51 protein-coding genes and 1 other RNA gene (1 of these 52 running past the window's edge) are annotated in these 57,671 nt (G+C 71.2%); 41 read left to right on the top strand and 11 right to left on the bottom strand.

The features are described from left to right. Positions 1-54 carry the end of a tyrosine recombinase XerC gene (locus tag AC1MBW_RS01060; RefSeq protein ID WP_480025175.1) on the top strand. The gene continues 861 nt to the left of window position 1, outside the view, so the window shows 54 of its 915 coding nt (coding positions 862-915); its start codon lies beyond the left edge, outside the window; its stop codon occupies positions 52-54. Between the two features lie 122 nt (positions 55-176). On the opposite strand, the gene AC1MBW_RS01055 is transcribed toward AC1MBW_RS01060, so the two are convergent. Then, positions 177-722, bottom strand: coding sequence for a murein hydrolase activator EnvC family protein (locus AC1MBW_RS01055; protein ID WP_054145608.1), 546 nt, complete (start codon positions 720-722; stop codon positions 177-179). A 133-nt stretch (positions 723-855) separates the two neighbouring features. On the opposite strand from AC1MBW_RS01055, the gene AC1MBW_RS01050 reads away from it, so the two are divergent. The 11 genes from AC1MBW_RS01050 (at position 856) to AC1MBW_RS01000 (ending at position 11,310) form a co-directional block, all read left to right on the top strand. Beyond that, on the top strand, positions 856-2,304 hold the full coding sequence (locus AC1MBW_RS01050; protein WP_480025174.1) for a sugar porter family MFS transporter: 1,449 nt from the start codon (positions 856-858) through the stop codon (positions 2,302-2,304). A gap of 69 nt (positions 2,305-2,373) precedes the next feature. Next, entirely contained in the window at positions 2,374-4,089 is a 1,716-nt protein-coding gene (locus tag AC1MBW_RS01045) for a BCCT family transporter (protein ID WP_480025173.1), read from the top strand. Positions 4,090-4,408: 319 nt separating this feature from the next. Continuing rightward, positions 4,409-5,341, top strand: a complete 933-nt coding sequence (gene rpsB, locus AC1MBW_RS01040; protein WP_480025172.1) for a 30S ribosomal protein S2 — start codon at positions 4,409-4,411, stop codon at positions 5,339-5,341. Positions 5,342-5,383: 42 nt separating this feature from the next. Then, positions 5,384-6,211: a translation elongation factor Ts gene (tsf, locus tag AC1MBW_RS01035; protein ID WP_480025171.1), complete on the top strand. Its 828-nt coding sequence runs from the start codon at positions 5,384-5,386 to the stop codon at positions 6,209-6,211. Positions 6,212-6,362: 151 nt separating this feature from the next. After that, the gene (gene pyrH / locus AC1MBW_RS01030; protein ID WP_043596333.1) at positions 6,363-7,082 is read left to right on the top strand and encodes a UMP kinase; all 720 of its coding nucleotides are present in this window, start codon (positions 6,363-6,365) and stop codon (positions 7,080-7,082) included. A gap of 77 nt (positions 7,083-7,159) precedes the next feature. Continuing rightward, a complete protein-coding gene (gene frr / locus AC1MBW_RS01025; RefSeq protein WP_054145670.1) occupies positions 7,160-7,678 on the top strand; it encodes a ribosome recycling factor in 519 nt (172 codons plus the stop codon). Continuing rightward, positions 7,678-8,676, top strand: a complete 999-nt coding sequence (locus AC1MBW_RS01020; protein ID WP_480025170.1) for a phosphatidate cytidylyltransferase — start codon at positions 7,678-7,680, stop codon at positions 8,674-8,676. The genes frr and AC1MBW_RS01020 overlap by 1 nt, the downstream gene beginning before the upstream one ends. Before the next feature lie 62 nt (positions 8,677-8,738). Continuing rightward, positions 8,739-9,293 carry a DivIVA domain-containing protein gene (locus AC1MBW_RS01015; RefSeq protein ID WP_480026061.1) on the top strand — a complete coding sequence of 185 codons (555 nt, stop codon included), beginning with the start codon at positions 8,739-8,741 and terminating at the stop codon, positions 9,291-9,293. Between the two features lie 194 nt (positions 9,294-9,487). After that, entirely contained in the window at positions 9,488-10,222 is a 735-nt protein-coding gene (locus tag AC1MBW_RS01010; RefSeq protein ID WP_480025169.1) for an aggregation-promoting factor C-terminal-like domain-containing protein, read from the top strand. 48 nt (positions 10,223-10,270) lie between these two features. Beyond that, the gene (locus tag AC1MBW_RS01005) at positions 10,271-10,570 is read left to right on the top strand and encodes a hypothetical protein (RefSeq protein WP_480025168.1); all 300 of its coding nucleotides are present in this window, start codon (positions 10,271-10,273) and stop codon (positions 10,568-10,570) included. Beyond that, a complete protein-coding gene (locus AC1MBW_RS01000) occupies positions 10,567-11,310 on the top strand; it encodes an alpha/beta hydrolase (protein WP_480025167.1) in 744 nt (247 codons plus the stop codon). Before AC1MBW_RS01005 ends, AC1MBW_RS01000 begins: the two co-directional genes overlap by 4 nt. Positions 11,311-11,382: 72 nt before the next feature. Here the strand turns inward: AC1MBW_RS01000 and AC1MBW_RS00995 are convergent, their stop codons facing one another. Continuing rightward, the gene (locus AC1MBW_RS00995) at positions 11,383-12,441 is read right to left on the bottom strand and encodes an AI-2E family transporter (RefSeq protein ID WP_055971909.1); all 1,059 of its coding nucleotides are present in this window, start codon (positions 12,439-12,441) and stop codon (positions 11,383-11,385) included. A 73-nt stretch (positions 12,442-12,514) separates the two neighbouring features. Continuing rightward, positions 12,515-14,398, bottom strand: coding sequence for a hypothetical protein (locus AC1MBW_RS00990; RefSeq protein ID WP_480025166.1), 1,884 nt, complete (start codon positions 14,396-14,398; stop codon positions 12,515-12,517). Between the two features lie 241 nt (positions 14,399-14,639). Between AC1MBW_RS00990 and AC1MBW_RS00985 the strand changes: the two genes are divergently transcribed. Together AC1MBW_RS00985 and AC1MBW_RS00980 are read left to right on the top strand one after the other, a co-directional pair. Next, positions 14,640-16,442, top strand: coding sequence for a DUF8094 domain-containing protein (locus AC1MBW_RS00985; protein ID WP_480025165.1), 1,803 nt, complete (start codon positions 14,640-14,642; stop codon positions 16,440-16,442). Then, on the top strand, positions 16,439-17,446 hold the full coding sequence (locus AC1MBW_RS00980) for a tetratricopeptide repeat protein (RefSeq protein ID WP_480025164.1): 1,008 nt from the start codon (positions 16,439-16,441) through the stop codon (positions 17,444-17,446). The genes AC1MBW_RS00985 and AC1MBW_RS00980 overlap by 4 nt, the downstream gene beginning before the upstream one ends. 78 nt (positions 17,447-17,524) lie before the next feature. Here the strand turns inward: AC1MBW_RS00980 and glgB are convergent, their stop codons facing one another. After that, a complete protein-coding gene (gene glgB / locus AC1MBW_RS00975; protein WP_082383251.1) occupies positions 17,525-19,765 on the bottom strand; it encodes a 1,4-alpha-glucan branching protein GlgB in 2,241 nt (746 codons plus the stop codon). Positions 19,766-19,776: 11 nt separating this feature from the next. Continuing rightward, on the bottom strand, positions 19,777-21,777 hold the full coding sequence (locus tag AC1MBW_RS00970) for an alpha-1,4-glucan--maltose-1-phosphate maltosyltransferase (RefSeq protein ID WP_082383250.1): 2,001 nt from the start codon (positions 21,775-21,777) through the stop codon (positions 19,777-19,779). Between the two features lie 412 nt (positions 21,778-22,189). On the opposite strand from AC1MBW_RS00970, the gene AC1MBW_RS00965 reads away from it, so the two are divergent. The 5 genes from AC1MBW_RS00965 to AC1MBW_RS00945 all read left to right on the top strand — a co-directional run bounded on the left by AC1MBW_RS00965 (position 22,190) and on the right by AC1MBW_RS00945 (position 25,949). Further along, positions 22,190-22,768, top strand: coding sequence for an alternate-type signal peptide domain-containing protein (locus tag AC1MBW_RS00965; protein WP_054145598.1), 579 nt, complete (start codon positions 22,190-22,192; stop codon positions 22,766-22,768). 154 nt (positions 22,769-22,922) lie between these two features. After that, positions 22,923-23,522: a TasA family protein gene (locus AC1MBW_RS00960; RefSeq protein ID WP_480025163.1), complete on the top strand. Its 600-nt coding sequence runs from the start codon at positions 22,923-22,925 to the stop codon at positions 23,520-23,522. After that, complete coding sequence (locus AC1MBW_RS00955; RefSeq protein ID WP_054145596.1) at positions 23,519-24,460, top strand: hypothetical protein; 942 nt, start codon at positions 23,519-23,521, stop codon at positions 24,458-24,460. The genes AC1MBW_RS00960 and AC1MBW_RS00955 overlap by 4 nt, the downstream gene beginning before the upstream one ends. After that, on the top strand, positions 24,457-25,368 hold the full coding sequence (locus AC1MBW_RS00950; protein WP_480025162.1) for a hypothetical protein: 912 nt from the start codon (positions 24,457-24,459) through the stop codon (positions 25,366-25,368). The genes AC1MBW_RS00955 and AC1MBW_RS00950 overlap by 4 nt, the downstream gene beginning before the upstream one ends. Further along, positions 25,365-25,949, top strand: coding sequence for a signal peptidase I (locus AC1MBW_RS00945; RefSeq protein ID WP_480025161.1), 585 nt, complete (start codon positions 25,365-25,367; stop codon positions 25,947-25,949). Before AC1MBW_RS00950 ends, AC1MBW_RS00945 begins: the two co-directional genes overlap by 4 nt. 32 nt (positions 25,950-25,981) lie before the next feature. Here the strand turns inward: AC1MBW_RS00945 and AC1MBW_RS00940 are convergent, their stop codons facing one another. Then, positions 25,982-27,655, bottom strand: coding sequence for an ABC transporter family substrate-binding protein (locus AC1MBW_RS00940; protein WP_480025160.1), 1,674 nt, complete (start codon positions 27,653-27,655; stop codon positions 25,982-25,984). Between the two features lie 219 nt (positions 27,656-27,874). On the opposite strand from AC1MBW_RS00940, the gene AC1MBW_RS00935 reads away from it, so the two are divergent. Genes AC1MBW_RS00935 through AC1MBW_RS00925 form a run of 3 tightly spaced genes read left to right on the top strand, consistent with a single transcriptional unit; the run spans position 27,875 to position 32,127 of the window. After that, positions 27,875-28,861: an ABC transporter permease gene (locus AC1MBW_RS00935; RefSeq protein WP_054145664.1), complete on the top strand. Its 987-nt coding sequence runs from the start codon at positions 27,875-27,877 to the stop codon at positions 28,859-28,861. Positions 28,862-28,870: 9 nt separating this feature from the next. Then, positions 28,871-30,013 carry an ABC transporter permease gene (locus AC1MBW_RS00930; RefSeq protein ID WP_480025159.1) on the top strand — a complete coding sequence of 381 codons (1,143 nt, stop codon included), beginning with the start codon at positions 28,871-28,873 and terminating at the stop codon, positions 30,011-30,013. Beyond that, positions 30,010-32,127, top strand: coding sequence for an ABC transporter ATP-binding protein (locus AC1MBW_RS00925; RefSeq protein WP_480025158.1), 2,118 nt, complete (start codon positions 30,010-30,012; stop codon positions 32,125-32,127). Before AC1MBW_RS00930 ends, AC1MBW_RS00925 begins: the two co-directional genes overlap by 4 nt. 110 nt (positions 32,128-32,237) lie before the next feature. Here AC1MBW_RS00925 and AC1MBW_RS00920 read toward each other — a convergent pair whose 3' ends face one another. From AC1MBW_RS00920 to glgX, 3 genes are all read right to left on the bottom strand, one after another. Next, positions 32,238-32,879, bottom strand: coding sequence for a DUF1294 domain-containing protein (locus AC1MBW_RS00920; RefSeq protein ID WP_480025157.1), 642 nt, complete (start codon positions 32,877-32,879; stop codon positions 32,238-32,240). A 137-nt stretch (positions 32,880-33,016) separates the two neighbouring features. Further along, on the bottom strand, positions 33,017-33,520 hold the full coding sequence (gene ybaK / locus AC1MBW_RS00915; protein WP_480025156.1) for a Cys-tRNA(Pro) deacylase: 504 nt from the start codon (positions 33,518-33,520) through the stop codon (positions 33,017-33,019). After that, entirely contained in the window at positions 33,517-35,562 is a 2,046-nt protein-coding gene (gene glgX / locus AC1MBW_RS00910) for a glycogen debranching protein GlgX (protein WP_480025155.1), read from the bottom strand. The genes ybaK and glgX overlap by 4 nt, the downstream gene beginning before the upstream one ends. A gap of 78 nt (positions 35,563-35,640) precedes the next feature. Between glgX and AC1MBW_RS00905 the strand changes: the two genes are divergently transcribed. The 13 genes from AC1MBW_RS00905 to ssrA all read left to right on the top strand — a co-directional run bounded on the left by AC1MBW_RS00905 (position 35,641) and on the right by ssrA (position 47,543). Beyond that, entirely contained in the window at positions 35,641-36,807 is a 1,167-nt protein-coding gene (locus tag AC1MBW_RS00905; protein WP_480025154.1) for a cysteine desulfurase family protein, read from the top strand. 227 nt (positions 36,808-37,034) lie between these two features. Continuing rightward, entirely contained in the window at positions 37,035-37,790 is a 756-nt protein-coding gene (locus tag AC1MBW_RS00900) for a SipW-dependent-type signal peptide-containing protein (protein WP_480025153.1), read from the top strand. Positions 37,791-37,801: 11 nt separating this feature from the next. Beyond that, entirely contained in the window at positions 37,802-38,410 is a 609-nt protein-coding gene (locus AC1MBW_RS00895; RefSeq protein WP_480025152.1) for a signal peptidase I, read from the top strand. Positions 38,411-38,451: 41 nt separating this feature from the next. Beyond that, entirely contained in the window at positions 38,452-39,345 is an 894-nt protein-coding gene (locus AC1MBW_RS00890; protein WP_480025151.1) for a hypothetical protein, read from the top strand. Then, positions 39,342-41,165 (top strand): choice-of-anchor G family protein, encoded by a 1,824-nt coding sequence (locus AC1MBW_RS00885; RefSeq protein WP_480025150.1) that lies wholly within the window; start codon positions 39,342-39,344, stop codon positions 41,163-41,165. Before AC1MBW_RS00890 ends, AC1MBW_RS00885 begins: the two co-directional genes overlap by 4 nt. An 84-nt stretch (positions 41,166-41,249) precedes the next feature. Beyond that, entirely contained in the window at positions 41,250-41,852 is a 603-nt protein-coding gene (locus AC1MBW_RS00880) for a hypothetical protein (protein WP_396598974.1), read from the top strand. A 128-nt stretch (positions 41,853-41,980) separates the two neighbouring features. After that, the gene (locus AC1MBW_RS00875; RefSeq protein WP_480025149.1) at positions 41,981-42,577 is read left to right on the top strand and encodes an RNA polymerase sigma factor; all 597 of its coding nucleotides are present in this window, start codon (positions 41,981-41,983) and stop codon (positions 42,575-42,577) included. Beyond that, a complete protein-coding gene (locus tag AC1MBW_RS00870; RefSeq protein ID WP_480025148.1) occupies positions 42,574-43,446 on the top strand; it encodes a hypothetical protein in 873 nt (290 codons plus the stop codon). Before AC1MBW_RS00875 ends, AC1MBW_RS00870 begins: the two co-directional genes overlap by 4 nt. Positions 43,447-43,567: 121 nt before the next feature. Beyond that, a complete protein-coding gene (gene prfB, locus AC1MBW_RS00865) occupies positions 43,568-44,677 on the top strand; it encodes a peptide chain release factor 2 (protein WP_043593664.1) in 1,110 nt (369 codons plus the stop codon). Positions 44,678-44,780: 103 nt separating this feature from the next. Continuing rightward, a complete protein-coding gene (gene ftsE, locus AC1MBW_RS00860; RefSeq protein ID WP_043593759.1) occupies positions 44,781-45,524 on the top strand; it encodes a cell division ATP-binding protein FtsE in 744 nt (247 codons plus the stop codon). Next, entirely contained in the window at positions 45,521-46,435 is a 915-nt protein-coding gene (ftsX, locus tag AC1MBW_RS00855; RefSeq protein WP_043593665.1) for a permease-like cell division protein FtsX, read from the top strand. The genes ftsE and ftsX overlap by 4 nt, the downstream gene beginning before the upstream one ends. A gap of 116 nt (positions 46,436-46,551) precedes the next feature. After that, positions 46,552-47,028 carry an SsrA-binding protein SmpB gene (gene smpB / locus AC1MBW_RS00850; RefSeq protein ID WP_054147018.1) on the top strand — a complete coding sequence of 159 codons (477 nt, stop codon included), beginning with the start codon at positions 46,552-46,554 and terminating at the stop codon, positions 47,026-47,028. 137 nt (positions 47,029-47,165) lie between these two features. Next, positions 47,166-47,543, top strand: a transfer-messenger RNA (tmRNA) gene (gene ssrA / locus AC1MBW_RS00845). A gap of 289 nt (positions 47,544-47,832) precedes the next feature. Here the strand turns inward: ssrA and AC1MBW_RS00840 are convergent. Together AC1MBW_RS00840 and AC1MBW_RS00835 are read right to left on the bottom strand one after the other, a co-directional pair. After that, positions 47,833-49,359 carry a hypothetical protein gene (locus tag AC1MBW_RS00840; RefSeq protein WP_480025147.1) on the bottom strand — a complete coding sequence of 509 codons (1,527 nt, stop codon included), beginning with the start codon at positions 49,357-49,359 and terminating at the stop codon, positions 47,833-47,835. Between the two features lie 200 nt (positions 49,360-49,559). Further along, the gene (locus tag AC1MBW_RS00835) at positions 49,560-50,444 is read right to left on the bottom strand and encodes a LacI family DNA-binding transcriptional regulator (protein ID WP_480025146.1); all 885 of its coding nucleotides are present in this window, start codon (positions 50,442-50,444) and stop codon (positions 49,560-49,562) included. Positions 50,445-50,488: 44 nt separating this feature from the next. On the opposite strand from AC1MBW_RS00835, the gene AC1MBW_RS00830 reads away from it, so the two are divergent. The 6 genes from AC1MBW_RS00830 (at position 50,489) to AC1MBW_RS00805 (ending at position 57,489) form a co-directional block, all read left to right on the top strand. Next, positions 50,489-51,745, top strand: coding sequence for an ROK family transcriptional regulator (locus tag AC1MBW_RS00830; protein ID WP_480025145.1), 1,257 nt, complete (start codon positions 50,489-50,491; stop codon positions 51,743-51,745). Positions 51,746-52,068: 323 nt separating this feature from the next. Then, entirely contained in the window at positions 52,069-53,733 is a 1,665-nt protein-coding gene (locus AC1MBW_RS00825; protein ID WP_152970359.1) for an ABC transporter substrate-binding protein, read from the top strand. A 34-nt stretch (positions 53,734-53,767) separates the two neighbouring features. Further along, positions 53,768-54,757: an ABC transporter permease gene (locus AC1MBW_RS00820; protein ID WP_480025144.1), complete on the top strand. Its 990-nt coding sequence runs from the start codon at positions 53,768-53,770 to the stop codon at positions 54,755-54,757. 10 nt (positions 54,758-54,767) lie between these two features. Next, entirely contained in the window at positions 54,768-55,763 is a 996-nt protein-coding gene (locus tag AC1MBW_RS00815) for an ABC transporter permease (protein WP_480025143.1), read from the top strand. Next, positions 55,760-56,677, top strand: a complete 918-nt coding sequence (locus AC1MBW_RS00810) for an ABC transporter ATP-binding protein (RefSeq protein ID WP_480025142.1) — start codon at positions 55,760-55,762, stop codon at positions 56,675-56,677. Before AC1MBW_RS00815 ends, AC1MBW_RS00810 begins: the two co-directional genes overlap by 4 nt. Continuing rightward, a complete protein-coding gene (locus AC1MBW_RS00805; protein WP_480025141.1) occupies positions 56,674-57,489 on the top strand; it encodes an ABC transporter ATP-binding protein in 816 nt (271 codons plus the stop codon). The genes AC1MBW_RS00810 and AC1MBW_RS00805 overlap by 4 nt, the downstream gene beginning before the upstream one ends. Positions 57,490-57,671 lie beyond the last annotated feature (182 nt).

Here is a 57,671-nt window from a genome sequence, read left to right as displayed (position 1 = left end):
GTCTCGACCGACCGGCTGCGGGACAGCTACCGGTCGGCGCACCCGCGCGCCTGACGACGCCCGCGCGCCTGGCGACGTCAGCACACCCGACTGCGCTGAGCACAGGACTCCGCGACGCCTGGTGCACCCGAGGGCCCCACGGACGCCCGCCTGGTTCGGTGCGACCCGGCGACCGTTCAGCGGGGCCGCGTCGGCAGCAACACCGACGGCTCGATCCCACCCAGGAACACCAGGGGCGAGACGTACTCGCCGTCGATGCGCGCCCCCAGGTGCAGGCACGGCCGGTCGGGGCAGTGCCCTGGCTCGAGCACACCGACGGTCTGCCCCCGCGTGACGACGTCGCCCTTCGCGAGGTCGGCCACCACCGGCTCGAAGCTGCTCAGCACTCCGCCCGAGTGGGCGATCGACAGCACCGGCCGATCCACCACGACCCCGGCGAAGTGCACCACCCCGTCGTCCGGGGCGGTCACGACCGAGCCCTCGGTCGTTCCGACGTCGATGCCGCGGTGCCCCGGCGACCACGGGTTCGGCGGCCCGACGAAGGGGCGGACCACCGGGTGGGGTGAGGCGACGGGCCAGGCCCACACCGCGCCTCCTACGTTCTCCGCCGGAGGCGACGCGACCGCCGGGGCGGACGCGAGCGTCCCGGCCGCGACGACCGCCAGGATCGTCGTCGAGGCGGAGGCGAGGCGGCGGATCGTTCGTGGAGGGATCGGACGCATACCGGCACCGTGCCGGTCGCGCAAGCTTTCTCGGCGAGGCGTAAGGTTCACCCGTGCATGAACACCCCGTGCACACCGTTTGTGGGGGAGTCGTGGCCACGAGCCCTGCTCCTCGAGCCGTGAAGGAGTACAGGTGTCGAACACCACTGCAACGACGAAGAGCTTGAACAGGCGGGTGACCGCGCTCGCCGTGGCGGCGGCCATCGGCGGGTTCCTGTTCGGCTTCGACTCGTCCGTCATCAACGGTGCCGTCCAGTCGATCACCGACGAGTTCGGCCTCACCGAGTTCGCCTCGGGCTTCGCGGTTGCCTCGGCCCTGATCGGTTGCGCCATCGGTGCCTACGTCGCCGGCCGTCTCGCCGACAAGATGGGCCGCATCAAGGTCATGCTGATCGGTGCCGGCCTGTTCCTCATCAGCTCGATCGGTGCCGCCGCGGCCTTCGCCGTCTGGGATCTCGTCCTCTGGCGCGTCATCGGCGGACTCGGCATCGGCATCGCGTCTGTCATCGCCCCCGCGTACATCAGCGAGGTGTCGCCCAAGGCCATCCGCGGTCGTCTGGCGTCGTTCCAGCAGCTCGCCATCACGCTCGGCATCTTCGCCGCCCTCCTGTCGGACCAGCTCTTCGCGGTCACGGCGGGCGGCGCTTCCGAGCCGTCGCTCTTCGGCCTCGCCGCCTGGCGCTGGATGTTCCTGGTGGGCATCGTGCCGTCGGTCGTCTACGGGATCCTCGCCTGGCGTCTGCCCGAGTCGCCGCGGTACCTCGCCGGTGACGGGCGTGAGGCCGAGGCCAAGAAGGTCCTGCAGTCGATCGTCCCCGCCGAGACGGTCGAGACGAGCCTGAAAGAGATCACCGACTCGATCCGCACCGAGGCCGAACTCGAGAAGAAGTCGTCGATCCGGGGCACCCGCTTCGGTCTTCAGCCCATCGTCTGGGTCGGCATCATCCTCGCCGTGCTGCAGCAGTTCGTCGGCATCAACGTGATCTTCTACTACTCGACCACCCTCTGGCAGGCCGTCGGCTTCCAGGAAGAGGACTCGTTCCTCATCTCGACCATCACCGCCGTCGTCAACGTCGCGGTGACCTTCATCGCGATCGGGCTCGTCGACAAGGTCGGTCGCCGGCCGATGCTGCTGACCGGCTCGATCGGCATGTTCGTGAGCCTCGCCGTCACCGCCCTGGCGTTCAGCCAGGCGACCACCTCGGCGAGCGGCGACCCCTCGCTGCCCGGCGCCTGGGGCCCGGTGGCGCTCGTCGCCGCGAACCTCTTCGTCGTGTCGTTCGGGGCCACGTGGGGCCCGCTCATGTGGGTGCTGCTCGGCGAGATGTTCCCGAACAGCATCCGCGCCACCGCCCTCGGCGTGGGCAGCATGGCCAACTGGATCGCCAACTTCATCGTGACGGTGTCGTTCCCGACCCTGGCCGCCCTCAGCCTCACGCTGTCGTACGGCATCTTCGCGTTCTTCGCGCTCGTGTCGTTCTTCTTCGTCCTGGCGAAGATCCCCGAGACGAAGGGCCGCTCGCTCGAAGAGATGGGCACCTCGGCCGTCCAGGCCGACGCGGGGCGGTCCGCGAAGGCCTGAGCCTGGCAGAATCGATGCACGTCCCGTCCAGATCCTGGGCGGGACGTTCGCATTCTGAGAGGACTTCCGATGAGCCACGCCGACGACGCGACACCGGTCGCGCACGCCGACGAGACACCCGGCGACGCGACGAGCGCCGCCCGCGACCACACCCAGGAGGCGCTGGTCACGCCCCGCCGGAGGGCCTTCGCCCCGTGGGTCTTCTGGCCCGCGGCGGCCGTGATCCTCGGCTTCGTCGTCTTCGCCATGGCCTTCCCGACCGTGGCCGAGGGCCTGTTCGGGTCGATCCAGAGCGGCATCGTGGGGGCGTTCGGCTGGTACTACGTGCTGCTCGCGGCCGTCTTCGTGGTGTTCGCCCTGTGGATGGGCGTCAGCCGGTACGGCGACATCAAGCTCGGCAAGGACGACGACGAGCCCGAGTTCTCTCGTCTCTCGTGGTTGTCCATGCTGTTCGCCGCCGGCATGGGCATCGGCCTGGTGTTCTACGGGGTCGCCGAACCGCTCAGCCACTACGCCAGTCCGCGCCCGGGCGTGACCGGCGACGACAACCAACTCGCCGGCCAGGCCCTCAGCCAGACCTACCTGCACTGGGGCGTGCACGCGTGGGCGATCTACATCGTGGTCGGGCTGGGCATGGCCTACGCGATCCACCGTCGGGGCCGCCCGGTGTCGATCCGGTACGCCCTCGAACCGCTGCTCGGCAGCCGCGTCCACGGCCTGTGGGGCAACGTCATCGACGTGGTCTCGGTCGTCGGCACGCTGTTCGGCGTCGCGACGTCGCTCGGTCTCGGCGTGCTGCAGATCTCGGCCGGGCTCTCGGCCGCGGGCATCGCCGAACCGACCCTGGTGATCCAGGTGATCCTGATCGCGGCCATCACGGGCGTCACGATCTTCTCCCTGGTCAGCGGTGTCACCAAGGGCATGAAGTGGCTCTCGAACATCAACATCGTGCTGGCGGCCCTGCTGCTCGTCTTCGTGCTGGTCAGCGGCCCGTCGCTCTTCCTGCTGCGCGACTTCGTCCAGTCGCTCGGCAACTACCTGCAGAACGTCGTCGGCCTGACCTTCACGGTGAGCGCCTTCTCAGGGGCCGAGGGCGAGGCCTGGCAGGGCGCGTGGACCACCTTCTACTGGGGGTGGTGGATGTCCTGGGCGCCGTTCGTCGGCATCTTCATCGCGCGCATCTCGAAGGGCCGCACGGTCCGCGAGTTCGTCGTCGGCGTCCTCGTCGTGCCCACGCTGCTGACCTTCCTCTGGTTCAGCGTCATGGGTGGTGCCGCGCTCTACCGTGAGGTCTTCGGGGGTGGCGGCCTCGTGGGCGCCGACGGCTCGGTCGACACCGAAGGGGCTCTCTTCGAGATGCTGCAGGGTCTGCCCGGCGGCTCGATCGCGGTCTTCGGGGCCATCCTGCTGATCGGTCTGTTCTTCATCACGTCCTCCGACTCGGGCTCGCTCGTCCTCGGCATGATCTCGACCGGTGGCGACACCGAGCCGAAGACCTGGGTGCGCATCTTCTGGGCCGTGGTCACGGCCCTCGTCGCCATCGCCCTGCTCGTCACCGGCGGGCTCGACGCCCTCAAGACGGCCGCGATCATCACGGCACTGCCGTTCAGCGTGGTCATGATCGGCATCTGTGTCGCGACCTTCCGGGCCTTCGACGTCGAGCACCGGCGCGTCCTCCGCGCCCAGCGCACGCAGCTGCGCGACGACTTCGGCGACCACTACGGACTCGAGGAGGCGCGGGCCCCCAGGCGCGGTCTGCTCGGCCTCGGTCGCCGCCGCTCGTAGTCGCGGTGCGAGCCCGCAGTGGTCGCCGCCCTCGGGTGGCGACCACCGCCTCCTCGGGCCCGTGGTGGTGCTAACATGAGCGATGCAGCCTGCCCAGCAGGCTGACTTCGCGTGCCCAGTGCGTCCTCGGACGCACCGACGTCGAGGTGACCTCGTCGCCTCGCGCCGCTCCCGGCCTCCACGTCCACTCGGTCCGAACGCGCCTCACGGTGTGATCGGCGGACGTGTGCCCGGGCACCAGGCAGTGGCGACCGACCGGTCGCCCGACAACCGACAACAGGCGCACCCGCGGGTGCGCCCACGAACAAGGAGAACGACCATGGCCGTCGTCACCATCCGCCAGCTGCTCGACAGCGGCGTCCACTTCGGACACCAGACCCGCCGCTGGAACCCGAAGGTGAAGCGCTTCATCCTCGCCGAGCGCTCGGGCATCCACATCATCGACCTGCAGCAGTCGCTCGGGTACATCGACAAGGCGTACGACTTCGTCAAAGAGACGGTCGCCCACGGTGGCACCATCCTCTTCGTCGGCACCAAGAAGCAGGCCCAGGGCTCCATCGCCGAGCAGGCCAACCGCGTCGGCCAGCCCTTCGTCAACCAGCGTTGGCTCGGTGGCCTCCTGACCAACTTCCAGACGGTCTCGAAGCGCCTCGCCCGCATGAAAGAGCTCGAGGACATCGACTTCGACGACACGACGCAGGGCTTCACCAAGAAAGAACTGCTGATCAAGAAGCGCGAGCTCGACAAGCTGCACAAGACGCTCGGCGGAATCCGCAACCTGACCAAGACGCCGTCCGCCCTCTGGGTCGTCGACACCAAGAAAGAGCACCTCGCGATCGACGAGGCCAAGAAGCTGGGCATCCCGGTCATCGGCATCCTCGACACGAACTGCGACCCCGACGAGATCAACTTCCCGATCCCGGGCAACGACGACGCGATCCGTTCCGTCGGCCTGCTGACGCGCATCGTCGCCGACGCCGCCGCCGAGGGCCTGGTGCAGCGTCACCAGAAGCCCGAGGACGCCGACCAGCCCGTCGAGCCCATGGCCGAATGGGAGGCCGAGCTGCTCGCGCAGGGCGAGGCCAAGGCCGCCGACACCGCTGCCGAGGCGCCCGTCGCCGAGGCCCCCGTCGAGGAGAACGACGCCGACGCACAGGTCGCCGCGAAGCCCCTGGGCGAGCCGGTCGTCGAGCCCGTCGCCGAGGCGACCGAGGCCACCGCGGCCGAGCCGGCCGACGCCGACTCGAAGTAGTCCTCCTCCACCCTTCCGACTCCACGAAAGGAAGTCAGACACATGGCCAACTACACCATCGCTGACGTCAAGATCCTCCGTGACCGCCTCGGCGCGGGCATGGTCGACAGCAAGAACGCCCTCGAAGAAGCCGACGGCGACATCGAGAAGGCCGTCGAGATCCTGCGCGTCAAGGGACTGAAGGGCGTCGCCAAGCGCGAGGGCCGCCAGACCACCGCCGGTCTCGTCGCCGCCAAGCCCGGCTCGGGCTACGCCACGCTGATCGAGCTCGCCAGCGAGACCGACTTCGTCGCGAAAAATGAGAAGTTCGTCGCCCTGGCCGACCAGGTCCTCGAGGCCGTGCACGCGGGCGGCGCCTCCAGCGCCGCCGAGGGCAACGCCGCCGCGATCGGCGGCCAGACCGTCGAGGCCTTCGTCAACGACGAGGCCGCGCTCATGGGCGAGAAGGTCGAACTGCGCACCGTCAACCGCATCGAGGGCGAGCAGTTCGCCATCTACCTGCACAAGACCTCGAAGGACCTGCCCCCGCAGGTCGGCGTGGTCGTGGGCTACACCGGTGACGACGCCGAGACCGCTCGTTCGATCGCTCAGCACATCGCCTTCGCCGCCCCGACGTACCTGTCGCGCGACGAGGTGCCCGCCGAGCAGGTCGACAAGGAGCGTGCGATCGTCGAAGAGACCGCGAAGAACGAGGGCAAGCCGGAAGCGGCCCTGCCCAAGATCATCGAGGGTCGCCTGACCGGCTTCTTCAAGGAGATCGCCCTGCTCGACCAGGCCTACGCGAAGGACAACAAGTTGTCGGTCGCGAAGGTCGTCGACGAGGCCGGACTGTCGATCACGGGCTTCGCCCGCATCAAGGTCGGCGCCTAAGCAGCACCGTGACGGGGCCCGAGACGAACGTGTCTCGGGCCCCGTTCCCGTGCCCGGCCGAGGTCACGACACCGGGTGCATCATCGGCGACGGACGGCGACCAGCCCGAACTCGCTAACCTGGCTACGGCCACGACGAGACGGAGACTCGCATGACATCGGAAACCACCGGACGACGACGCGTCCTGCTGAAGCTCTCGGGCGAGGCCTTCGGCGGCGGCCAGCTCGGCGTGAACCCCGACGTGGTCGGGGCCATCGCCCGCGAGATCGCCGACGCGGCGACCGACGTCGAGATCGCCATCGTGGTCGGCGGCGGCAACTTCTTCCGGGGCGCCGAGCTCAGTCAGCGCGGCATGGACCGGGGCCGGGCCGACTACATGGGCATGCTGGGCACCGTCATGAACGCCCTCGCCCTCCAGGACTTCCTCGAGCAGGCCGGTGCCGCGACGCGTGTCCAGTCCGCCATCGCGATGACCCAGGTCGCCGAGCCCTACATCCCTCGTCGTGCCGAGCGGCACCTCGAGAAGGGGCGCGTCGTCATCTTCGGTGCCGGTGCGGGTCTGCCGTACTTCTCGACCGACACCGTCTCGGCCCAGCGGGCCCTCGAGATCGGCGCCTCCGAGGTCCTCGTCGCCAAGAACGGCGTCGACGGCGTCTACTCGGCCGACCCCCGCCACGACCCGTCGGCGGTCAAGCTCGACCGGCTCACGTACCAAGAGGCACTCATGCAGGGGCTCAAGGTCGTGGACTCGACCGCCTTCAGCCTCTGCATGGACAACGGCATGCCCATGCACGTGTTCGGCATGGAAGGCGAGGGCAACATCGCCCGCGCCATCCGCGGCGAACGCATCGGAACAATCGTCAGCAACTAGACGACTAAACTCGACCGCGAACCGAACAAGGAGCACCAGTGGCGATCAACGACGTACTCACCGAGACGCGCGAGAAGATGGACAAGGCGCTCGACGCCGCCAAGAACGACTTCGGCACGGTGCGAACCGGCCGCATCAACCCGGCTCTGTTCCAGAAGATCCCGATCGACTACTACGGCACCCCGACGCCGCTGGCTCAGCTCGCCTCGCTGCAGGTGCCCGAGGCGCGCACGATGATCGTCACGCCGTACGACAAGACGGCCCTCAAAGAGATCGAGAAGGCCATCGCGACCTTCCCCAACCTCGGCGCCAACCCGACGAACGACGGCACCATCGTCCGCGTCACAATCCCCGAACTGACGCAAGAGCGTCGCAAAGAGTTCGTCAAGCTCGTCCGCAGCAAGGGCGAGGACGCCAAGGTCCAGGTGCGCAACGTCCGTCGCAAGTCGAAAGAGGCGCTCGACGCCCAGAAGACCGAGGTCGGCGACGACGAGGTCGCTCGTGCCGAGAAAGAGCTCGAGTCGATCACCAAGGGCTACATCGACTCCATCGACGACGCGCTGAAGAAGAAAGAAGCGGAGCTGCTCGAGGTCTGATGAGACAGCGACCCGACGGCGCCGGCCCCGACGACTCGTCACCGGCTCAGAAGAGCACCCTCGGCAGTCGCCGTGCCGACTTCGACGCTCGTGCGCAGGCGGCGCGGCACGACATCGAGAACCAACTGCGGGCCGGCAAGGCACGCCTCGACTCACGCAACGAGAAGTTGACGGCGCGCACCGGTCGGAACCTGCCGGCCGCCATCGCCGTGGGCGTGCTCCTGGGCGCGGCGGTGCTGCTGAGCCTGATCTTCGTCAAGGCGTTCTTCATGATCGTGGCCGCGGCCCTGATCGGCTCGTTGTGCTTCGAACTCGCCAGCGCCCTCCGCTTCGCAGGGCGCGACGTTCCCCGCCTGCCGAGCGTCCTGGCCGGCGTGGCGGTCGTGCCCGCGGCCTTCTACGGGGGAGCCGGTGGCCAGTGGGCCGCTCTCGTCGGCGGCATCGTCGTCGTGTCGCTGTGGCGTCTCGTCGAGTTGGCCCGTCCCTCGCACCGAGGTGGCGCCTCCTCGCTCGGTCGCGACCTGGGTGCCGGGGCGTTCGTCCAGATCTACTGCTCGTTCCTCGGCAGCTTCATGGTCCTCATGGCCGCCCGACCCGACGGCCAGTGGTGGACGCTGTCGGCCCTCATCGTCGTGATCGCGGTCGACACCGGCGCCTACGCGACCGGCCTCAACTTCGGCAAGCACCCGATGGCTCCCCGCATCAGCCCGAAGAAGACCTGGGAAGGCTTCGCCGGCTCGGTGGCCGCCAGTCTCGTCGCGGCCGTGCTGCTGTCCGTCTTCCTGCTCGACGAGCCGTGGTGGTTCGGCCTCGTCTTCGGCGGCGTCATCATCGTGACGGCCACCATCGGCGACCTCTCCGAGTCGCTCATCAAGCGTGACCTCGGCATCAAGGACATCAGCACCTGGTTGCCCGGTCACGGCGGTTTCCTCGACCGGCTGGACAGCACGCTGCCGTCGGCCGCTGCGGCCTACGGTCTCTACCTGCTGTTCGCCTAGGGCACTCGGCCGAGGGTGAGGGGCCGCGCGTCCAGCGGCTTGCCATCGGGCCATGCGGCATGATGGTGGCCGTGAGCAGCACATTCCCGATCGTTCCCAAGGGCAAGCGGGGTTACGACGTCGACGAGGTCGACGCGTTCCTGGTCGAGGCCCGCAAGGCCTACGCCGGCGACGTCAGCCTCGGCATCGACTCCGCCCGCATCCGACGCACCGCCTTCGGATTGACCAAGAACGGCTACTCGACCGCACACGTCGACGCCGCGCTCGAACGTCTCGAGGACGCTTTCGCCAGTCGCGAGCGTGAACGCGCGGTCTCGTCGGGGGCCGAGTCCACGTGGTTCTCGACCGCGCGGTCCGGGGCCGAGGACATCGTGGCCCGGCTCGAGCGACCGCAGGGTCACCGCTTCGACCGGGTCGGCATCCTCACGACGGGCTACCACCCGCGAGACGTCGATCGCCTCACCCGGCGTCTGCACGGCTACTTCACCGACGGCCGCCCCCTCAGCATCGACGACGTCCGGGGATCGGTCTTCCGGGCCAAACGTGGCGGCTACCGGGAGAGCCAGGTCGACCTGCTCCTCGACACGGTGGTCGACGTCATGCTCGCCGTCCGCTGACGGCCACGGCCTGCACTTCGCACGACGGCGGGGGCCATCCCGACACGCTGACGCGTCGTCCCTGGTCCTCCGGCGTCCCATCGGTTACCCTGGACGGACTCATGGGCAGGCACGCAGCGAATCCGACCCCCGGTCCCTCTCGACGAGAGCACCCGGCCGCGGTCGAACGACCCTCGACCCGTCGACGCGTCCGCGTGCCGGCTTCCCAGAGCGTCGTCCGTCGCCCGGCAGCCGGTCCGCTCGCGTCCACGGGCTCCACCCGCGAGACCGCCTCGGCCGCTCGTCGACCGGGTGTCCCACGACGGGTCGTCCTGCCTCTCGTCGGCTTCTGTGCGTCGTTCGCGTTCGTGTCGGCCTCGCTCGTCAACCCGCTGGCCGGTGCCGAGGCCGCGACGACCGTTCCTGGTGCCGCCTCGGTGCTGACGGCCCCCGGCCAGACCCTCACCGTCGCCGGTGCTGCGGTGACGGTCGCCGACCGAGACGCGTACGGTGTCACCGAATACGTCCCGCCGCCGCCTCCGCCCGTCGTGGTGGCCGAGACCGAGAAGCCCGAGGCCTCCTCCTCGAGTACGACGTCCGGTGGGGCCAAGAAGTCCTCTGTTGCTCCCGTGGCGGGTACGCCCGACCCGGGCAGTGCCAAGGCCGTCGCCGCAGAACTCGTCGCCGCTCGGGGCTGGGGTTCCGACCAGTACGACTGCCTCGTGTCCCTGTGGCAGAAAGAGTCCGGCTGGAACGTCTACGCGTCGAACCGGTCGAGTGGTGCGTACGGCATCCCCCAGGCTCTGCCCGGCAGCAAGATGGGTTCCGTCGGCGCCGACTGGCAGACCAACCCGGCGACGCAGATCACCTGGGGGCTCAACTACATCGGTGGTCGCTACAGCACTCCGTGTGGTGCCTGGGCGCATTCCGTCGCCAACAACTGGTACTGACCCGTCGCACGGCCCTCGATCCCGAGGGCCGTTGCTACGCTGGTCGTCATGCCCCGCAGCAACCGCTCCCGTCGCTCACGCGACCGGCGTGAGGCCGACGAGGCGTACGACATCAGCCGGGCGTCGTTCGGCGGTCTGACGGTCGAGACCAAGCACGGGCGTTCGTTCAACGTGCAATCGATCTCGGCGTCGTCGGCCGTCAAAGAATACGTCTGCCCCGGCTGCGCGCTGGGCATCGCCCCCTCGACACCGCACGTCGTGGCGTGGCGCGCCGACGGGCTCTTCGGTGCCGAGGACGACCTGGCAGCGCGCCGTCATTGGCACACCCACTGCTGGAGGATCTCGTGACCACCCCCGACACCGACGCCCTCGACATCCGCGGGGGAGTCCTGCTGCCCGCGCGCCGCGAAGACGTCGAACTGCACACCGGCGACGGTCTGACGCTGGTGGGCGAGTTGAGCCTCCCGGCGGACCGCGAGCCCGTCGGCACGATCGTCGCACTGCACCCCCTGCCCACCGCCGGTGGGTTCATGGACTCCCACGTCATCCGCAAGGCCGCGGCCCGCCTGCCGGCCCTGGCCGACCTGGCCGTGCTGCGATTCAACTTCCGCGGGGTGTCGTCCCCTCGCGGGCGGTCCGAGGGCGAGTTCGGCGAGGGAGTGGCCGAAGCGGCCGACCTCGCCGCTGCCGTGGCCTTCGTGCGCGATCGCGGTCTGCCCACCCCGTGGTTGGTGGGCTGGTCGTTCGGCACCGAGGTCGCCTTGAAGCACGGCCTCGACGTCGAGGTGGCTGGCGTCGTCCTGCTGTCCCCGCCCCTGCACCGCACGTCCGATGCCGAGCTCGCGGCCTGGCAAGGCTCCGGGCGGCCCGTGGTCGCCGTCGTGCCCGAGCTCGACGACTACCTGCGGCCCGACGAGGCGCGACGACGGTTCGCCCTCGTGCCCGAGGCCGAGGTCGTCGCCGTCGAGGGCGGCAAACATCTGTGGGTCGGCGAGAAGCAGACCAGCCGCGTGCTGACCGAGATCGTCGGCCGGGTCGCCCCCGGTGCCCTGCCGCTGCCGTCCACCTGGCCACCCCGCGCCTCCTGAGGGCACGGGCGCCGGACGGCGGGGGCGCCGGACGGCGGCCCACCTCGCCCACCACGGGGCGTGTGATGCCCCTCAGAGCTGGTTCTGGCGCGGCACGTAGACCTCGCGGATGATCAGCAGGATCGACGCGGCGACCGGGATGGCGATGAGGGCCCCGAGCACGCCCAGCAGCGTGCCCCCGACGAGGGCCGCGATGACCACGATCACGCCCGGGACGCGGACCGCCCGACGCATGATCCGCGGACTCAGCAGATAGGCCTCGACCTGCATGTAGACGAGGTAGTAGACGGCCGCGGTGACCCAGGTGGCCGGTGATTGGGGCAACAGCGCGATCTGCGCCAGCACGATGATCGCCGAACCGCTGATGGTGCCGACGAGGGGGATGATCGAGCCGAGGAACGCGATGAACGCGAAGACGGCCGGCTGTTGGGCGCCGATGATGGTGAGGAACACGAAGCTGAGGATGCCGTTGAGTGCCGCGAGCGTGAACTGACCGATGACGTACCGACCCACCGACTGGCTGATCTGTTCGGAGATGTCGACGAACGTGGCCCGCTTCGAGGCCGGGACGAGCTGGTACAGAGCGCGCTTCACGCTGTTGATCGACGAGGTGAAGTAGATCGTCAGGATGACCACGACGACCGTGCCGAAGAGGCCGTTGCCGATCGCGACGCCGACGGCGAGGACTCCGCCACCGATCGTGACGACGTTGTCGGGGTTGGTCAGGAAGTCGACGATGGAGTCGAGCGCGTTCTGCACGTCGAAGACGTTCTGCGGGACGAGTTCTTGCAGGTTGTCGACGAACTGCTGGGTGGTGACGCTCTGCAGGTACGAGGTCAACGCCTCGATCAGGCTCGTGGTCTGCTGCACGATGACGGGCACGATCGCGAACACGACGCCCACGAAGGCGCCGACCACCGCCACGAGGACGATCACGATGGCGATGCCCCGGGGCACCCGGCGCTTCTCGAGCCACGAGACGATCGGGTCGAGACCCAGCGAGATGAACAGGGCTGCGCCCACGTAGGTCAGGATCGTCGAGAGCTGGCCGACGGCACCCCCGATCACGAGGGCGACGAGCACGCCCAGGCCCGCGAGCAGACCGATGCGGAACGGGTTGTGGATCTTCACGGGCGGGCTCCTGTCGACGGCGCGGGCCGGTCGAGGCCACGGCGGCACCGACTGCCCGACACGGCCTGTCGTCCTACTCTGGCGTACCGCCGCCGACTTGTCCGATCATGCCACGCAGGTTCTCGAAGTAGTCGGCGACGGCGTCGCGTTCGCGCGTGATCTCGGCGAGGCGCTCTTCGGCGTCGCCGACGATGTCGTCGGCCCGCTGCTGGGCGTCGGCCAGGATCGACCGCGAGCGTTCGTCGGCGTTGGTGAGGACCTCGTGGGCCGTCTCGTCGGCGTCCGTCCGCGTCGTCCGGGCGTACTCGTTCGCGCTGCGTTCGAGCTCGTCGGCCTCGCGCCGCACCTCGGTGGCACGGCGGGTGGCCTCGGCGAGCTGTTCGGCCGCCGAGTCGAGCAGCTCTTGGGTCTCGGCGACGGCCTGCTGGTGTCGCTGTGTGAGCTCGACCTCGGCTTCGTCGCGACGGGCCAGCAACTCGACCTCGAGGTCGGCCCGCCCCTGGTCGACGTCGCGACGCAGGTCGGCCGTGGCCCGCTCGCGGTCGGCCTCGAGCCCGGCCCGGACCCGGACGTCGTCGGCGGCCAGGCGGGCGCGCTGGGCCTCGGTCTCGTCCGCCAGGGCGGCGCGGGCCTCGGCGGTCTCGGCGGCGAGTTCGGCGCGGGCCTGCTCGATCTCGGCCGCGAGTTCGGCCCGTCGGTCGGCGTCCTCGCGGGCGAGACGGTCGGCCTGCGCCTCGCTCTCACGGGTGAGGCGCTCGTCGGTCTCGACGGTGACCCGCTCGATGCGTTCGCGTGACGTGGTCTCGGCGAGGTCGAGTTCGTCGCGGCGACGCCGGGTCTCGCGGTCGAGTTCGGTGCGGGCGTCACCCATCTCTTTCTCGAGGTCGGCCCGGGCCTGCGCGATCTCGGCCGCGAGGCGGTCGCGACCGGTGGCGATCTCGCGCTCGAGCTCGACCCGGGTGGACTCGACCTCGTCGGTGAGATCGGCACGGGTGGCGTCGACGTCGCGGGCGAGGAGCGCCCTGGTCTCGGCGACCTCGTGGGCGAGCTCGGCGCGGGCCGCGGCGACGTCGCGCTCGAGTTCGGCTCGCTGGGACGCGACGTCGTCGGCCAGATCGGCGCGGGCGGCCGTGATCTCGCGCTCGAGTTCGGCACGGCGGGCGCCGACCTCGGCGTCGAGGTCGGCACGGGTGGTCTCGTCGAGTCGGGCCAGCTCGGCGCGGACCGTGACGCCCTCGCGGTCGAGGTCGGCGCGCTGGCGCTCGGAGTCACTCTCGAAGACGGCTCGGGCCTCGCGGGTGTCGGCGGCGAGCGTCTCGGCCTCGTCGCGGGCCTCGGCGAGGTCACGGGCGACGGCGGCCCGCTGCTCGGCGACCTCGTGCTCGACCTCGGCCCGCAGCGCGGCTGCTTCCCGTCGCGCCGTCGAGACGTTCTGGGCGGCCTCGGTCGCCGCCGACCCGCGGATCGAGATGGCGTCGCGCTGCGCCTCTTGCAGCAGGTCGCGTGCCTCGGCCTTGGCGCGCGCGACCAGACGGTCGGCGTCGGCGGTGGACTCGGCGACCTGCGCCGCGGCACGGCCCCGGGCGTCGTCGAGCACGGCCGCCGCCCGCTCGGTGGCGTCGTCGAGCAGGCGCTTCGCCTCGGCCGTGGAGGACGAGCGCAGGGCTTCGGCGTCGATGTCGGCCTGGCTGATCAGGAGGGTGGACTGCTGTTCGGCCAGACGCAGGGTCTGCTCGAGCTTGCTGCCGAGGCCCGAGTACGTGGGGGTGCCGGCCTCTTCGAGCTCGGCACGGATCTCGTCCACCCGCTGCTGGAGGAAAGCGACCTCGCTCGCCCGGTCGGCCCGGTCGGCGTTGGCCTTGATGAGCTCGCGCCGCAGGTCGCCGAGCACGCGGTCGACCTCGTCCTTGCGGTAGCCCCGGAGTTCAATGCCGAAATCGGCTTCGTCAGCGGCCACGGTGTCTCCTTCGGTGCAGGGTTCGGGCCAGGGGAGCGCGGCCCGCGACACGATGCTAGTGGGAGGCCCTCGATGGACGCCGACCGACGGGTTAGGCGCCTCTCAGCCTCGTCGGATACGCTGAGCCGTCTTAAATTCTGCTGCCGCGCCCGGCCTCCTGGCCAGGCTCGTGCGAGGCCCGTCGTCGACCACGACGGTTCCTGGCGCCCCGACCGGGATGGTGGCTCGGAGGGAGAGAAACGTGCGTTTCATCGTCGCAGTCGTCGTCGTCGTCCTGGCGGCGGTGATGGTGGCGTTGGGCTTCGCCCAACGCACCGTCTTCGCGCCCCCGCCGAGCGTGTCGTCCCAGGTCGACACCAGCGACTCCGACGCGACCGTCACGGTCGTCCCGGCCTCGGCGTTGCACGGCCACGACGGGCGTCAGACGGTGTCGGTCTCCGGTGGGGACACCGCGTTCGCCGCCTACGGCCGCACGTCCGACGTGCTCGGCTGGGTGGGTGACGCGAGCTACAACGAGGTCGAATACGACCAGAACACCGGCGAACTCGCCAGCCGTACGGTCGCCGGCGACACCGCCGAGGTCCCCGACCCGACCGACTCCGACCTCTGGTTCGACCAGTTCACCGGCAGAGACCTCACCTTCTCTCTCGACGCGCCCGACGACGTCTCGCTCGTCATCGTCTCGGACGGCACGCAGCCGGCCCCGGCCGACGTCCGCATCACCTGGCCGCTCTCGACCGCGACGCCCCTGGCCGGTCCGCTCATCGTCGGCGGCCTCGTGGTCCTGCTGATCGGCATCGGCCTGTACGTCTGGGCGATCCTGCACCACCGCCGCACGCGCGGCCCGCGTCGACGCTCGGGCGACGGGAAGCGACCCCGCCTGTCGCGCCGGGCCGGGCGCAAGGCGGTCAAGGCGCTCGACGCCGCCGGCACCGAGACGCTCGCACCCGGCCGTGGGCGTGCCCGCGGCATCCGTCGGCTCGTCGCCGTGGCTCCGATCGTGTTGGTGTCGTCGCTCGCCCTGTCGGCGTGCACCGCCGACTACTGGCCGCAGCAGGCGCCGGTGGCGGGTTCCGACTCGGCCACCCCGACCCCGACGCCCACCTCGACCGACGGCGCGGAGTCCGGTGACCAGGGCAACGCACTGCAGCCCCCCGTGATCAGCGTCGCTCAGGCGAAGCGCATCGTCGAACGCATCTCGGCCACGGCGACCGAAGCGGACGCCTCGCTGAACGCCGACCTCGCGGCCACCCGCTTCACGGGTCCCGCCCTCGAACAGCGCCAGGCGAACTACACGATCCGGTCCAAGGACGCGGCGGCTGCCGCCCCCCTGGCCATCCCGACCGGCACGGTCACGCTCACGCTGCCGCAGCAGGCCGACTCGTGGCCGCGGTCGGCGTTCGTCGTCGTGCAGGACGCCGACACGAGCGTCGCACCCGTCGCCCTCACGCTCGAACAAGAGACCGCGCGAGACCCCTACAAGGTCGAGTACGCGGTCAGTCTCCAGACGCAGACCCCGTTGACGGTCGCCCCCGCGTCGATCGGTGCGGCCCGGCTCTCGCCCGACGTCAAGCTGCTCGAGCTGCAGCCCGACCAGCTCGCCGAGGCCTACGGCGACATCCTGCGCAACGGTGACGAGAGCCAGTACGCCGCCCAGTTCCAGACCGAGGGTGACACCCTGCGCGAGAAGATCGGCAAGGCCTACAAGGACGCCAAGCGCGCGGCCCTGCCGACCACCGCGTCGATCGACTACACGTCGCAGGCCGACGACGAGACCCCGGTCGCGTTCGCCACCAACGACGCCGGAGCCATCGTCTCGGTCGCGCTCAACGAGATCGAGACCGTCAAGCCGACGGCCACCGGCGCCAAGGTCAACCCCGAGGGCACCGTCAAGACCCTGCTGGGCCTCGACGAGTCGTCGAAGGGCATCGAGGCGACCTACGGCGTCGAGCTCTTGTTCTCCGTCCCGCCCGTCGGCAGCGACGACCCGATCGTCCTGCTCGGTTTCAGCCAGGCCCTCACCTCTGCCAAGGAGCTGCCATGACCAACCTTCCCCCCGTCCCCGCGGGTCTCCGCGGCGCCGTCGACCTCTCGTCGCTCGTCAACCGCCCGCCGGCCCCCGCCCCGGCCGGCCCGTCCGACGGCTCGCCCGCCGACGGCGCGACCGCAGGAGGCGCGGGTGGCGCCTCGGCCCCGGCCGCCGGTCAGGTCGCGGTGCCGGGCCTCGTGCTCGACGCGACCGACGCCACCTTCACGCAGGTCCTCGAGATCAGCAACACCGTCCCGGTTATCGTCGACCTCTGGGCGGAGTGGTGCGGCCCGTGCAAACAGCTCTCGCCGGTCCTCGACAAGCTGGTCGGCGAGTACGCCGGCCGCCTGCTGCTCGTCAAGGTCGACGTCGACGCCAACCCCCAGCTGACGCAGGCGTTCCAGGCCCAGTCGATCCCGGCGGTCGCCGCGGTGATCGGCGGCCGCCCCGTCCAGCTCTTCGTCGGGGCCCTGCCCGAGGCCCAGGTGCGCGACGTCTTCGAGCAGGTGCTCGAGCTCGCCGCGCAGAACGGCGTGACCGGCACGGCGGTGGTCGACGGCGCCCCGGCGGGCGAGGCCGACGAGGTCGAGCCCGAGCCGGAGCCTCTGCCCCCGCACCACCAGGACGCCTACGACGCGATCGACCGGGGGGACTACGCCGCGGCGATCACCGCGTACAAGACCGCCATCGCGCAAGACCCTCGCGACCAGCTCGCCGTGGCCGGTCTCGCCCAGGTGTCGTTGCTCGAGCGGCTGCAGGGCGCGTCGCTGGCCGACGTCCGCGCGGCGGCCGCCGCCGCCCCCACCGATCTCGGCGCCCAGCTCGACGTGGCCGACCTCGACCTCAGCGGCGGGCACATCGACGACGCCTTCGACCGTGTGCTGACCGTCTTCCCGTCGCTCGACCCCGCGGGCCGCGATGCCGCCCGGGCCCGCCTGCTCGAGTACTTCGAGATCGTCGGGGTGGACGACCCCCGGGTGGCGACCGCCCGCCGTCGTCTGGCGATGCTGTTGTACTGAGCCGCGCCTCCTGCGTGAGCGACGGAACCCCCGCGACCCGGAAGGGTGGCGGGGGTTCCGTCGTGGAGGGGCGGTGGCTCAGCGGCGCAGCTTGAGCCAGACGACGCCGAGCGGCGGCAACTGGACGTCGGCCGCGGCGGGGCGTCCGGCCCAGGGGTCGTCGGTCGCGGTGACGCCGCCGAAGTTGCCGACACCCGAACCGCCGTAGATCTCGGCGTCGGTGTTCAGGATCTCGTCCCACCGGCCGGCCTCGGGCAGGCCGAAGCGCATGTGCACCGGTTCACCCGAGAAGTTCGCCAGGACGGCGACCGAGTCGCCCGAGCCGGACTTGCGGAGGAACGCGACGACGCTGTGCTGGGCGGCGCCGCCGTCGATCCACTCGAAGCCGTCGGTGTCGAAGTCGTGCGCCCAGAGCGCCGGCTCGTCGCGGTACACCTCGTTGAGGCGCGACACGAGTCCGTGGAGCCCCTGGTGCACGGGCTGGTCGAGGATCCACCAGTCGAGCCCTCGTTCTTCGCTCCACTCGCCGGGCTGGCCGAACTCGCTGCCCATGAAGAGCAGCTGTTTGCCGGGGTGGCCCCACATGTACGCGAGGTAGGCACGCAGGTTCGCGAGCTTCTGCCATTGGTCGCCCGGCATCTTGTTGAGCAGCGACCCCTTGCCGTGCACGACCTCGTCGTGGCTGATCGGCAGCATGAAGTTCTCGCTGAACGCATAGACGAACGAGAAGGTGATCTCGCCGTGGTGGTGCGAACGGTAGAGCGGGTCCTCGGCGACGTAGCCGAGGGTGTCGTGCATCCAGCCCATGTTCCACTTGAGGCCGAAGCCCAGGCCGCCCTCGCTGGTCGGGCGGGTCACGCCGGGCCAGCTCGTGCTCTCTTCGGCGATCATGACGATGCCGGGGTGGCGCTTGTAGGCCGTGGCGTTGGCCTCTTGCAGGAAGCTGATGGCCTCGAGGTTCTCGCGTCCGCCGAACTCGTTCGGCAACCACTCGCCCTCGTTGCGGCTGTAGTCGAGGTAGAGCATCGAGGCCACGGCGTCGACGCGCAGCCCGTCGATGTGGAACTCCTCGAGCCAGTAGAGCGCGTTCGAGACGAGGAAGTTGCGCACCTGCGAGTCGCCGAAGTTGAAGACCAGCGTGCCCCAGTCGGGCTGTTCGCCGCGGCGGGGGTCGGAGTGCTCGTAGACGGCGCGGCCGTCGAACTTCGCGAGGGCCCACTCGTCCTTCGGGAAGTGCCCGGGCACCCAGTCCATGATGACGCCGATGCCGGCCTGGTGGAGGCGGTCGATCAGGTAGCGCAGGTCGTCGGGGCTGCCGAAGCGGCTGGTGACGGCGTAGTAGCCGGTGACCTGGTAGCCCCACGAGCCGCCGAAGGGGTGCTCGGCGAGCGGCATGAACTCGACGTGGGTGAAGCCGAGCTCGCCGACGTACTCGATCAGCTGGTCGGCCAGTTCGCGGTAGTTCAGCCCCGGTCGCCACGAGCCGACGTGCAGCTCGTAGACGCTCATCGGGCCGGCGTGGACGTCGTTCTCGGCGCGGGAGGCCATCCAGGCGTCGTCGGACCAGGCGTGGGCGGCCTTGGTGACCACCGAGCCGGTGAGCGGCGGCACCTCCGAGGTGCGAGCCATCGGGTCGGCGCGCTCGACCCAGACGTCGTCGGGTGTGAGCACCTCGTACTTGTAGATGCCGTCCTTGACGCCGGGCACGAAGAGCTCCCAGACGCCGTTGCCGTCGAGGCGGCGCATCGCGTGCCGCTCACCGTTCCAGCCGTTGAGGTCGCCCTTCACGCGGACGGCACGGGCGTGGGGCGCCCAGACGGCGAACGAGGTGCCGGTGACGCCCTCGTGCTCGCGCACGTGGCTGCCGAGCATCTTCCAGAGCTGCTCGTGGCGGCCCTCGCCGAAGAGGTACAGGTCGAACTCGGTGACGGTGGGGGCGAAACGGTAGGGGTCGTCGGAGACCCACGCCGCGCCTCCGTCGTAGGTCGCCTCGATCGTGTACGCGCCGATCGGCTCGCTCGTGACGCCCTGCCAGAGGCCGTGGGCCACGTGCTCGAGCGCGAAAGACGACCCGGAGGCGCCGGTCACGGTGACCGTCTCGGCGAGCGGTCGGACGACGCGGACGGCGGTACGGCCGCCGCGGGGGTGCGCGCCGAGGACGGCGTGCGGGTGGCCGTGCGTGCCGGTGGCGGCGGAGAAGACCTCGTCGTCGCCGAGGGAGAACAGGCCGTCGGCGTCGCTCGCCACGGCGGGGTCGACCCGGGTGTCGGTGCCCTGGTCGGGGCCGGCGTCGGGGCCGGTCGGGGGAGTGGTGGTCATCGGGGGCGCTCCTACGGGGCTCGGTTGAGGTCGACGGAGAGCACGTGCACCGGTTCGACGAAGGCGTCCAGTCGGACGTAGTTGTCGTCGCCCCAGGTCCACGACTGACCGGTGATGAGGTCGCGCACGGTGTAGGTGCCACCGGGCTGCAGCCCGAACTTCGTGACGTCGAGGTGGACGGTCGTCTCGCGCGCGGAGTGCGGGTCGACGTTGGCGACGACGATGATGCCGTCGGCACGTCCGCTGCGGGTGTGCGCACGGGACAGGTACTTCGAGAAGACGAGGATCGACTCGTCGTCGCTCGAGTGGATCTCGAGGTTGCGCAGCTGACGCAGGGCCGGGTGGGAGGCGCGGATGCGGTTGAGCTGCGTCAGGTACGGCGCCAGCGACGCCCCGGCCTCTTCGGCGGCGGCCCAGTCGCGGGGCTTGTACTCGTACTTCTCGTTGTCGATGTTCTCTTCGCTGCCCGGTCGCGCCACGTCCTCGAAGAGCTCGTAGCCCGAGTAGACGCCCCAGGTCGGCGAGGCCGTCGCGGCGATCGCGGCACGGATCTTGTACGCCGCGGGCCCACCGAACTGCAGGTAGGGCGTGAGGATGTCGTGCGTGTTGACGAAGAGATTCGGGCGCAGCCAGGCACTCGTCTCCTTCGACAGCTCGTCGAGGTACTCCTCGAGTTCCCATTTCTCGTTGCGCCAGGTGAAGTACGTGTACGACTGGTGGAACCCCACCTGCGCGAGCGCCTGCATCATGGCCGGCTTCGTGAAGGCCTCCGAGAGGAAGACCACCTCGGGGTTCGTCTGCCGGATCTCGTGCAGCAGCCACTCCCAGAAGCGCACCGGCTTCGTGTGCGGGTTGTCGACGCGGAAGATGGTGACACCGAGCTCGATCCAGTGCCGCACGATGCGCAGCACCTCGCGGCTCACGCCCTCGTAGTCGTTGTCGAAGTTGAGGGGGTAGATGTCCTGGTACTTCTTGGGCGGGTTCTCGGCGTAGGCGATCGTGCCGTCGGGCAGGGTCGTGAACCACTCGGGGTGCTCGGTGACCCAGGGGTGGTCGGGCGAGCACTGCAGCGCCAGGTCGAGGGCGAGCTCGAGGCCGGCGTTCTTCGCGGCGTCGACGAACCAACGGAAGTCCGCGACGGTGCCGAGGTCGGGGTGCACCGCGTCGTGGCCGCCGTCGGCCGAGCCGATGGCGTAGGGCGAGCCCGGGTCGGCCGGACCGGCGGTCAGCGAGTTGTTCGGCCCCTTGCGGAACGTCGTCCCGATCGGGTGCACGGGCGGGATGTACACGACGTCGAAGCCCATGCGGGCGATCGACGGAAGGCGGCGGGCCGCGGTGCGGAACGTGCCGCTCTTCCACGTGCCGTCGGCCTGCTTGCGGGCGCCCTCGCTGCGGGGGAAGAACTCGTACCAGCTGCCGAGGCCGGCGCGGCTCCGCTCGACCCGGAGTGCCTCGGGGGCGCTGCGCGTGACGAGGCTCGCGAGCGGCTTCACCAGGAGGACCGCGGCGAGGCGCGGGTCGGTGGCGACACGGAGGCGCGAGGCAGGGGAGAGGGCGGGGTTCGCGAGCGCCTTGGCCGCGTCGCGGATGAGGGTCGTGTCGGGGTACTCGTCGACGGCGTCCGCCAGCAGCCGACTGCCGAGGGCGAAGGTGACCTCGACGTCGAGCCCGGCCGGCACCTTGATCTCGGCCGCGTGCAGCCACGTGGCCCAGTCGTCGGTGTAGGCCTCGACCTGCCAGGCCCAGTCGCCCTCGGTCTCGAGCTGCACCTGGGCCGTCCACCGGTCGGTGCCGGGGATGCCGGCGGCCATGCGGTGCCGGGTCTCGGCGCCCTCGGGGTCGATCGTGACGAGGTCGGCCCCGATCAGGTCGTGGCCCTCGCGGAAGACGGTCGCCCCGAAGGTGACCACCTCGCCGGAGAAGGCCTTCGTCGGGAACACTCGGTCGGGTGTCGTCGGGGTGAGGCCCGTGATGGGGATCCGCCCGACTCTGGGTTCGTATGCTGTCGCCACGCTGTCGACCGTACCCGGTCTGGCCCACCCGGTCCCGACCCGGACGCGACCCGGGCCCCGGGAGGGGCGCCGGGGGCGGATCGGGGGGCAGATCAGGCATTTCGGGGTACAAACCGGTGTCCACCCTGTCACCGACAGACGTCACGGTCCGTTTTGTCCCCCCAACTGGGTGCATGCATCGGCATGGATGGCCTGTCGGCACTTTGGAGGACCGCGTAATGTCGAACCTGTCGTCGCGGCCTGCCCGCCCGAAGAACCCGAACTCCTCGAGAGCCCGGCGCCCGACGACATCGATCGGCCGCCCGACCCGGAGCCGACAGCCCCCGCAGCGCCGTGTGCCACCCCGACGTCGACCCGACCGACGGTGCACGGCGGTGCTCGAGCGCGCCTCGGTGCGCGGAACAGGACCCACATGAACAAGCTCGTCAAGGGTGCCGTCGCCGGTGCCGCCGGCATCGCCCTCCTCCTCGGTGGTGCCGGGACCTTCGCCCTCTGGAACGCCAGCACCGAGGTCAACGCCGCCAGCGTCGCCTCGGGCACCCTCTCGCTCGCCCAGTCGTCGGCGGGCAGCTGGACCGACGTCACGAACGGCCGGAGCACGGCCCTGACGACCGCCCAGGTCGCCGCCTACAAGATCGTCCCCGGCAGCAAGCTGCAGTTCACGCAGCCGATCACGATCGCCGCCTCGGGCAACGACCTGCGGGCCGACCTCACCTACGACGCGGCCTCGGTCACCGGCAGCCTCAAGCCGTACGTGACGAACACGCTGACCCTCTCGACCGCCGCCGGCGCCACGACCCTGCCGTCCGGCGTCACCGCGGGCAGCACGGCCGGCAGCTACGTCGTCGCCCCCGTGTCCGCCGGCAGCACCTCGGCCGTCGTGACCTTCGTCGTCGAGCTGCCCTCGACGGTGTCCGACGCCGCCAGCCAGGGCGGCACGCTCGACCTGAGCAAGCTGACCTTCACGCTCAAGCAGCGCGCCATCGCCTAGCGGGTGCCGGTGGCCCGACGGCCATCGCACCCCGACTCACCGACCGGTGACCGGACCGCACCCGACGCGGTCCGGTCGCCACCTCCCGTCCGACCCGCCGACCAGGGGCTCACGGGCCACCGCATCGCACGACCGACCACCAGGGGGTGAGACGTTGACCGGACAGCCCGGCGGACGCGCGCGTCACCGCTCGCCCGAGCGCGCCTCCTCGTCTCGTCGTCCGCTGCGTTCGCTGTGGGCGGCGACGGCGGTCGTGGCCGGGGCGGTCGCCGTCGGACTCGTCGCGACCGGCGGGACGTACGCGCTGTGGAACTCCGCGGTCGCCCCCACGGCCGTCACGGTCGCGTCGGGCACGGCGGGCCTCTCGGTCGGCAGCGTCAAGGCACTCGACACGTCCGCCCTCGGCCCCGGCGGCGCCACCGCGGGCACCTTCAGCGCGACGAACACGGGGTCGGTCGCCCTGGCCATGCGGGTCACGGCCGGGACCACCACGGCGTCGGCGTCCGCCCTGCCCGGGGAGCTCACCGTGAAGCTCGCCGCCGTCACGAAGTCCGCGGACTGCGTCGCGGGCGTCGGCGGGTACTCGGCGCGGCCCTCGGCTTTCGACACCGGCAGCGGCTACTTCACGCTGCCGGCCGGCGCCACCGCGACCGGGTGCGTCGTCGTCACCCTCGACTCGGACGTCCCGGCGACCCTGCAGAACCAGACCTCGTCGATCGGGCTCGTCCTGACCGGGACGCAGGTGGCCCCGTGACCGGGCGCCGCGTCGTGAGCGGGCCGCGGCCCGCGATCGGCCCACGGCCCCGGTCCGCTCCGCGATCGGCCCTGGCCGCCGTCGTCGTCGGCGTGATCGTCGGCGTCGCGCTGGCCTCCGGAGGGGCGGCCTCGGCGCTCTGGACGGTGTCCGCCACCCTCACCGAGAAGGTCGGGACCGGCGCCGTCGGGCTCACGGCCGGGACCGTCGACGGTCTGCAGGCCGACTACTCGGGGTCGACCCGGTCGCTCACGGCGCCGTGGACCTTCACGAACTCGGGCACGGTCGCGGCGACGTACTCGACGCGCGGCAGCCTGAGCTCGGGCAGCTCGGCGGACCTCGCCGCGTCGATCGCCGTCGTCGGCTGGCCGGTGTCCGCCGCGTCCGCCTGCACGTCGACGGCGGCCGTCGGCTCGGGGAGCGTCAGCGGCACCTGGTCGGCCGTTCCGAACCTGTCCGGCAGCCTCGCCGCCAAGGCCAGTGCGACCTGGTGCCTCCGCACCTCGATCGCGACCTCGTCGCCCACCGGACGCGTCAACCCGGTCCTCACCGTGTCGCTGGCCGCCGGTTCGTGGACCGCGACCCCGCAGGACCGCCGCATCGTGCAGAACAACACGATCGTCCCCGCGCAGACCGCGGTCTGTCGCACCGACGGCGAGGCCTACGCGTGGCTCGACTTCGACCCGTCGACCCGCGCGACCGCGACCCGCTACGCGACCTACGTCGGCAGCACCCGGATCTCGAACAACGAGCAGACCGGCGACTACCCGCACTTCGCCTTCACCCGCGACAACCTGCCGAAGGACCCCTTCGGCGACGGCCTGATCGGCGTCGACATCCGCGTGATGGTCGACGGCCAGCCGACCGACCTCATGGCCGTCGGCACCCTCAAGGTCGTCTACGACCAGTACGGGACGAGGAACATCCAGTGCGGGTGACCGGCGGCCGGGTGGTCGCGGTCGTCGTCGCCGTCACGGCGCTCGTCGCCTCCGCCGGCGTCCTGTCGGCCCCGGCTCCCGCCACGGCCGCCACCGCGCCCCGCCTGATGGTCAGCGGCGACGGCGAGCACTGGCAGGGCCGCCTCGACGCGGCGCTGTTCGGCGACGACCTGCGGCTCGTCCCCGGGGCGAGCACGACGGGCACCTTCTGGGTGAAGAACCTCTCGAGCGAGCCGGCCGCGCTCAGTGCCCGCCTCGTCGACGTCACGACCTCGTCGCCCGCGTTCGCCGAGGCGGTCACGGTCAGCTCGCACTCCGACCTCGACGTCGGCGACCTGCCGCCCGTCACCCTGGCCGGTGACGGCTGCACCCCCGTGCTCGCGCCCGTCCGGCTCGCCGCGGGGCAGGAGGTGCCGGTCACCGTCTCGGTCGCCCTCGACGGTTACGCTTCCGACGGCACCGGCGACCAGACCCTCGACTTCGGCGTGCTCGTCACGCTCACCGGCCTGGCCGGGGCGGCCGTGCCGACGGGGTGCGCATCAGCCGGGACCGCCGGCGCGGCGGACGCGGGCGCGAATGCGGGCACGGGCGCAGGAGGCGCGGGGGGCGACCGTGTCTCGAGCGCGACGATCGAGGCGGTGACGACCCGCGCCTCCTCAGCTGGTGAGGCCCGCGGGGCGGTGTCCTCCGCGGGCGACGACGCGTCGGACGGGACCACCGACGTGTCGGGCACGGACACCGAGCTCCCCGTCCACGCCCTCGACGTGCTCGACGACTTCGTGCCCGTGCCGTTGCGCGGCAGCTGGCTGCCGCTGCTCATCGCGGCGATCGCCGTGCTGGCGGGCGCGTTCGTGGCGGTCGGTCGCCGCCGCCCGGACGACGACGAGACCGCGGGGGAGCAGCCGTGAGCGGCCGCCGCGCCGCCGTGCGGGAGAAGGGCCTGCTGCACGCGCTCGGCCTCGGCCTCAGTGCGGGGCTGTTCGTCCTCGTGCTCGGGCTCGCGACGGTGCTGATCGTCGTGCCGAAGGTCGCGGGGGCCACCCCGCTGACGGTGCTGACCAGCTCGATGGAGCCGCGGCTGCCCCCGGGCACCCTCATCGTGGTGAAGCCGACCCCGGCCGACGAGATCCGGATCGGCGACGTCGTGACCTACCAGATCGAGAGCGGCCGGCCCGAGGTGATCAGCCACCGGGTGATCGAGATCGTGTCGTCGTCGGACGGCGGCACCGCGTTCGTGACCAAGGGCGACAACAACTCCGAGCCCGACGAGGCCGCCGTGCTGCCCGAGCAGGTGCGCGGCACGCTCTGGTACTCGGTGCCGTGGCTCGGGTTCGTCAACCAGGTCGTGAACGGCGACGCCCGGTCGTGGATCGTGCCGCTGCTGGCGATCGCGTTGCTCGGTTACGCGGGCTACTCCCTGGCCACCGGCCTGGTGGAGGCGCAGCGTCGGCGGGCGCGGACGCGGAAGGCCCGCCCGGCCCCGCGCTGAGCGAGGGGCCGGACGGGCCTCGGGCGGTGCTCCTACTTCGTGAAGCCGACGACCGTCCAGTCCACGTCGCTCGCACCGGCGCGGGCGCCGAAGTTCGCGAGCTTCGGGCTCTGGAACGAGATGTACGGCGCCTGGATGATCGGCATCGAGTGTCCGATCTCCCAGATCTTCTCGTCGGCCTGGTTGTACAGGTCGGCGGCCTTGTCGGGGTCGCCCTCGGCGACGGCCTGGCTGAGCAGGTCGTCGATCTCGGGGCTCGAGACACGGCCGTAGTTCTGGCCCTGCTCGTCCGAGTTGTAGATGCTGACGCCGGACGCCTGGTAGCCGGTGCCGGCCCAGACGAAGATCGTCATGTCGTAGTTGCCCGGCGTGACGTTGTCCTCGAAGAAGGAGTCCACGCTGACGGCGTTGATCGTCAGCTTGATGCCGACCGCGGCGAGCTGGCTCTGCATGACCTCGGACAGCTGCTGCGAGATGGGCGTGCCCGACGGGATCGTCACGGCGATCTCGAGCTGCTTCCCGTCCTTCTCGAGCACGTCGCCGTTCAGCTCCCACCCGTCGTCGGCCAGGATCTTCTTCGCCTCGTCGACGTCGTAGTTCCCGGTCTCCTTCGCGTTGTCCTGGTAGGCGCCGTCCGTGCTGAGGAAGAGGTGGTTGTTGAGCGTGGTCAGCTCGTAGGGCAGGGTGCCCGTGATGACCTTGCCGAGCGCGTCGCGGTCGACCGCGTGCTGGATCGCCTGACGGATCTTCTCGTCGGCGAGGACGCCCTTGGTGCTGAAGTCGACGTGCGTGTACCGAGCCGACGGTGCCGCGCGGATGTCGGTGTCCTTCGCGTCCTTGAGGCGGTCGTAGCGCTCCGACGAGTTTCCCGTGACGAAGTCGATCTCGCCGTTCAGGTAGGCGTCGACGTCGGCGTCGCTGTCGAGGGCGCGGAAGACCACGGAGTCCAGCTTCGGGGCGTCGCCCCACCAGGTCTCGTTGGGCACGATCGTCACGGTCTGGGCCGTCGTGTCGATCTTGTCGACCTTGTAGGGACCGCCCGAGACCGGGAGGGTGTCGACGTAGGCCGTGTTGAAGGCGTTCGGGTCGTTGTAGAGGCTCGCCGGGTAGAGCGGGGCGAACATGCTCTTCCAGTCCGAGAAGGGCTCGGCGTAGGTCACGACGACCTGCTTGTCGCTCGAGCCCGCCTCCACCGAGGCCATGCGGTCGGGGCCGAGCGTGCTGCCGACGAGGTACTCGGGGTTCGAGCCGTCGAGTGCGGTCTTCCAGGCCTGGAAGTCGGCGACCGTGATCGGGGTGCCGTCGCTCCACACCGCGTCGGGGTTGATGTCGTAGGTCACGACGAGCGGGTCCTCGCTGGTGGCCTCGGCGCTCGTGACGAGGTTCTCGTCGATCTGCGCGACGCCCTTCTCGTCGATGCGGAACGGTTGGGGCAGCACGGCGCTCTCGATCAGCGAGGCGTCGGCCAGGGCGCCGTCGAGCTGGCCGTAGTTCCACTGCGAGGGCAGCTGGCTGAGGGGCAGGGTCAGCGTGCCGCCCTGCTCGACGTCGGCTGCCGCGGTGGCGTTGATGTCGCCGTCGGGGGACAACTCGCCGTTCTTCGCGGCTCCGTCGCCGTCGTCGCCGCCGCCTCCGCTGCACGCCGTGACGACGAGGGCGATGCTGACGAGGCCGGCTGCGAGGCCGAGCTTCTTCGTGATCTTCATGGCACTCCGAACTGAAGGGTGGTGAAAAGTGCTGATCAACCCAGGAGTCACGTCGCTGTCGACCCATGAGGGTACGGATGGCGACGCCTCCTGAGAGCTGACCGCGTGAGCCCAAATGTACGGACGCCTTGAATCCACGCAAACTTTCATGTGAATTTGTTACACGCTCGAAACCTGGCCAGCTGGTCGCGGCTCGGGGTACGTCTAGTGTCGATCTCCATGGCCCGATTCCTCGCCCGCCGGCTGGTGTACTACGTCGCCCTGGTCTTCATCGCGACGTCGCTCACCTATTTCCTCGCCTCGGCGACCCTCAACCCGCGTTCCGTCTACGCCGACCGCAACCCGCGTCCGTCCTCCGAGATCGTCGACGCGAAGCTCACCTCGATCGGGGTCAACGACAAGGACCCCCTCGGCGAGCGGTACGTCCACTGGCTCGGCGGAGCGGTCACCGGCGACCTCGGGCAGACCATCCAGGACAAGCCGGTCGCGGCGGAATTCGGGCCGAGGCTGGGGGTCAGCCTGCGCCTCCTGCTGGTGGGGTCGATCCTCGGCATCGTGCTGGCCGTCGTGGTCGGCACCTGGAACGCCATCCGGCAGTACCGGTTCTCGGACCGGGTGTCGTCGGTGCTGTCGTTCGTCCTGATCTCGACGCCGGTGTTCCTCACCGCGGTGCTGCTCAAGATCGGGGCGACGAAGCTCAACGACGTCCTGGGCTACCAGCTGATCACCTTCACCGGCGAGGCGACCCCCAACCTGACCGGCGGGTTCGGCACGATCGCGTGGGACCGCATCGCCCACCTGCTGCTGCCCACCATCTCGATCGGCATCGGGCTCATCGCCGTCTACAGCCGGTACCAGCGGGCGACGATGCTCGACGTGCTGCAGGCCGACTACATCCGCACCGCTCGAGCCAAGGGGCTGCGGCGTCGTCCGGCGATCTTCAAGCACGGTCTGCGCACGGCGTTGATCCCGATGACGACGCTGTTCGCCTTCGCGTTCCTCGGCGTGCTGACCGGGGCCACCTTCACCGAGAAGATCTTCGCCTGGAACGGCCTCGGTGCCTGGTTCATCGACGCCGTGCAGGCCAACGACGTCAACGTGGTCGTCACGTACACCCTCTACAGCGCCGTCGTCGTGCTGCTCGCCGGCTTCGTGTCGGACGTGCTCAACGCGGTGCTCGACCCGCGCGTCCGCGCGCAGAAGTAGGGCCGCCTCATGACCCGGTTCACACCCGACCTGCTCGAAGGGCCGTCCGACGCGGTCGCGCCCGAGTCGCGAGAAGAGGTCGCGGCGACGTCGCCGAACCGCTTCGCGCTGACCTTCCGGCGCCTCTTCGCCAACCGCGGGGCCACCGTCGGCCTCGTGACGATCGTCCTGCTCTTCGCCTTCGCCTTCGTCGGCCCGCTCGTCTCGCCGTACGCCTACAACTACATCGACTACACGGCCCTGTCGTCGCCACCGAGCGGCGCGCACTGGTTCGGCACGAACAACATCGGGCAGGACGTCTTCGCCCAGACCGCCCGTGGCCTGCAGAAGTCGCTGCTGATCGGTCTGCTGGTCGCCCTGTTCTCGACGGTGATCGCCGGCATGCTCGGCGCGATGGCGGGCTACTTCGGCGGCTGGATCGACCGGGCCGTCATGGTCTTCGTCGACCTGCTGCTCGTGCTGCCGTCGTTCCTGATCATCGCGATCCTCTCGCCGCGCCTCAAGCAGTACGGCTGGTTGATCCTCGTGGCCCTGCTCGCCCTGTTCGGCTGGATGATCACGGCCCGCGTGGTGCGCTCGCTCACCCTCAGCATCAAAGAGAGGGAGTTCATCCGCGCCGCCCGCTACATGGGCATCGGCCACTTCACGATCATCGTGCGGCACATCCTGCCGAACGTCGCGTCGTTCCTCGTGATCGACGCCACCATCGCGATCGGCGCAGCGGTGCTCACCGAGTCGGGGCTGTCCTACTTCGGCTTCGGCGTGCAACCGCCCGACGTGTCGCTCGGCACGCTGATCGCCCAGAACCAGAGCGCGGCGACCACCAAGCCGTGGTTGTTCTTCTTCGCGGCCGGCGCACTGATCGTGTTCGCCCTCGCGAGCAACCTGCTCGGGGACGGCCTGCGCGACGCACTCGACCCGACCTCGACCGCCGGGCGCACCGGCCGTCGCCGTCGCACCCGCGGTCGGACGGCCGAGAGCGCAGGAGGCGCGGCGCCCCTCGGACGCACCGGCGGCGTCTCCGAGGCCGCGAGCCCCGCCCCCGGGGCCGACGTCGGCTCCCCGGCACCGACCCGCACGTCCCCGGCGTCCGACCGGCAGCCGACGTCCGCCCCGACCCGCACGAACGACGAGAAGGGGGAGCGCGCATGACGCTCACCGAACCGGTCGACCGCACCCGCGCCTCCTCGGCTCCGGTGCTCGAGGTGCACGACCTCACCGTGACCTTCCCGACCCCGGACGGCGACGTGCGTGCCGTGCGGGGCGTCGACCTGACGCTGCGCCGCGGCGAGGTGCTCGGCATCGTCGGCGAGTCGGGCTCGGGCAAGTCGGTCACGAGTCTCGCCGTGCTCGGTCTGCTGCCCGCGACGGCCAAGGTGACGGGCTCGATCACCCTCGACGGCGAGGAGCTGCTCGGTCGCGGCGACAAGGCGATGTCGGCGATCCGCGGCAAACGGATCGCCATGGTCTTCCAGGACCCGCTGTCGGCGTTCACGCCGGTCTACACGGTCGGTCAGCAGATCGCCGAGACCGTGCTGATCCACCGCGGCGGCACGAAGAAGCAGGCGCGCGAGCGGGCGATCGAGCTGCTGGGGCTCGTGGGCATCCCCGAGCCCGGGCGTCGCGTCGACTCGTTCCCGCACGAGTTCTCGGGCGGCATGCGGCAGCGCGCGATGATCGCCATGGCGATCGCCAACGACCCCGACGTGATCCTCGCCGACGAGCCGACCACGGCCCTCGACGTGACGATCCAGGCGCAGGTCATCTCGGTGCTGCGCACGGCGCAGCGCGAGACCGGGGCCGCCCTGCTGTTCGTCAGCCACGACCTGGGCGTCATCGCGGGCTTCGCCGACCGGATCGCCGTGATGTACGCCGGCCGCGTCGTCGAGACGGCGACGGCCGTTGACCTCTTCGCCCACCCGCGCATGCCCTACACGGTCGGACTGATCGGGGCGCTGCCGCGGCTCGACCAGCGGTCGGACCAGCCGCTCGTGCCGATCCCCGGGACGCCGCCGTCGCTGCTGTCACTGGCCCCGGGCTGCCCGTTCGCGGCGCGCTGCCCGCTCGTGACGGCCGAGTGCCGCGTCGACGAGCCCGCGCTCGAGCAGGCCCCGGCGGTCGAGGCCGGCCACCGGGCCGCCTGCCTGCGCGCGGACCAGCTCGTGGGCGAGGGCACCGACCCCGAGGACGTCTACGACCTGCCTCCCGCTCCCACCTCCGAGCTGGCGTCCGTACCGCGGACGTCGCGGGACCGCGTGCTGCACGTCGACGGACTGGTCAAGACGTTCCCGCTGACGAAGGGGTCCGTGTTCAAGCGCCGGGTCGGCAGCGTGTGGGCGGTCGACGGGGTCGACCTCGACGTGCGCGAGGGCGAGACGCTCGGGCTCGTGGGCGAGTCCGGCTCGGGCAAGAGCACGACGCTGCACGAGATCATGGACCTCCGGGTGCCCGAGGCCGGCACCATCGAACTGCTCGGCACGGCCCTCGACCGCAAGCTCGACGGGTCCACGGTGAAGCGGCTACGCGGCGCGGTCTCGATGGTCTTCCAGGACCCGATGGCGAGCCTCGACCCCCGGCAGCCGGTCAGCGACATCATCGCCGAGCCGCTGCACGCGATCGGTCGACCCCGCGACGAGGTGTCGCGTCGGGTGCCCGAGCTCATGCGTCTCGTGGGGCTCGAGCCCGCCGCGGCGACGCGCTACCCGCACGAGTTCTCGGGCGGACAGCGGCAACGCATCTCGATCGCGCGGGCGCTGGCCGCCGATCCGAAGCTGATCGTGCTCGACGAGCCGGTGTCGGCGCTCGACGTCTCGATCCAGGCCGGCGTGCTCAACCTGCTGGCCGAGCTCAAGGCGACGCTCGACCTGTCGTACCTCTTCGTGTCGCACGACCTCTCGGTGATCCGGCACGTGGCCGACCGGGTCACGGTGATGTACCTCGGCCGGACCGTCGAGACGGGCCCGGTCGACGAGGTGTTCGAGCACCCCCTGCACCCGTACACGCAGGCGCTGCTGTCGGCCGTGCCCGTGCCCGACCCGGTCAAGGAGCGGGCACGCGAGCACATCGTGCTGCCGGGCGACCCGCCGACGCCGACCGTCAAGCAGACCGGCTGCCGGTTCCGCAGCCGCTGCCCGCTCTACGCGATGCTGCCCGAGGCCCAGCGGTCGCGTTGCGAGGACGAGGTGCCCACGATGCTGCCGCACGGTCGCGACGGCGCCGACCACACCGCCGCGTGCCACTTCGCCCGCGAGAAGCAGCTCGTCTGAGGCTGCACTGCCGTGAGACCCCAGGATCTCGCCGAGACCCCAGCGCGCGCACGGGGGTCTCGGCGGGTTTCTGGGGTCTGAGCTCGCGGGGCGTCTGAGCTCGCGGGGCGTCAACGCAGCAGCGCGAGAGCGAGGACGACCGCGGACACGTTCGTGGCCACTGTGGCCCAGAATGCGAACTGGAACGAGCGCTTGCTCGTCTTGTGGCGCAGCAGCTGTTGCGCGACGAGGGCCCCGGGCCAGCCGCCGAGCAGGCCGAGCAGCAGCAGCGTCCGCTCGGGCACGCGGCGCCGTCCTCGCCGGGCCGCGGATTTGTCGAGTGCGTAGACGAGGGCCGTCAGCACGGTGACGCCGACGAGTCCGCCGATCAGCCAGGGGGCGAGGCCGCCGAGCGGGGGCGACGTCGAGTCTCGGGTCAGGGCCCAGACGGCTGCGGCGACCCCGAGCACGACGACCAACCCGACGACGAGGGCGACCCTGCCGGCCCGCGTGGGGCGGGGTGCCCGGGCCCGTGGTGCGGACCAGCGCGTGCCGACGGACGACACCCGCACGGCCGCCGGGCCCCGGTCACCGTGGCGGTCGACCTCGTACGAGAACGCGTCGCCCACCCGGGGCCGGGCCGTGCCGCGACCGAAGGCCGTGATGTGGACGAACGCGCGACCCCGCCCCGAGACCGGGGTGAGGAACCCGAACCCGCGCTCGTCGTCCCACGAGGTGAGCGTGCCCTCGATCCGGGCCGGGCTGCCGGTCATGCGCCCGACCCTAGCCCGCGCCGCCCGTGCCGCACTCGGCCATCCCGCCACGAGGTCGACATCCCGCCACGTTCCCGCGTGGCGGATCGTCCACTTCGTGGCGGCGTGGCCGCAGATCCGAGGAGGCGCGGCGCGGGTCAGTCGCGACGGATCGCCGCGTAGGTGCCGCCGGTGGCGCGCACCAGGTCGTCGGGGGCGATCTCGATGTCGAACCCGCGCCTCCCGCCGCTGACGAAGACCGAGGAGAAGGAGGCGGCGCTCGCGTCGACCACGGTCGTCGCGGCGGTCCTCTGACCGAGCGGGCTGATGCCGCCGACGACGTAGCCCGTGCGACGCTCGACCAGGGCGGGGTCGGCCAGCGAGGCCTTCTTCGCCCCGACGGCGGCGGCGAGCGCCTTGAGGTCGAGGCGACCCGAGACGGGGACGACGCCCACCACGAGGGTGCCGTCGGCGTCGACCACGAGGGTCTTGAAGACGCGCTCTTCCGACAGGCCGAGCTGGGCGGCGGCCTCCTCGCCGAAGTTCGTCGCCGTGTCGTGGTGCTCGTACGTGTGGGCCGTGAACGGGATGCCGGCCGTGGTGAGCGCGACGGTGGCCGGCGTGGCGGGGCCGCGCGCGCCTCCTGCGTGCTTCGTGCTCACGGTGCGGCCTCGACCGTCGTGGCGCGGAACACCACCACGGTCGGCCCCGAGACGAGCAGGTCGTCACCGGGAGCCGATGCCTGCGGCAGGCTGCGGTCGTCGCTCGACCACAACGCCTCGTAGGCCGTCACCCCGTCGTGCCGGGGGAGCGTCACGGGGACGGCGGTCTCGGCCCCGTGGACCACGACGAGCACGGTGTTGGGCGCCTCGTGCTCGGGCGTCGAGGCCGCGAGGTACTGCAGGGTGCGGACGCCGGGGTCGTTCCACTCGTCGGGACGCATCTCGTCGCCCGAGGCCGAGTGCCACGACATCTCGTCGGCACCGATCGTGCGGGCGCCGTCGAGGCCGAACCGCGACGGGCGCAGGGCGGGGTTCTCGGCCCGCAGCCGGGCCAGTGTGGCGACGTCGTCGTGCAGGACCCGGTGCCAGGGCTCGTCGGACCAGTCGACCCAGGTGAGCTCGCTGTCGGTGCAGTACGCGTTGTTGTTGCCGTGCTGGGTGCGACCGCGTTCGTCGCCGGCGGTCAGCATCGGGATGCCGGCCGAGACGAAGAGCGTGGCGAGCAGGTTGCGCATCGACCGGCGGCGGGCGTCCGAGATCCACGGGTTGACGCTCTCGCCCTCGACCCCGTGGTTGAACGACCGGTTGTCGTCGGTGCCGTCGCGGTTGCCCTCGCCGTTGCTGAGGTTGTGCTTGCCGTCGTACGAGACGAGGTCGAGCAGGGTGAAGCCGTCGTGCGCCGTGACGAAGTTCACACCCGACAGCGGGCCGCGCTCGTGGGCGTAGATGTTGCTCGAGCCGCTGAGCTTGGAGGCCAGGCTGCCGAGCCCGGACGGGGGAGCGCCCTGCGAGCGGGCGGCGGCGATGTCGGTCAGCCAGAAGTCGCGGGCCCGGTTGCGGAACCGGTCGTTCCACTCGATCCAGCCGTCGGGGAAGGCGCCGGTCTGCCAGCCGCCCAGGCCGACGTCCCACGGTTCGGCGATCATCTTGACGCCTTCGAGCGCCGGATCGTCGACGATCGCGCTCAGCAGCGGGTGCTCGGGGTCGAAGACGTGGTCCGCCCCGCGACCGAGGGTGGCGGCGAGGTCGAAGCGGAACCCGTCGATCTGCACCTCGTCCGCCCAGTACCGCAGGGAGTCGAGCACGAGTCGCGAGGCGGCCGGCGTGCTCGTGTCGAGCGAGTTGCCGCACCCCGTGACGTCGACCGGCCGACCCTCGGCGTCGTGCCGGTAGTACGCCGACCCGTCGAGACCGCGCAGGCTCGTGACCGGGCCGCCGACCTCGCCCTCTTCGGCCGTGTGGTTGTAGACCACGTCGAGGTAGACCTCGATGCCGGCCTCGTGCAGCAGACGCACCATGCCCTTGAACTCGCGCAGGACCGCCGAGGCGCCGGCCAGCTGCGCGTCGCGGCTGGCGTAGGCGGCGTGCGGGGCGAAGTACCCGAGGGTGTTGTAGCCCCAGTAGTTCTCGATGCCCTGCGCGACGAGGCGCTGCTCGTCGACGTGCTGGTGCACCGGCAGCAGCTGCACCGCCGTCACGCCGAGGCCCGTCAGGTAGGCGATGGTCGATTCGGCGGCGAGGCCGGCGTAGCTGCCGCGCAGCTCTTCGGGCACGAAGGGGGCCAACCGGGTCAGACCGCGGACGTGCGCCTCGTAGACGACCACCCGGTCGAGCGGCGTGCGGGGCTTGGCCACCCCGCCCCAGTCGAACGACTCGTCGACGACGGTCGACTGCCACGTGCCGCGTCCGGTGCGACCGAGGCCGCGCGCATACGGGTCGAGCAGCTCGAGCGACGGGTCGAAGGCGTTGCCGCCCCCGGCCGGGCCGTCGGCGCGCAGCCAATAGCGACGGCCCGGGGTGAGGGCGCCGTCGGTGGCGCTCCACACGTCGTGCTCGTCGCGGACCATCGGCACGACGCGGTCGTGCGGGGCGTCGTCGATCACGAGGTCGACCCGGGACGCCGACGCCGACCAGACGCGCAGCGTCGGCCCGTCGGGGCCGGGACGGATGCCGAGATCGCGCAGGGGGTCGGGATCGGTCACGCGATTACAGTAGAGGAGGCGCGTGTCGGCCCCGAAATCATCGAGCGTCACCGCCCCACCCAGCCTGAGGACCCGAACATGAGCGTCTACCTCGACCACGCGGCCACCACGCCGATGCACCCGGCGGCCATCGCCGCCTACGCCGAGGCGCTCGGCACGGTCGGCAACCCCTCGTCCATCCACTCGGCCGGCCAGAACGCCAAGCGCGTCCTCGAAGAGGCCCGCGAACGCGTCGCCGCGACCCTCGGCTGCGACCCGATCGAGGTCGTCTTCACCTCGGGCGGCACCGAGGCGGTCAACCTCGCGATCAAGGGACTCTGGTGGGCGAGGCAGTCGGACCGACCGCGCCCGCGCCTCCTCGTCCCCGCCGGCGAGCACCACGCCACCGTCGACACCGTCGAGTGGCTCGAACGGTACGAGGGCGCCGTCGTCACCTGGCTGCCGCTCGACGAGCAGGGTCGGCTGCGCGTCGACGCCCTCGCCGCGGCCCTCGACGAGCACGACGACGTCGCCCTCGTCAGCTTGCTCTGGGCCAACAACGAGGTCGGCACGATGCAACCCGTCGACGAGGTCGTGGCGCTCGCCGCGGCCCACGGGGTGCCGGTGCATTCGGACGCCGTCGCGGCCTACGGGCAGGTGCCGATCGACTTCGCGACCTCCGGGCTCGCGGCGCTCAGCGTCAGCGCCCACAAGATCGGCGGGCCGATCGGCATCGGCGCGTTGGTCCTGTCACGCTCGGCGACCGTCGTGCCGCTGATCCACGGCGGCGGGCAGCAGCGGCAGGTGCGCTCGGGCACCCAGGACGCCCCGGCCGCCGTCGCCTTCGCCGTCGCGGCCGAGCAGCCGCACGGGGCCTACGAGCCGCTGCGTGACCGACTGATCGCCGGGGTGCTGGCGTCGGTGCCCGGGGCGGTGTTGCGAGGCGACCCCGTCGACCGGCTGCCCGGCAACGCCCACTTCACCTTCGCCGGGTGCGAGGGCGACTCGCTGCTGTTCCTGCTCGACGCCGCCGGCGTCAGCGTCTCGACCGGGTCGGCCTGCCAGGCGGGCATCCCCGAGCCGTCGCACGTGCTGCTCGGCATGGGCCTGCCGGCGGATGCGGCCCGCGGTGCGCTGCGCATGACGATCGGGCACACGAGCACCGACGCCGACGTCGACGCGCTGCTCGCGGCACTGCCGACGGCGGTCGCGCGCGCCACGACGGCCGGCTACGCCGACCGGACCCCGGTGCTCGGCGCCCGCTGAGCCGGCACCCGCGACGGGCACCCCGGCGCCGTCCCCCGAAAGGGTGGGTTGTCGCCCCCGCGCGGGGGTGGTGTACTCGTCGTCAACACACGTGAGCACGTCTCACCGGCCGGGCCCCACCATCCCGCGCCACCGCCGCACCCCGGCACGCCGCCCACTCACCACGGGCGTCCATCGCACCACCCGAGCGCCGCCCTCACCAGGCTGCGCGGATCAGGAGCACCACCATGCCGCAGCACAGCTCTGCCTCCGACGCCCCTCGCGACGACGCCTCCCACGGCGACGTGGCGACGCTCGACCGGGCCACGCCGAGACCAGGTCGTCTCCGCAAGATCGCGGCGCTCGCCGCCGGCGGCGCCCTCGTCGTCGGCGGCCTCGGCTACACGGTCGCCGCCTGGACCGACAGCGAATGGGTCTACGCCGGTGACGGTTCCGGAGGCCCCGGCATCGGCACGGGCACCTTCGAGGTGCAGCAGAGCGTCACGTCGCCCTACACGGCCGGCTTCACCGACTTCGAGGCCAACCCCGGCCAGGCCATGCTCTTCACCCCGGGCTCCCAGACCCTGAGCCCCGGCGAGAGCGTCTACGCCGGCGTCGCCCTCCGGACGACCGCGACGACGACCGTCCCCGCCGACGTCCAGGTCCGAGCCGCCGTCCCCGCGACGGGCGTGACCGTCGCCGACGCCGGGGGCTCGCTCTTCTCCGCGCTGACCGTCCGCGTGGCGACCGTCGTGGTCTCCGGCACCGGAGCCGCCCCGACCTGCACGGCCGCCGCCTTCACGGCTCCCACGACGATCGGCACGGGCCCCCTCGCCTCGACGGGCGCGTCGGCCCCGCAGCGTCTCGCCGCCGGATCCGCCAGCACGCAGTTCTACTGCTTCGAGGTGACCCTGCCGCAGAGCGCCGCGACGGCCGCGTCCACGGCCCTGCAGGGCCGTACGGTCGCCCCGGCGTGGGAGTTCGCCTCGACCAGCGTCGAGTGACGGACCGACCGATGGTCGACACCGTGACCCGGCCCCGAGCGGGACGCCGGGCCCCCGAGGCCGCGCCGCGCCGCGCGGACCGTCGCGACCGCCCGGGCCGTCGCCCGCGCCGTCGTCCGGTCGACGTCGCGAGCACCGTCCTGCTGTCGGTGGTCGGCCTCGTCGGTGCGATCTGTCTGCTCTGGCTCGCCGTCTCGACGGTCCTCGGCCTGTCGCTCGTGGTCGTCCTGACCGGCTCGATGAGTCCCACCGTGCCCGCGGGCGGAGCCGTCGTCACGCGGGCGATCGCCGCGGCCGACGTGCGGACCGGCGACGTGGTGACGGTGCCCCGGCCCGGCTTCGAGGTCCCGGTGACCCACCGCGTGGTCTCGACGACCGCCGTGCCCGGAGACCCGGCCGCGCGATCCCTCGTGCTGCGGGGCGACGCCAACGACACGGACGACCGCGACCCCTACGTCGTGCGCGACGCCCGGATCGTCGTCGCCTCGGCCCCGGGCCTCGGCTTCGTCCTGACGACGATGTCGACCCCGCCGGCCCGAGGGCTCGCGGTGGCCGTCGTCGGAGCCGCCGTCGTGTCGGCCTTCTGGCCGACGCGACGCGGCGCCGACCGTCGAAGGTGAGGACGACCGTGGACCCGGCGACCGGTGCCCACCGAGCCCCCGTGACCCACGGTCCCGCGACCCGTGGGCACCGCGCCGTGCCCACGCTGCTGGCCGTCGTCGGGACGGCCGCGTTCGTGCTCGGCGGTGCCCTCACCGTCCAGGCCGGCACCGCCCGCGCCCTCGAGCCCGTGCCCGAGACCGGCCTCGACGGCCACCTCGTGCTGGCCGACGAACTGGTCGGCACCGAGGACATCGCCCCCGCGGCCCCGGGTCGCTGGCAGATCGCGACCGACGTCACGACCGGCGACCGGGTGGCGCTCGGTCTCGAGCTCGTCAGCTCGGGCTCGCTCGTCGACGACGAGGCCGGACTGACGTTGGGGGTCGAGACCTGCGACGTCGCGTGGCAGCAGGTCGAGACGACGCCGCTGTGCGCGACCGGGGCGCGGACCGTGACCGCCCCGACCCGCGCCTCCTCGTTCGTCGACGGCAGTCCCTCGTGGCCGGTGCGCTCGGCCGGGAGCACGGGGAGGGTCTTCGTGCTCGTCAGCCTCGGCCTCGCCGGGGGGCGCGCGGCAGACGACACCTCTTCCATGGGGCGGAGCGCCCGAGTGGGCGTCGGCATCACGGCGACGGCCCTGGACCCCGTCGCGACGCTCCCGGCCGAGCCCGCTCCCGAGCCCGAACCCACCGTCACGGCCACGCCCGGTGACCCGGCGGAGCCCGGGCCCGACGCGACGGACGCGGCGACACCCGGCCCCGCCATCGACGGCTCCGACGACGGACGCTCCGACGACGGACGCCCCGTCGACGTGACCCTCAGCGGCGTGGGGGCCCCGCGTTCCCTGGCCTTCACCGGCGGTCTCTCGCTCGGACCGGCGATCGCGGGTGCCGGCGCCCTGCTCGTCGGCCTCTCGCTGCACCTCCGCGGACGACGCCGGGCGGTGACCTCGTGACCGGCGCGCACGTCCGACGTCGACGCCCGACGGGTGCCGCCCGCCTCGTCGCGGCGCTCACCGCGCGCCGGGCCGTCGTCGCGGTCGCGGCCGTCGTCGCCGTCGTGGGAGCCGTCGTCGTGCCCCCGCCGCCGGTGACGACCGCCGCCTGGACCGACTCCGAGCGCACGTACGGGCTCGTCGGCACCACGAAGTTCACCTGCGGCACCGACACCGGGTACGCCGCCGCCGCGTCCAGCCGGTTCGTGCGCGGCAGCCTGGCCGGCACCGACCTCGACACCGTCGTAGCCGTGCGCGGCGCGGACCTGTCCCGCACCCGCTCCGGCGTCGTCACCGCGGTGCCGACGTCGCCCGCCCCGACGACGGACGCCGGAGGCACGACGACGTTCCGCAATCCCCTCTCGGCGAGCGCGGGGTCGGGTCTCGTCGGCCTCGACCTGACCGGGCTCGGCACGAACCTGCCGGCGGGGTCGGCCGGGGCCCTGAACCAGTTCACACGGGTCGCCCCGACGGGCACGGCGGCCGCCGCCACGGGGTTGGTGAGCGACCAGGGCGCTCTCGGCGTGACGTCGACGACGCCCGCGTCGGCACTGCCCGGCCCGGCCCGCGTCGGCCTCACCTCGGTCCTCCCCGCGACGACGGCGCTCGACCGGGCCGACCTGACCGTGGGTGCGGTGGCGTCGACCGCGACGATCGACGGGTGCCGGGCCCTCGAGAGCCGCATCTGGGGCGACGGCAGCGTGACCGGGGTCGTCCGCGACTACGGCATCGCCGGTCTCGGCCTCGAACTGCGCAGCCCGGCGGTGGCGGGGTTGTCCGGCCAGGTGTCGAGCACGGTCACGAGCCTGAACACGGCCGCCGCCGGATTGCAGGGCACCAACGGCACGATCTCGAGGACCATCCGGGACGGAGTGCTCGCCACGGTCAACGGTGTCACGAACCTGCTCAGCCTCGGCGGGGTGAGCGGTTCGGTCACCCTCAGCGGGCTGAACCTCCAGTCGGCCGTCGACCCGGTGCTGGCGGGGTCGGTCACGAGCACGGACGGCACGGTCACCATCACCCCGTCGACCGGCGTGGTGTCGGTCGACCTGGCCAAGGTGGTCGGCCCGCCCGGCGGGGTGAACGGGCTCGCCCCCAACACCGAGCTCGTGCTGAGCGCGGCGGCGATGGCCTCGATCACGGCCACGGTCGGATCGCTGCTCGACGGCCTCACCCAACGGGTCGTGGCGGCGCTGCAGGCGGCGGTGTCGGCGGCGCAGCTGTCGGTGGCGTTGACGGTGACGTTGCGGGCGACGGTGGCCACCGTGCCCGTCGACGTGCTCGCCGTCGACGTCACGATGGGCGGATCACTCGGCCAGCTGCTCGCGTCTCCGTCGACCGCCACCGCGAAGGTCGAGACGCGGGTGCTGAGCGGGGCGCTCTCCACCCTGCTCGGCGGTCTGCTCAACCCGTTGCTGGCGGCGCTCGTGGGGTCGGCCGGGGCGCTGCTCGCGTCGGTGGCCACGCTCGTCCGCTCCACCCTCGTCACCCCGATCACGACCCTGGGCACCACGCTCTCGACCACGCTCGCCCCGGTCGTCACCGCGGTGGGCACCCTGACCACCCGTCTGCCGTCCGTGCTGTCGCTGCGCGTCAACCTGCGCCCCGACCAGGCCGGCTACCCCGGGGGCGTCGTGACCACCGCGCCGGCCGACAAGTGGTCGACGAGCCCGTACCAGGTGGGGGCGTTGCGGGTGGCCCTGTCGGTCGGCGCGACGACGGTCACCTCGCTCGACTTCGCGACCTCCCGCGTCGGACCCGTCAGCACCGTGCCCCGGTAGCCGTCGCCACGGCGTCGGCCACGGCGTCGGACCCGAGGAGGCGCGGGTCGGGCCCCGCAAGCGCCCTCGCGTCAGACTGGGGCCATGCAGCTCTACTCGGCCTCGCCCCTCGTCCGTACCCGCCAGGTGACCGGAGACGTGGTGGCGATCGGCCTCGTCGTCCTCTTCGTCGTGCTCGGGGTGAGCATCGCGTCCTTCATCGGCACGTTCGCCGACCTCGGCAGGCAGCTCGAGGAGGCGGGGGCCGGCTTCCAGGGCACCATGGAGGACGCGTCGCGCGCCCTGGAAGGGTTGCCCTTGGTCGGCGGTGCCGCCAGCGCACCGTTCGACGGGGCCAGCGGCGCCGGACAGTCCCTGGCCGATGCCGGACGGCAGCAGCAGGACGGTGTCGCCCGGGCGGCGCTGGTCGCCGGACTCGTCGTGGCCGGGGTGCCGAGCCTCGTGGTGCTGTGGGTCTGGCTGCGCGGGCGGATCGCGTTCGTGCGCCGCGCCTCCTCGGTCCGTTCGCTGCTCGCCCTGCCGGGCGGCGAGGACCTGCTCGCGCTGCGGGCGCTGACCGGCCGCGACGCGAAGGCGGCTCTCGCCGTGTCGCCGGACCCCGTCGCCGCCTGGCGTGCGGGGGAGCCCGCGGTCGTCCGACGCCTCGCCGACGTGGCCCTGCGTGAAGCGGGCGTCGCCCGGCGCTGACCGTCGCCGGCCGGTGCCCCACCCGGGGCGACGGGCCGAGGGAACCTTTCCGGCCGATCGGACATGTAGAGGAAGCAGCAACGGATCAGAGGGGACGTCGACATGACGACGAGAAGCGAGCGCGACCGGTGACGGCGACGGGGGACGACGAGGTCTGGGCCCGGGCGGTCGGCGGGGACGCGGCCGCGTTCGGGGCCGTCTTCGACCGTCACCAGGCCCGGGTGCACGGCCACGCCCTGCGGCTGTGCCGTCACCGGCACGACGCCGAGGACGTCACGGCCGTGGTCTTCCTCGAGGCATGGCGCCGTCGGGACGCGGTCCGCGTCGTCGACGGTTCGGTACTCGCGTGGTTGCTGGTGACCACGGGGCACGTCGCCCAGAACCTCGCGAGGTCGACCCGTCGTCACCGCCTCGCCCTGGCTTCCCTGCCGCCGCACCCCGTCGTGGACGACCCCGCCGACGACGTCGCCGAGCGACTCGACGTCGTCGCTCGAGACCGGCGGCTGCGCCTCGCCCTCGACGGCCTCGGCAAGGCCGATCGTGACGTCCTCGGGCTCTGCGTGCTCGAGGAGTTCCCGATGGCGACCGCGGCCGAGGCCCTGGGGGTGCCGGTGGGCACGGTCAAGTCCCGGCTGTCGCGGGCCAAGGCGCGACTCGCGCGAGCGATGTCGTCCTCCGAGCCGACCTCCGACCGACCCGTCACCCTGAACGGAGAGACCCGATGAGCGACGCACCGAACGTCCGTCCCGACGGCCAGCACGGCGGGCCGGATCGGCCCGGCCTCGATCGTGATCGTGCCGCAGCGATCCGCGGCCTCCTGACCGAGACCGTCGAGCGAGAACTCGAACGTGCCCGCTCTGCCCGTCGCCGCCGGGTCGTCCTGTTGTCGGTGGCCGGGGTGGCCGCCGTGGCGCTCGCCGTCGGGGGCGTCGCGCTCGCCGGGGGTGGGCCCCTGCCGTCGGGAAGCGGTGAAGCGGCCCCCACCTCGCTCCCGTCCGATCGACCTGAGGACGAGCCCGGCACGTCGCCGGGTGTCGTCGCACCGGCCGGAACGCCGTCGGCGACACCGGTCCCACCACCGGCACCGACACCGGTGGTGGACGATCCGACGGCCCCGTCGACCTGGATCGTGTCCACCGATCGGATCGGGCCGTTGGTCCTCGGCGGGCCGCTCGAGGAGCAGGCCGCCCGGCTGACGACCTTCCACCGGCACCCGGACGACGGTTACGGTTGCCCGGCGTCGTTCTTCTCGGACGGCCGGGGACTGACCCTCACCCTCTCGCGCGCGTCGTCGCCGGACGCGACCGAGATCGCCACGGTCTCCGCCGACCTGACCTTCGACGACCCGGCCGCCCTGGCGAGCGCCACCCCCCGGACCGCGTCCGGCATCGGCCTCGGCGACGACGAGGCGCGACTCCTCGCCGCCTACCCGGATGCCGAGCTCACGCTCGACCACGACGCCAACTACGGGACGCAGTACGCCGTCGCCGGTGACGACGGGCAGTACCTCGTCTTCGTGGTGGGGACGTCCGGCCGGATCACCGACATGAGCGTGGGCACGACGCGCATCGCCCCGCCCGAGTACTGCGGATGAGACGAGACCTCACCCTGTCGTCAGGAGGCGCGGGGCGGGTGGCGCGAGGCGGCCGGCGCGAGGCGGTCGGCGCGAGGCACGGGCAGGCCCGGCCCACCCGGGCCGGGTAAGCTCGGGGACCATGATCGCACTGGATTTCTCTGAGCAGATTGCCGCCCTCCGGGCCACGTTCGAAGACATCCGTGCGGTGATCGGGCAAGACCGTCTCGTCGCCGAGATCGCCGAGCTCAGCGAGCAGGCGTCGGCCCCCGACCTGTGGGACGACACCGACAACGCCCAGAAGGTCACCAGCGCCCTCAGCCACCGACAGTCCGAGCTCGAGAAGCTCGAGACGACCGAGGCACGACTCGACGACCTCGTGGTGCTCGTCGAGATGGCGAACGACGGTGACGACCAAGAGAGCGCCGACGAGGCGCAGGCCGAGCTCAAGGCGCTGCAGAAGATGATGGACGTCCTCGAGGTGCAGACGCTGCTCGACGGCGAGTACGACCCGCGGCCCGCCGTCATCACGATCCGCGCCGGGGCCGGCGGTGTCGACGCCGCCGACTTCGCCGAGATGCTGCTGCGCATGTACCTGCGCTACGCCGAGAAGCACGGCATGTCCGCCACCGTGATGGACACCAGCTACGCCGAAGAGGCCGGCATCAAGAGCGCCACCTTCGAGATCGACGCCCCGTACGCGTTCGGCACGCTCAGTGTCGAGGCCGGCACGCACCGGCTCGTGCGCATGAGCCCGTTCGGCGCCGCCGGCAAGCGTCAGACCAGCTTCGCCGCGGTCGAGGTCATCCCGCTGATGGAAGAGACCGAGTCGATCGACATCCCCGAGAACGACATCCGCGTCGACGTGTTCCGGTCGTCGGGCCCCGGCGGTCAGAGCGTCAACACGACCGACTCGGCCGTCCGCCTGACGCACATCCCCACCGGCACCGTCGTCTCGATGCAGAACGAGAAGAGCCAGATCCAGAACCGGGCCGCCGCCATGCGCGTGCTGCAGTCGCGCCTCCTGCTGCTGCAGAAAGAGGCCGAGAACGCCAAGAAGAAGGAGCTGGCCGGCAACATCACCGCCAGCTGGGGCGACCAGATCCGCAGCTACGTGCTGGCGCCCTACCAGATGGTCAAGGACCTCCGCAGCGAGCACGAGGTCAACAACCCGTCGAACGTGTTCGACGGCGATCTCGACGGCTTCATCTCGGCGGGCATCCGCTGGCGCAAGCGCGACGACCAGGACTGATCCGGCACCGCCCGTCCGGCGGCTCCCAGCACATCCATAGCCGCCTCGCCGCAGCGAGTCGCTGCGCTGATCGTCGCGGACCGCGCTTAGGGTGATCCCCGTCATGATTCGGTTTGATGAAGTCACCAAGGTCTACGTCGGCAACCCCCGACCCGCGCTGAACGCCGTCACCCTCGAGATCCTCAAGGGCGAGTTCGTGTTCCTCGTCGGGGCGAGCGGCTCCGGCAAGTCGAGCTTCCTGCGGCTCGTGCTGAAGGAAGAGAAGCCGTCACAAGGGCAGATCCACGTCCTCGGCCAGCGTCTCGGCACCCTCTCGAGCCGCAAGGTGCCGTACTTCCGGCGCAACCTCGGCGTCGTGTTCCAGGACTTCCGGCTGCTGCCCCAGAAGAACGTCTTCGACAACGTCGCCTTCAGCCTGCAGGTCATCGGCAAGAGCAAGGGCTTCATCCAGGAGGCCGTCCCCGACGTCCTCAAGATGGTCGGCCTGGTCGGCAAGCAGCACCGTCTGCCGCACGAGCTCTCCGGCGGCGAGCAGCAGCGCGTCGCGATCGCCCGGGCGATCGTCAACAAGCCGGCGATCCTGCTGGCCGACGAGCCCACCGGAAACCTCGACCCCTCGACGAGCGCCGGCATCATGACCCTGCTCGAGCGCATCAACGCCGGCGGCACGACGGTCATCATGGCCACGCACGACGCCGGCATCGTCGACCAGATGCAGCGCCGGGTGATCGAACTCAGCGCGGGCAACATCCTCCGCGACGAGCGCCACGGCGGCTACCAGACGCAGGCGGTGCCCATCCAGGCCATCGGGGTCGAGGACCTCAGCACGAGAGGAGCCGACGCATGAGACTCGGACTCGTCATGAGCGAGGTCGGCAGCGGCCTCCGTCGCAACGCCTCGATGGTCGTCTCGGTCGTGCTCGTCACGTTCATCTCGCTGACGTTCGTCGGCACCGCGGCCCTCCTGCAGATGCAGATCACGCAGATGAAGGGCTACTGGTACGACAAGGCCCAGGTCGCCGTCTACCTCTGCACCGACACCGACACGACCGGCAACTGCACCGGGGCGATGGCGACGAAGGACCAGATCGACGGCGTCCGCGCCCAGCTCGACAGCGACGTGCTGACGCCCTACGTCGACAAGTTCTACTTCGAGGACCAGACCCAGGCCTACGACCGCTTCAAGCAGCAGTTCGCCGACAGCCCCGCGACCGAGTTCGTGCAGCCCGCCTACCTCAACGAGACCTTCTGGGTGAACCTGAAGGACCCCACGCAGTCCGACGTCCTCACCGAGAGCCTGTCCAGCCTGGCCGGCGTCCAGAGCGTCGTCGACCAGCGGGGGTACCTCGACCCGATCTTCGCGGTGCTGAACGCGGCGAGCTACACGGCCATCGGCATCGCCTCGCTCATGCTCATCGCGGCCGTGCTGCTGATCGCCACCACCATCCGGTTGAGCGCGTTCAGTCGGCGACGAGAACTCGGCATCATGCGCCTGGTCGGTGCGTCCAACCGGTTCATCCAGACACCGTTCATTCTCGAGGGGGTGATCGCGGCCCTCGTGGGATCGTTGCTCGCGGGCGGGGCGATCATCGCGATCGTGAACTTCTTCGTCAAGGGATACCTGGCGGTGACGTTCCAGGGCACGCCGTTCATCGGCCTGCGCGACGCCGCCCTCGTCGTGCCGATCGTCATCGTCGTCGGCATCCTGCTCGCGGCGCTCAGCGCGAACGTCGCCATCAGGCGCTACCTCAAGGTCTGAGAACCAGCCACGTGGAGGAGGCGCGGTGCCCGTCAGACGGGCACCGCGCCTCCTTCGCTGTATACTGAACGGCTGCCTGTCGGCAGCACCCCCACCCGAACGACCAGGAGGCCAGCGTGGCGAAAGAACGCGGTGAGAAGGTCGTGGCCACGAACCGCCGCGCGCGCCACGACTACACGATCGACACCACCTACGAGGCGGGCATCGTCCTGAGCGGCACCGAGGTCAAGTCGCTGCGGCAGGGTCGGGCGTCGCTGGTCGACGGGTACGCGTTCGTCGACGCCGGCGAGGCGTGGCTCGACGCGGTGCACATCCCCGAGTACACCGAGGGCACCTGGAACAACCACGCGCCCCGCCGCAAGCGCAAGCTGCTGCTGCACCGCCACGAGATCGACAAGATCGGGCAGAAGACCAAAGAGGGCGGCTTCACGGTCGTGCCGCTGAAGATCTACTTCAGCGATGGTCGGGCCAAGGTCGAGATCGCCCTCGCCAAGGGCAAGCGCGAGTACGACAAGCGGCAGACCCTGCGCGAGCGCACGGCGACTCGCGAGGCGCAGTCGGCCATGGCGGCTCGCAAGCACCTGGGGGAGTGAGCCGGTATCCACGGTGCTCGCCGGGTCCACATCGGGGCCGGGCAGCGGTGGCGCGAACGCCCCCGACGACGTAGACTGATGGGCCGCACGGAAACGTGCGTTGGTAATTCAAGAGCGTGTGACGACGGCCCCCTCATGGGGATGATCGGTTTCGACATCGCCTGTGTGCGAACGAGAAGCGGGCCGAGGATCCAGGGTTATCTCGTAAACGATCTCTGGAAAACAATAAGTGCCAATAACAAGCGCACTGACTTCGCTCTCGCTGCGTAAGCAGTAGAGCCACATGGAGTCCGTCAGTCTGGTGACCGCCTTCTAACCAGATCCTGACGTCATTTAGATGGCTTGCTGTGTGACTACGCCTGGGGGTCACACGGGACTCGAACTCGGGCTGGGCTCGTCGACCTAGAAGCCAGTAACAAAGGTCGGAGCCGAGCAGAACGCCTCATCTGGCTACGCCCGTAGAATGCGTGCAATCTCAGCGATGGACGGGGGTTCAATTCCCCCCATCTCCACCACCGGTCGTCGTCACACCCTCTCGAACACGAACGCCCCCGCCTGAACAGGTGGGGGCGTTCGTGCGTCCGCGGCGGGCGCTGCCTGCTCGGCCCACTCGGCCCGCTCGGCCCACTCGGCCCGCGCTGTGTCGCACCGCCGAATGAGCATCGCACCGCCGAAGTCGACGGTGCGACGCTCATTCGGCGGTGCGACACCACCGACGAAGTGGCGGGGAGGCCGACATCGGACGCGGAACGGCCCCCGTCACTGCCGAAGCAGTGCCGGGGGCCGTCCTCGTGGTGCGGGTGATTACTCGGCGGGCGTCTCGGCGACGGCGAGCTTCGCGCGGCGACGAGCCGCGATCAGCAGCAGCGCACCGGCGAGCAGCGCGGCCGCGCCGATGCCGGCGGCCGTCTCGGTACCTTCCGAGCCCGTGTAGGCGAGACCCGTGGGCGTCGTCGGGGCGGCGGCGGTCACGACGGCGGCGACGACGGTGAAGTCGACCGGCTCACCGAGGGCGACGGCCGTGGCCTCGCCCGCGGCGTTCAGCGCGAACGAGAACGGCGCGATCGTGTAGGCGCCGGGGCGGACGCCCGTGACCGTCGAGGTCCAGTTGCCGGCGGCGTCGACCACGATGGTGCTCTCGGCCTGGGCCTCCTCGAACGGGCCCGACGAGGCGGGCTGGCCACCCTGCGCGTAGAGCACGAAGGCGACGCGGGCGCCGGGGGTGCCGGTGCCGGTGACGGTCAGCGTCGAGCCGACGACGGCCTGGCCGGCGGCGGGCGAGGTGACGACCGGTGCGGCGAAGGGGGCGACGGCTGCGGCCTCGAGGGTGAAGTCGACCGGGGTCGAGTCGTCCGAGACGACGGGGAGGCCGTTCTCGTCGACGACGGGCTGGCCGGCGGCGTCGAGCAGGACCTGGACCGCGACGGCCGTGTAGTCGGCGGGCTGGAGGGCCAGGGTGACGGTCCAATCGCCGTTCTCGTCGACGATGATGCGCGCGGCCGGGTCGTCGGCGAGGGTGCTGACCGTGTCCGTCGGCGTGACGAGGAGGCCGATGTCGGCGCCGGGGGTGCCGGTGCCCTCGAAGGTGACCTCGGTGCCGGTGACGGTCGAGCCCTGGGTGGGCGCGGTGATGACCGGGGCGTCGAGCGTGGTCGGCGTGGTCGGGGGCGTCACGACGGCGGGGAGGACCACCGGCAGGACGACCTGGCCGCGGCCGCTGCCGCCGAGGACCTGGTCGACCGTGATGGTCTGCTCCGGGGTGGCATCGGCCGGGAAGGTGACCGACCCGGTCCAGGTGCGGTCCGCGCCGACGCTGATCTGGCCGATGACGGCGTCGCCGACGGACGGGGACAGGTTGACCGTGGCGGTCGGGATGCCGGTGCCGGTCACCTCGACCGTGCGGGACGCGCTCGTGGCTCCGGGCTCGGGGCTCGTCACGTCGAGGTTGGGCAGGAAGAAGTCGACGGCCGCGGTCTCGTCCGCTTCATCGGGGAACGACTCGACGACGAACACGGACTGCGCGGGAGTCGCGTCGTCGGCGTAGGGCGTCAGCGCCGCGGTGTAGGCGCCGGACGTGGCGTCGGTGACGGCCGTGCCGAGGGAGGTGGTCTCCGTCGCGTCGGTGAAGACCTCGATGGCTGCTCCGGGGGTGGCGCTGCCGGTGACGGTGACGGTGCGGCTGTCCGTGGTGGTGCCGGTGGCCGGGCTCGAGACGAGCAGGTCGCCCTGGGCGGCCTGTGCGGCGGTGGTCGAGAGGAGGGCCCCTCCGAGGGCGAGCGTGACGACGGCCGGGACGGCCACCGCACGGCGCCAAGAGAACTTGGTGATCACGTGGTGAGTGCTTTCTTGATCGGTGGTGCAAGCGTCATCGCTTGTCCGCCCACGGCCCAGTGCCGGGTGAGACACGCAGCACGGATCGGGTTCCCCGTGCTCGTCGAACCTATCCGGAAGCTGAGAGAACCCCACCGATCTGTCCGGAATGCGAAGGATGATTGTCGAGTCACCCTCGAATCACCCGGATGGGGGTGGGGTCAGGCCGGTGCCGGCCCCGACGACCCTCGCCGCACCAGGGACGCGGGCGGCGCCTCCACCGACGCCACATCTTCGCCCGCCAGCACGGCGAGCAGCATGCCGGCGGCCACCTCGCCGATGCGCTGCACGTCGTGGCTGACCGCCGACAGTGACGGTGTCGACAACTGGCACTGTGACGAGTCGTCCCAGGCCACGAGCGTCAGCTGCGTCGGCACCCCGACCCCGAGGCGCTGCGCCGCCGCGAGGCCGCCGAGCGCCATCTGGTCGTTGTCGAAGACGACGGCCGTCGGTGGCGTCGGCCGCGAGAGCAGACGCGAGAGGGCGGCCGCGCCGGCGTCCCAGGAGTAGTCGCCCTCGATCGTCTCGACGACGGACGAGGAGGCGCGACTCGCGGCGACCAGCGCCTCCTGCCTCACCTGCGTGTGCAGCAGCGCCGTCGGGCCCGACACGTGCGCCAGCCGACGGTGCCCGTCCGCAACGAGCGCAGCGACCGTGTCGCGCATGGCGACGCCGTCTCCGGTCCAGACGGCGGGCAGGTCGCCCGAGAGCGCGGGGTCGCCGAGGACCACCGCGGGCAGACCGAGTTCGCGCAGCAGAGCGGGGCGGGGGTCGCCGTCGGTGAGGTCGACGAGCACCACCGCGCCGAAGTCGCCCGAGGTCGCCCACCGCCGGTAGGCCGCCAGTTCGGCGTCGCGGTCGGCGAGGGCCTGCAGCAACAGGGTGTGGCCCCGGGGGCGCAGCACCCGTTCGATGCCGGCGATCAGTTCGTGGTAGAACGGCTCCGCCCCCAAGATCTCGCCGGGGCGGACGAGGGCGAGACCGACGCGACGGCGGTCGCCCGGCCCGGCAGGGGCCACCCGGGTGTCGACGATCGAGTCGGTCATGCGCCCGAACCTACAGCCCCCGACAGGTCGGAGCGACGCCCGTGGTGACCCGCGACCCTGCCCCGCCCCTTCCGCAGACCCGAGCTCAGGCCCCGACCCTGCCCGCCACCCAGGCGCAGGCGCAGCCGCAGACGAGCCGCGAGCTCGTCGTCGACCTCGTGCGGTCGTCGGGCCCGATCAGCCGCGTCGAGCTCGCCCAGGCCAGCGGGTTGACGCAGGCGTCGATCTCGACGATCGTCCGGCGGCTGCTCGACGAGGGGCTCGTCCGCGAGACCGGTCGGGCGGCGTCGACCGGCGGCAAGCCCCGCACGATGGTCGAGATCAACCCGCGGGCCGTCTACGGCATGGGCGTGCAGATCGGCGCGGACTCGCTCACCTACGTCGTCACCGACATGCGCGGTGGAGTCGTCGGCCGCCTGCAGGTCGACGCCGGGCAGGCCGCGTCCGACGACGTCACGGCGGCCGCGGTCCGCATCGTGGACGGCTTCCACGACGTCGTCGGCAGCCTCGGCCTCGCGAGCGGCGCGGTCGCCGGGCTCGCCGTCGTCGGACCGCGGGCGACCCTCGCGCATGGTGTCCGCACGGGCCCGCGCTCCACCGAGAGCGCTCTCCACGCCGGGCTGCACGCCGCGCTCGCCCTGCGCCTCGGTCTGCCCGTGATCGTCGACAACGACGCGGCGGCGGCGGCGCTCGGCGAGTTCTGGAGCCGCCAGGTGCCGCGCTCCGAGACCTTCGCCTGCGTGTACCTCGGCACGGGCGTGGGTTCGGGCATCGTGCTCGACGGGGCCCTGCACCGCGGCGCGAGTTCGGGCGCCGGCGAGCTCGGCCACGTCTCGATCGACCTCGACGGTGAGCCCTGTTACTGCGGCAACCGCGGCTGCCTCGAGCTCGCCGCGTCGCCGGGGGCCGTCGTCGCCCGGGCGCACCGTGACGCCGCCACGTTCGAGGACCTCGGCCTCACCTGGGCTTCGGGCGGCGTCGCGCGGGACTTCGACCTGCTCGCCCGCGCGGCGATCGCCGGTCACGTCGCGGCCGACGCCCTGGTCACCCGGGCGGCCGGCCAACTCGCCGCGGGCGTCGTCACGCTCGCCAACCTGCTCGACCTCGACCGCGTCGTCCTGAGCGGCCCCGGGGTCGCGGTCGCCGGTTCGATCTACGCTCGCGCGGCCGTCGAGGCCCTGGCCCGCAGGGCGTTCTCGCGAGGCGTGCACACGACCCGGGTCGAGGTCTCGACAGACCCGCGCGACGCGGCCGCGATCGGTGCGGCCGCCCTCGTCGTGCAACGCGCCATCTCGCGCTGACCCCACAGCGGTGCCCGGACCCGGCCCGCGCCTCCTCGGCACCGCGAGCCGTGCACTGCACGGCGTCCGGTCGGCGGCCCGGGCGGGTCCGCACTCCGTCGCACCGGGTTTCGTGCAGCGCGCCGCGTCTCCTCGGGGTGCCGTGCACGAAACGCGGTGCAGTGTGGTGCCAGCCGCTGCGCCGCGGTGCGTGAGGAGGCGCGGGTCACGATTCCGACACGTCCTCACGACTTTCTTGACTCGCTTACGTAAGTCGTCTAAGAAAGACCCCGGGACCAGGCGACGGCGCCTGGCACGACGAAGGGTCGACGATGCCTCTTTCCATGACCAACCGCCGACGGGCCGGCTTCGGTGCGATCGCACTCGCGACCGCCGCGGGCCTCGCGCTCACCGGCTGCACCGCCTCGAGCGGCGGCGACGAAGGCGGCATCACCGCCAACACGGGACCATCGGGTGACCTGACGGCCAACTTCAACCCGTTCTCGGCCACGGCCGACAGCACGTCGCAGGGCCTGCTCTACGAGCAGCTCTTCTACTACAACGTGCTCACCGGCTCCGATCCCAAGCCGATGCTGGGCGAGGAGTACGAGTGGAACGCGGACGGCACCGAGCTGACGGTCGACCTGCGCACCGGCGTGCAGTGGAGCGACGGCGAGGACTTCACGGCCGACGACGTCGCGTACACGTTCCAGACGATGCTCGACAAGCCCGAGCTGAACCGCGTCGGCTTCGAGGGCACCGTCGAGGCGACCGACGACGACACCGTCGTGTTCTCGTTCGACTCGACGTCGTTCGTCAAGGGCCCCGACATCCTCGGCCAGGCCGCCATCGTGCCCGAGCACGTCTTCTCGAAACTGTCGGACATCGCGACCGACCCGGTCGAGAAGCCGATCGGCACCGGCCCGTACATGCTCGACACCTTCACCCCGCAGAGCTACGTCTACAAGGCGAACCCGAACTACTGGCAGTCGGGCAAGCCCGAGGTCAAGAGCATCCGCTACATCGCCCTGGCGAACAACACCTCGGCGACCGACGCGATCGTCGGCGGCGACCTCGACTGGTCGAGCATCTTCATCCCCGAGGCCGACAAGGTGCTCGGCAGCAACCCCGACGTCAGCTACGTCGCGACCCCGCTGCAGCAGATCACGCTGATGACCTGCTCGAACGCCGACCTCGGCTGCACCGGCCCGCAGACCGACCCGGCCGTGCGCCAGGCGATCTACAAGGCGATGAACCGCGACCAGCTCAACGACCTCGCCTTCTCGGGCACGAACAAGCAGATCTCGCCGACCTTCATGACCCTCGGGCGTGACGACGACTACATCAGCCCCGACGTCGAGAAGGAGACGCCGATGACGGCCGACACCGAGGGCGCGGACGCGCTGCTGCAGGCGGCCGGCTACGCCAAGGGCTCCGACGGCATCTACGCCAAGGACGGGCAGAAGCTGCAGCTCGAGATCCAGGTCGTCACGGGCTACTCGGACTACATCGCGGCGATCGACGCCATGGCCGAGCAGCTGCGCGCGGTCGGCATCGAGATCACGCAGAGCGCCAAGTCGTACAACGAGTGGGTCGCCGCCCGCAACAACGGCCAGTTCCAGCTGACGATGGACTCGCTCGGCCAAGGTCCCTCGACCGACCCCTACTACATCTACAACGGCAATTTCGACTCGACGACGACCTCGCCGGTGGGCGAGCAGGCGATCAACAACTTCGCCCGGTACTCGAACCCGACCGTCGACGCCGCGATCGTCGCGGCCGAGCAGACCGACGACGTCGCGGCGAAGACCGAGCAGTACTTCACGATCCAGAAGGAGATCGTGAAGGACATGCCGTACATCCCCGTGCTGCTGCAGTCGACGCTGACCGAGTTCAACAGTGCGAAGGTCACCGGTTGGCCGACCGGCGACGACGACACCGAGAACTTCCCGGCGACGTGGAAGACCTGGGACAACGCCCAGACCGTCCTGAACCTGAAGCTCAAGTGATCGTGGTCGGAACCCGGAAGGTCAGGAGGCGCGGGTGAGGTACGTCGCGCAGAAGGTCGGCTTCTACGCGGTCGCGTTGTTCGCGGCCCTGACGCTGAACTTCTTCATCCCGCGGTTGCTGCCCGGTGACCCGGTGGACATCCTGCTGGCCAAGATGCAGCAGAAGGGCCCGGTCAGCGAGGCGACCGTGACCAGCCTGCGCCTCCTGCTGGGTTCCGACTCGGACGAACCGCTGTTCTCGCAGTACGTGCAGTACCTCGGCAACCTGGCCCGGGGGGACCTCGGCATCTCGGTGTCGTACTTCCCGGCCGGGGTGTCGAGCATCATCGGCCAGGCCATCCCGTGGACGATCGCCCTGATCGGCATCGCGACGATCTTGTCGTTCGTCTTCGGGGTGGGACTCGGCACCCTCGCCGGGTGGAAGCGCGGCTCGGTGCTCGACAACTTCATCCCGGTGACGACGATGTTCCAGGCGGTGCCGTACTTCTGGCTCGCGCTGATCTTGCTGTACGTGTTCGGCAGCATCCTGCGGGTGTTCCCGCTGTCGGGCGGCTACAACGTGTACGAGGCGACGCCGGGCCTCAACTGGACGTTCGTCCAGAGCGCGGTGCTCTACGGCACGCTGCCGGCGCTGACGATCATCATCTCGTCGGTCGGCGGCTGGCTGCTCGGCATGCGCAACATGATGGTCTCGACCCTCAGCGAGGACTACATCGTCACCGCCGAGGCCAAAGGCCTGTCGCCGATGCGCATCCGCCAGTCGTACGCGGCCCGCAACGCCGTGCTGCCGCAGTTCGCGGGTTTCGCGATCTCGCTCGGGTTCGTCGTCTCGGGGTCGATCGTCACCGAGCAGGTGTTCTCGTACCCGGGCATCGGCAACGCGCTGTTCACGGCGACGCAGAACAACGACTACGCGCTGATGCAGGGCATCTTCCTGGTCATCACCCTCGCCGTGCTGGGGACGAACTTCATCGTCGACCTCATGTACGGCTTCATCGACCCGCGCACGCGCGCCAAGCGTTAGGACGACGAGCATGTCCACGATCGACCTCGGCCAGCTCGCCGACCCGAACTCGCCCACCGGCGACAGCGGCGCGGGCACCGGCCGGAAGGGCCTGAAGCGGGTCTTCCCGCACGTGACGCCGAAGCTCTGGGTGGGGGCGGGCATGATCGCCGCCATCGCCCTGTTCGGCCTGGTCTTCCCGTTCGTCGTGCAGAACCCGCAGGCGATCAGCGACGTCGGCCTCAGCGGGCCGAGCGGCGACCACCTGCTCGGCACCACGCAGACCGGGCAGGACGTCTTCGCCCAGCTCGCCTACGCCACCCGCGGGTCGCTGCTGATCGGGGTGCTGGTCGGCGTCGTCGCGATGGCGCTCGCCATCGTCTTCGGCGTCATCGGCACCTACGTCGGCGGGTTCGTCGACGAGGCGTTCTCGCTGTTCTCGAACGTCGTGCTGGTGATCCCCGGCCTGCCGCTCGCGATCATCGTGTCGAGCTACGTGCCGCAGAAGGGCCTCGTGGTGATCGCCTTCGTGATCGTCATCACGAGCTGGGCGGCCAGCGCCCGCGTGCTGCGCGCCATCACCCTGAGCCTGCGGTCGCGGGACTACGTCGCGGCGTCGCGGGTGTCGGGCGAGAAGACCTGGCGCATCGTCGCCGTCGAGATCCTGCCCAACGTGCTGCCGGTGCTCGCGAGCCAGTTCCTGTTCGCGGTGATCTTCGCGATCCTCGCCGAGGCGGGCCTGTCGTTCCTCGGGCTTGGCGTCTCGGGGCAGTTCACCTGGGGCTCGATGCTGTACTTCGCCCAGAACGGCCTCGCGCTGCGACTCGGCGCCTGGTGGTGGTTCGTGCCGCCGGGGCTGATGATCGCCCTGCTCGGCTGCGCGCTGTCGCTGATGAACTTCGCCATCGACGAGATCATCAACCCGAAGTTGCGCGACCAGACCCGGGCCGGCGTCAGTCGGGCCGACCGCAAGCGACTGGCGCGGGCCGAGGCCGCCGCCGGCACCACCGAGGGGGCCACCGCATGAGCACCGTCCTGACCGTCGAGGACTTCAGCGTCGACTACGCCGTCGAGCACCCCGTGCACGCAGTCAAGAACGTCAGCTTCGAGCTGGCGCGTGGCGAGATCCTCGGCCTGGCCGGGGAGTCGGGCTGCGGCAAGACGACGCTCGCCTACGGCATCAACCGGCTGCTCAAGTCGCCGGCCGTCATCACCGGCGGGCGGGTGGTCTTCCACGACGCCGAGGGGGCCGACATCCTGCTGCCCGAGCTCGACGACAAGGCGCTGCGGGCGTTCCGCTGGGACAAGCTGTCGATGGTGTTCCAGGGGGCGATGAACGCGCTCAACCCGGTCACGACGATCCAGGCACAGCTCGAGGACGTCTTCAAGACGCACCGGCCGTACTGGAAGAAGGCCGACCGCGTCGAGCGGGCGGGCAAGCTGCTCGAGACCGTCGGGGTCGACCGCAGCCGCCTCAAGTCGTATCCGCACGAGCTGTCGGGCGGCATGCGCCAGCGCGTCATGATCGCGATGGCGCTCGCCCTCGGGCCGCAGATGATGATCATGGACGAACCGACGACCGCCCTCGACGTCGTCGTGCAGCGCGAGATCCTGCGCGAGATCAAGCGGTTGCGCGACGAGCTCGGCTTCGCGGTGATCTTCATCACGCACGACCTGCCGCTGCTGCTCGAGATCAGCGACCGGATCGCGGTGATGCGCGCGGGCGAGATGGTCGAGATCGGCGAGTCCACCGAGCTCTACACGAACCCCCAGCACGACTACACGAAGAAGCTGCTCGGGTCGTTCCCGAGCCTGACCGGCGACCGCGGGGCGTTCATCCGCAGCGGGGTCGACGAGACGGCCGGGGACGACGCGACCCGCGCCTCCTCGGGGCACGAACAGGCGACGTCCGTCGCCACGAGCACAGGAGGCGCGGCGTGAGCACGCTCGAGTTCCGCAACGTCGTCAAGGACTACCGGGTGCGCGGGGGCCGGGGTGAGAAAGGTCGCCTCCGTGCGGTGAACGACGTCAGCTTCACGCTCGAGGCCGGCAAGACGGTCGCCCTGGTCGGTGAGAGCGGCAGCGGCAAGTCGACCATCGCCAAGATGCTGCTGCAGCTCGAACGGCCGACGAGCGGGTCGATCGTGCTCGACGGCGCCGTCGCGCCCCGGCGCGGTGACGCGCTGCGGCGGTACCGCAGCGACGTGCAGATGGTGTTCCAGGACCCGTTCGCGTCGCTCAACCCGTTCCACTCGATCGGGCACCACCTGGCGCGGCCCCTGCTGTTGCACGGGAAGGCGACCCGCTCCACGGTCGACCAGAAGGTGCGGGAGCTGCTCGGGCGGGTGCAGCTCGGCCCGGCCGCCGACGTGGCCGCTCGTCGACCGCACGAGCTGTCGGGCGGGCAGCGGCAGCGCGTGGCGATCGCCCGGGCCCTGGCGCCCGAGCCGCGCATCCTGATCGCGGACGAGCCCGTGTCGATGCTCGACGTGTCGATCCGGCTCGGGGTGCTCAACCTGCTGGCCGAGCTGCAGCGGCAGGAGGACCTGGGCGTGCTCTACATCACGCACGACCTGGCGACGGCCCGCCACTTCTCGGACGAGATCCTCGTGCTCTACAAGGGGCAGGTGGTCGAGCGCGGGGCACCCGACGACGTCATCCTGAACCCGCAGCACCCGTACACGCAGCAGCTCGCCGAGGCCGCGCCCGACCCCGAGAAGCGCATCGCTGAGAGGCGCGCCGCCCGCGCCTGACCGGCACCGCGCCTCCTGCACCCGCACCTCCGCGCCAGCCTTCCGTCTCCCCACCCACCCCGACGGCGAAGAACCACGTTCCGTGCCATGAACCACGAACGTTCGTGGTTCATGGCACGGAACGGGGTTCATGGTGGGGCAGGCCCGCTCTGCCCTCCGTACCACCGCCACCACCACTCACT

Source organism: Frigoribacterium sp. AP1 (assembly GCF_056680555.1).
The sequence above is the reverse complement of the archived record's forward strand: the minus strand, read 5'-3'. Positions and strand labels throughout refer to the sequence as shown.

What these genes read in the sequence shown, in the direction of transcription:
- glgB (WP_082383251.1), bottom strand. Translation starts at nt 19,765, where the DNA reads ATGACCACCACTCCCCCGACCGGCCCCGACGCCGGCCCCGACCAGGGC.
- AC1MBW_RS00900 (WP_480025153.1), top strand. Translation starts at nt 37,035, where the DNA reads ATGCCGCAGCACAGCTCTGCCTCCGACGCCCCTCGCGACGACGCCTCC.
- AC1MBW_RS00810 (WP_480025142.1), top strand. Translation starts at nt 55,760, where the DNA reads ATGAGCACCGTCCTGACCGTCGAGGACTTCAGCGTCGACTACGCCGTC.
- AC1MBW_RS00940 (WP_480025160.1), bottom strand. Translation starts at nt 27,655, where the DNA reads ATGAAGATCACGAAGAAGCTCGGCCTCGCAGCCGGCCTCGTCAGCATC.
- AC1MBW_RS00965 (WP_054145598.1), top strand. Translation starts at nt 22,190, where the DNA reads ATGAACAAGCTCGTCAAGGGTGCCGTCGCCGGTGCCGCCGGCATCGCC.
- AC1MBW_RS00870 (WP_480025148.1), top strand. Translation starts at nt 42,574, where the DNA reads ATGAGCGACGCACCGAACGTCCGTCCCGACGGCCAGCACGGCGGGCCG.
- AC1MBW_RS00935 (WP_054145664.1), top strand. Translation starts at nt 27,875, where the DNA reads ATGGCCCGATTCCTCGCCCGCCGGCTGGTGTACTACGTCGCCCTGGTC.
- AC1MBW_RS00925 (WP_480025158.1), top strand. Translation starts at nt 30,010, where the DNA reads ATGACGCTCACCGAACCGGTCGACCGCACCCGCGCCTCCTCGGCTCCG.
- frr (WP_054145670.1), top strand. Translation starts at nt 7,160, where the DNA reads ATGGACAAGGCGCTCGACGCCGCCAAGAACGACTTCGGCACGGTGCGA.
- AC1MBW_RS00905 (WP_480025154.1), top strand. Translation starts at nt 35,641, where the DNA reads ATGAGCGTCTACCTCGACCACGCGGCCACCACGCCGATGCACCCGGCG.
- AC1MBW_RS01055 (WP_054145608.1), bottom strand. Translation starts at nt 722, where the DNA reads ATGCGTCCGATCCCTCCACGAACGATCCGCCGCCTCGCCTCCGCCTCG.
- AC1MBW_RS00930 (WP_480025159.1), top strand. Translation starts at nt 28,871, where the DNA reads ATGACCCGGTTCACACCCGACCTGCTCGAAGGGCCGTCCGACGCGGTC.
- AC1MBW_RS00835 (WP_480025146.1), bottom strand. Translation starts at nt 50,444, where the DNA reads ATGACCGACTCGATCGTCGACACCCGGGTGGCCCCTGCCGGGCCGGGC.
- AC1MBW_RS00920 (WP_480025157.1), bottom strand. Translation starts at nt 32,879, where the DNA reads ATGACCGGCAGCCCGGCCCGGATCGAGGGCACGCTCACCTCGTGGGAC.
- prfB (WP_043593664.1), top strand. Translation starts at nt 43,568, where the DNA reads ATGATCGCACTGGATTTCTCTGAGCAGATTGCCGCCCTCCGGGCCACG.
- AC1MBW_RS00880 (WP_396598974.1), top strand. Translation starts at nt 41,250, where the DNA reads ATGCAGCTCTACTCGGCCTCGCCCCTCGTCCGTACCCGCCAGGTGACC.
- AC1MBW_RS01005 (WP_480025168.1), top strand. Translation starts at nt 10,271, where the DNA reads ATGCCCCGCAGCAACCGCTCCCGTCGCTCACGCGACCGGCGTGAGGCC.
- AC1MBW_RS00895 (WP_480025152.1), top strand. Translation starts at nt 37,802, where the DNA reads ATGGTCGACACCGTGACCCGGCCCCGAGCGGGACGCCGGGCCCCCGAG.
- AC1MBW_RS00825 (WP_152970359.1), top strand. Translation starts at nt 52,069, where the DNA reads ATGACCAACCGCCGACGGGCCGGCTTCGGTGCGATCGCACTCGCGACC.
- ftsE (WP_043593759.1), top strand. Translation starts at nt 44,781, where the DNA reads ATGATTCGGTTTGATGAAGTCACCAAGGTCTACGTCGGCAACCCCCGA.
- pyrH (WP_043596333.1), top strand. Translation starts at nt 6,363, where the DNA reads ATGACATCGGAAACCACCGGACGACGACGCGTCCTGCTGAAGCTCTCG.
- tsf (WP_480025171.1), top strand. Translation starts at nt 5,384, where the DNA reads ATGGCCAACTACACCATCGCTGACGTCAAGATCCTCCGTGACCGCCTC.
- AC1MBW_RS01045 (WP_480025173.1), top strand. Translation starts at nt 2,374, where the DNA reads ATGAGCCACGCCGACGACGCGACACCGGTCGCGCACGCCGACGAGACA.
- AC1MBW_RS00815 (WP_480025143.1), top strand. Translation starts at nt 54,768, where the DNA reads ATGTCCACGATCGACCTCGGCCAGCTCGCCGACCCGAACTCGCCCACC.
- AC1MBW_RS00980 (WP_480025164.1), top strand. Translation starts at nt 16,439, where the DNA reads ATGACCAACCTTCCCCCCGTCCCCGCGGGTCTCCGCGGCGCCGTCGAC.
- rpsB (WP_480025172.1), top strand. Translation starts at nt 4,409, where the DNA reads ATGGCCGTCGTCACCATCCGCCAGCTGCTCGACAGCGGCGTCCACTTC.
- AC1MBW_RS01020 (WP_480025170.1), top strand. Translation starts at nt 7,678, where the DNA reads ATGAGACAGCGACCCGACGGCGCCGGCCCCGACGACTCGTCACCGGCT.
- AC1MBW_RS01015 (WP_480026061.1), top strand. Translation starts at nt 8,739, where the DNA reads ATGGTGGCCGTGAGCAGCACATTCCCGATCGTTCCCAAGGGCAAGCGG.
- ftsX (WP_043593665.1), top strand. Translation starts at nt 45,521, where the DNA reads ATGAGACTCGGACTCGTCATGAGCGAGGTCGGCAGCGGCCTCCGTCGC.